The 56,797-nt window shown below is 63.8% G+C and carries 50 protein-coding genes, 2 tRNA genes and 1 pseudogene (2 of these 53 only partly in view); 33 read left to right on the top strand and 20 right to left on the bottom strand.

Annotation, left to right across the window (positions count from 1 at the left end):
* The 5 genes from rpe to STHERM_RS08285 all read right to left on the bottom strand — a co-directional run.
* Positions 1 to 164, bottom strand: the start of a protein-coding gene (gene rpe, locus STHERM_RS08305; RefSeq protein ID WP_013314443.1) for a ribulose-phosphate 3-epimerase. 484 nt of this gene lie to the left of the window's left edge; only the first 164 of its 648 coding nucleotides appear in the window; it begins with the start codon at positions 162 to 164; its stop codon lies off the left edge, out of view.
* Between the two features lie 63 nt (positions 165 to 227).
* Positions 228 to 578 carry a PilZ domain-containing protein gene (locus STHERM_RS08300; RefSeq protein ID WP_013314442.1) on the bottom strand — a complete coding sequence of 117 codons (351 nt, stop codon included), beginning with the start codon at positions 576 to 578 and terminating at the stop codon, positions 228 to 230.
* Positions 579 to 864: 286 nt separating this feature from the next.
* Complete coding sequence (locus tag STHERM_RS08295) at positions 865 to 1,383, bottom strand: flavin reductase family protein (RefSeq protein WP_013314441.1); 519 nt, start codon at positions 1,381 to 1,383, stop codon at positions 865 to 867.
* 99 nt (positions 1,384 to 1,482) lie between these two features.
* Positions 1,483 to 5,070, bottom strand: coding sequence for a pyruvate:ferredoxin (flavodoxin) oxidoreductase (gene nifJ, locus STHERM_RS08290; protein WP_013314440.1), 3,588 nt, complete (start codon positions 5,068 to 5,070; stop codon positions 1,483 to 1,485).
* Between the two features lie 172 nt (positions 5,071 to 5,242).
* Complete coding sequence (locus STHERM_RS08285) at positions 5,243 to 6,787, bottom strand: glycosyltransferase family 1 protein (protein ID WP_013314439.1); 1,545 nt, start codon at positions 6,785 to 6,787, stop codon at positions 5,243 to 5,245.
* 161 nt (positions 6,788 to 6,948) lie between these two features.
* Here STHERM_RS08285 and STHERM_RS08280 point away from each other — a divergent pair, with 161 nt between their 5' ends.
* A complete protein-coding gene (locus tag STHERM_RS08280; RefSeq protein ID WP_013314438.1) occupies positions 6,949 to 9,429 on the top strand; it encodes a gliding motility-associated C-terminal domain-containing protein in 2,481 nt (826 codons plus the stop codon).
* A 137-nt stretch (positions 9,430 to 9,566) separates the two neighbouring features.
* On the opposite strand, the gene STHERM_RS08275 is transcribed toward STHERM_RS08280, so the two are convergent.
* The 3 genes from STHERM_RS08275 to STHERM_RS08265 are packed head-to-tail and all read right to left on the bottom strand — an operon-like array spanning position 9,567 to position 10,672.
* Entirely contained in the window at positions 9,567 to 9,881 is a 315-nt protein-coding gene (locus STHERM_RS08275) for a DUF190 domain-containing protein (protein ID WP_013314437.1), read from the bottom strand.
* Positions 9,882 to 9,891: 10 nt separating this feature from the next.
* The gene (gene crcB, locus STHERM_RS08270) at positions 9,892 to 10,293 is read right to left on the bottom strand and encodes a fluoride efflux transporter CrcB (RefSeq protein ID WP_013314436.1); all 402 of its coding nucleotides are present in this window, start codon (positions 10,291 to 10,293) and stop codon (positions 9,892 to 9,894) included.
* A 1-nt stretch (position 10,294) separates the two neighbouring features.
* Positions 10,295 to 10,672 (bottom strand): carbonic anhydrase, encoded by a 378-nt coding sequence (locus tag STHERM_RS08265; RefSeq protein ID WP_013314435.1) that lies wholly within the window; start codon positions 10,670 to 10,672, stop codon positions 10,295 to 10,297.
* 85 nt (positions 10,673 to 10,757) lie between these two features.
* Here STHERM_RS08265 and purU point away from each other — a divergent pair, with 85 nt between their 5' ends.
* The 11 genes from purU (at position 10,758) to STHERM_RS08210 (ending at position 20,023) form a co-directional block, all read left to right on the top strand.
* Positions 10,758 to 11,621, top strand: coding sequence for a formyltetrahydrofolate deformylase (purU, locus tag STHERM_RS08260; RefSeq protein ID WP_041623783.1), 864 nt, complete (start codon positions 10,758 to 10,760; stop codon positions 11,619 to 11,621).
* A gap of 8 nt (positions 11,622 to 11,629) precedes the next feature.
* Positions 11,630 to 12,163: a class IV adenylate cyclase gene (gene cyaB / locus STHERM_RS08255; protein WP_013314433.1), complete on the top strand. Its 534-nt coding sequence runs from the start codon at positions 11,630 to 11,632 to the stop codon at positions 12,161 to 12,163.
* Positions 12,160 to 13,137, top strand: coding sequence for an NAD-dependent epimerase/dehydratase family protein (locus STHERM_RS08250; RefSeq protein ID WP_013314432.1), 978 nt, complete (start codon positions 12,160 to 12,162; stop codon positions 13,135 to 13,137). Before cyaB ends, STHERM_RS08250 begins: the two co-directional genes overlap by 4 nt.
* Positions 13,130 to 13,867 (top strand): 3-oxo-5-alpha-steroid 4-dehydrogenase, encoded by a 738-nt coding sequence (locus STHERM_RS08245; protein ID WP_013314431.1) that lies wholly within the window; start codon positions 13,130 to 13,132, stop codon positions 13,865 to 13,867. The genes STHERM_RS08250 and STHERM_RS08245 overlap by 8 nt, the downstream gene beginning before the upstream one ends.
* Before the next feature lie 43 nt (positions 13,868 to 13,910).
* Positions 13,911 to 13,983 (top strand) — tRNA-Thr (locus STHERM_RS08240).
* Positions 13,984 to 13,997: 14 nt separating this feature from the next.
* Positions 13,998 to 14,080 (top strand) — tRNA-Tyr (locus STHERM_RS08235).
* Positions 14,081 to 14,177: 97 nt separating this feature from the next.
* Positions 14,178 to 17,414 carry a PAS domain-containing protein gene (locus tag STHERM_RS08230; protein WP_013314430.1) on the top strand — a complete coding sequence of 1,079 codons (3,237 nt, stop codon included), beginning with the start codon at positions 14,178 to 14,180 and terminating at the stop codon, positions 17,412 to 17,414.
* The gene (locus STHERM_RS08225; RefSeq protein WP_013314429.1) at positions 17,407 to 17,958 is read left to right on the top strand and encodes a TetR/AcrR family transcriptional regulator; all 552 of its coding nucleotides are present in this window, start codon (positions 17,407 to 17,409) and stop codon (positions 17,956 to 17,958) included. Before STHERM_RS08230 ends, STHERM_RS08225 begins: the two co-directional genes overlap by 8 nt.
* Before the next feature lie 5 nt (positions 17,959 to 17,963).
* The gene (locus STHERM_RS08220; protein WP_041623472.1) at positions 17,964 to 18,671 is read left to right on the top strand and encodes an RsmE family RNA methyltransferase; all 708 of its coding nucleotides are present in this window, start codon (positions 17,964 to 17,966) and stop codon (positions 18,669 to 18,671) included.
* 54 nt (positions 18,672 to 18,725) lie between these two features.
* Entirely contained in the window at positions 18,726 to 19,580 is an 855-nt protein-coding gene (locus STHERM_RS08215; RefSeq protein WP_148223897.1) for a DUF4349 domain-containing protein, read from the top strand.
* On the top strand, positions 19,577 to 20,023 hold the full coding sequence (locus tag STHERM_RS08210; protein WP_013314426.1) for a VOC family protein: 447 nt from the start codon (positions 19,577 to 19,579) through the stop codon (positions 20,021 to 20,023). Before STHERM_RS08215 ends, STHERM_RS08210 begins: the two co-directional genes overlap by 4 nt.
* 4 nt (positions 20,024 to 20,027) lie before the next feature.
* Here STHERM_RS08210 and STHERM_RS08205 read toward each other — a convergent pair whose 3' ends face one another.
* The gene (locus STHERM_RS08205) at positions 20,028 to 20,456 is read right to left on the bottom strand and encodes a hypothetical protein (RefSeq protein WP_013314425.1); all 429 of its coding nucleotides are present in this window, start codon (positions 20,454 to 20,456) and stop codon (positions 20,028 to 20,030) included.
* Positions 20,457 to 20,564: 108 nt separating this feature from the next.
* The gene (locus tag STHERM_RS08200) at positions 20,565 to 22,037 is read right to left on the bottom strand and encodes a ketol-acid reductoisomerase (protein WP_013314424.1); all 1,473 of its coding nucleotides are present in this window, start codon (positions 22,035 to 22,037) and stop codon (positions 20,565 to 20,567) included.
* A 110-nt stretch (positions 22,038 to 22,147) separates the two neighbouring features.
* Between STHERM_RS08200 and ilvY the strand changes: the two genes are divergently transcribed.
* Complete coding sequence (gene ilvY, locus STHERM_RS08195) at positions 22,148 to 23,044, top strand: HTH-type transcriptional activator IlvY (RefSeq protein ID WP_013314423.1); 897 nt, start codon at positions 22,148 to 22,150, stop codon at positions 23,042 to 23,044.
* A 57-nt stretch (positions 23,045 to 23,101) separates the two neighbouring features.
* Here the strand turns inward: ilvY and STHERM_RS08190 are convergent, their stop codons facing one another.
* Positions 23,102 to 25,300 carry a glycoside hydrolase family 9 protein gene (locus tag STHERM_RS08190; RefSeq protein WP_013314422.1) on the bottom strand — a complete coding sequence of 733 codons (2,199 nt, stop codon included), beginning with the start codon at positions 25,298 to 25,300 and terminating at the stop codon, positions 23,102 to 23,104.
* Between the two features lie 79 nt (positions 25,301 to 25,379).
* On the opposite strand from STHERM_RS08190, the gene STHERM_RS08185 reads away from it, so the two are divergent.
* On the top strand, positions 25,380 to 27,323 hold the full coding sequence (locus STHERM_RS08185) for a sialate O-acetylesterase (protein ID WP_237223241.1): 1,944 nt from the start codon (positions 25,380 to 25,382) through the stop codon (positions 27,321 to 27,323).
* Here the strand turns inward: STHERM_RS08185 and STHERM_RS08180 are convergent.
* From STHERM_RS08180 to lon, 4 genes are read right to left on the bottom strand one after another with little or no spacing between them, the layout of a single operon-like run.
* Positions 27,272 to 28,516 carry a peptidase U32 family protein gene (locus STHERM_RS08180; RefSeq protein ID WP_013314420.1) on the bottom strand — a complete coding sequence of 415 codons (1,245 nt, stop codon included), beginning with the start codon at positions 28,514 to 28,516 and terminating at the stop codon, positions 27,272 to 27,274. The two genes, STHERM_RS08185 and STHERM_RS08180, sit on opposite strands and share 52 nt — an antisense overlap.
* 47 nt (positions 28,517 to 28,563) lie before the next feature.
* Complete coding sequence (locus STHERM_RS08175) at positions 28,564 to 29,049, bottom strand: hypothetical protein (RefSeq protein ID WP_013314419.1); 486 nt, start codon at positions 29,047 to 29,049, stop codon at positions 28,564 to 28,566.
* Positions 29,050 to 29,081: 32 nt separating this feature from the next.
* On the bottom strand, positions 29,082 to 29,930 hold the full coding sequence (locus STHERM_RS08170; protein WP_013314418.1) for a M15 family metallopeptidase: 849 nt from the start codon (positions 29,928 to 29,930) through the stop codon (positions 29,082 to 29,084).
* On the bottom strand, positions 29,927 to 32,302 hold the full coding sequence (gene lon, locus STHERM_RS08165) for an endopeptidase La (protein WP_041623470.1): 2,376 nt from the start codon (positions 32,300 to 32,302) through the stop codon (positions 29,927 to 29,929). Before lon ends, STHERM_RS08170 begins: the two co-directional genes overlap by 4 nt.
* A 68-nt stretch (positions 32,303 to 32,370) precedes the next feature.
* On the opposite strand from lon, the gene recO reads away from it, so the two are divergent.
* Together recO and STHERM_RS12340 are read left to right on the top strand one after the other, a co-directional pair.
* Entirely contained in the window at positions 32,371 to 33,141 is a 771-nt protein-coding gene (recO, locus tag STHERM_RS08160; protein ID WP_148223896.1) for a DNA repair protein RecO, read from the top strand.
* The gene (locus STHERM_RS12340) at positions 33,134 to 33,346 is read left to right on the top strand and encodes a hypothetical protein (protein WP_041623469.1); all 213 of its coding nucleotides are present in this window, start codon (positions 33,134 to 33,136) and stop codon (positions 33,344 to 33,346) included. Before recO ends, STHERM_RS12340 begins: the two co-directional genes overlap by 8 nt.
* Here STHERM_RS12340 and STHERM_RS12750 read toward each other — a convergent pair.
* Positions 33,247 to 33,756: pseudogene (locus tag STHERM_RS12750) on the bottom strand (alpha/beta hydrolase); the annotation flags it as partial. The gene STHERM_RS12340 and the pseudogene STHERM_RS12750 sit on opposite strands and share 100 nt — an antisense overlap.
* Between STHERM_RS12750 and STHERM_RS12330 the strand changes: the two are divergent.
* Positions 33,671 to 33,892 carry a hypothetical protein gene (locus tag STHERM_RS12330; protein WP_041623465.1) on the top strand — a complete coding sequence of 74 codons (222 nt, stop codon included), beginning with the start codon at positions 33,671 to 33,673 and terminating at the stop codon, positions 33,890 to 33,892. The pseudogene STHERM_RS12750 and the gene STHERM_RS12330 overlap by 86 nt on opposite strands.
* A gap of 145 nt (positions 33,893 to 34,037) precedes the next feature.
* On the opposite strand, the gene STHERM_RS08140 is transcribed toward STHERM_RS12330, so the two are convergent.
* On the bottom strand, positions 34,038 to 35,015 hold the full coding sequence (locus STHERM_RS08140) for an aldo/keto reductase (protein WP_013314415.1): 978 nt from the start codon (positions 35,013 to 35,015) through the stop codon (positions 34,038 to 34,040).
* A 127-nt stretch (positions 35,016 to 35,142) separates the two neighbouring features.
* On the opposite strand from STHERM_RS08140, the gene STHERM_RS08135 reads away from it, so the two are divergent.
* Together STHERM_RS08135 and STHERM_RS08130 are read left to right on the top strand one after the other, a co-directional pair.
* On the top strand, positions 35,143 to 37,263 hold the full coding sequence (locus tag STHERM_RS08135) for a [Fe-Fe] hydrogenase large subunit C-terminal domain-containing protein (RefSeq protein ID WP_013314414.1): 2,121 nt from the start codon (positions 35,143 to 35,145) through the stop codon (positions 37,261 to 37,263).
* A 7-nt stretch (positions 37,264 to 37,270) separates the two neighbouring features.
* Positions 37,271 to 39,172, top strand: a complete 1,902-nt coding sequence (locus STHERM_RS08130; RefSeq protein ID WP_013314413.1) for a putative bifunctional diguanylate cyclase/phosphodiesterase — start codon at positions 37,271 to 37,273, stop codon at positions 39,170 to 39,172.
* Here the strand turns inward: STHERM_RS08130 and STHERM_RS08125 are convergent.
* The 3 genes from STHERM_RS08125 to hflK form a co-directional block, all read right to left on the bottom strand.
* Positions 39,152 to 42,088 carry a hypothetical protein gene (locus tag STHERM_RS08125; RefSeq protein WP_013314412.1) on the bottom strand — a complete coding sequence of 979 codons (2,937 nt, stop codon included), beginning with the start codon at positions 42,086 to 42,088 and terminating at the stop codon, positions 39,152 to 39,154. The two genes, STHERM_RS08130 and STHERM_RS08125, sit on opposite strands and share 21 nt — an antisense overlap.
* 66 nt (positions 42,089 to 42,154) lie before the next feature.
* Complete coding sequence (gene hflC / locus STHERM_RS08120) at positions 42,155 to 43,192, bottom strand: protease modulator HflC (RefSeq protein ID WP_013314411.1); 1,038 nt, start codon at positions 43,190 to 43,192, stop codon at positions 42,155 to 42,157.
* Positions 43,189 to 44,178, bottom strand: coding sequence for an FtsH protease activity modulator HflK (gene hflK, locus STHERM_RS08115; protein WP_013314410.1), 990 nt, complete (start codon positions 44,176 to 44,178; stop codon positions 43,189 to 43,191). The genes hflC and hflK overlap by 4 nt, the downstream gene beginning before the upstream one ends.
* Positions 44,179 to 44,350: 172 nt before the next feature.
* Between hflK and fabV the strand changes: the two genes are divergently transcribed.
* The 14 genes from fabV to STHERM_RS08045 form a co-directional block, all read left to right on the top strand.
* Positions 44,351 to 45,529, top strand: coding sequence for an enoyl-ACP reductase FabV (gene fabV, locus STHERM_RS08110; protein WP_013314409.1), 1,179 nt, complete (start codon positions 44,351 to 44,353; stop codon positions 45,527 to 45,529).
* 105 nt (positions 45,530 to 45,634) lie between these two features.
* Positions 45,635 to 46,957 carry a xylose isomerase gene (xylA, locus tag STHERM_RS08105; RefSeq protein WP_013314408.1) on the top strand — a complete coding sequence of 441 codons (1,323 nt, stop codon included), beginning with the start codon at positions 45,635 to 45,637 and terminating at the stop codon, positions 46,955 to 46,957.
* A gap of 113 nt (positions 46,958 to 47,070) precedes the next feature.
* Complete coding sequence (locus tag STHERM_RS08100; protein ID WP_013314407.1) at positions 47,071 to 48,225, top strand: ROK family transcriptional regulator; 1,155 nt, start codon at positions 47,071 to 47,073, stop codon at positions 48,223 to 48,225.
* A gap of 344 nt (positions 48,226 to 48,569) precedes the next feature.
* Entirely contained in the window at positions 48,570 to 48,779 is a 210-nt protein-coding gene (thiS, locus tag STHERM_RS08095; protein ID WP_013314406.1) for a sulfur carrier protein ThiS, read from the top strand.
* Positions 48,776 to 50,023 carry an aminotransferase class V-fold PLP-dependent enzyme gene (locus STHERM_RS08090; protein ID WP_013314405.1) on the top strand — a complete coding sequence of 416 codons (1,248 nt, stop codon included), beginning with the start codon at positions 48,776 to 48,778 and terminating at the stop codon, positions 50,021 to 50,023. Before thiS ends, STHERM_RS08090 begins: the two co-directional genes overlap by 4 nt.
* A gap of 3 nt (positions 50,024 to 50,026) precedes the next feature.
* Entirely contained in the window at positions 50,027 to 50,842 is an 816-nt protein-coding gene (locus STHERM_RS08085) for a HesA/MoeB/ThiF family protein (RefSeq protein ID WP_013314404.1), read from the top strand.
* Positions 50,839 to 51,312, top strand: coding sequence for a DsrE/DsrF/DrsH-like family protein (locus STHERM_RS08080; RefSeq protein ID WP_013314403.1), 474 nt, complete (start codon positions 50,839 to 50,841; stop codon positions 51,310 to 51,312). Before STHERM_RS08085 ends, STHERM_RS08080 begins: the two co-directional genes overlap by 4 nt.
* On the top strand, positions 51,309 to 51,542 hold the full coding sequence (locus STHERM_RS08075) for a sulfurtransferase TusA family protein (RefSeq protein WP_041623463.1): 234 nt from the start codon (positions 51,309 to 51,311) through the stop codon (positions 51,540 to 51,542). The genes STHERM_RS08080 and STHERM_RS08075 overlap by 4 nt, the downstream gene beginning before the upstream one ends.
* Positions 51,539 to 51,940: a Mov34/MPN/PAD-1 family protein gene (locus STHERM_RS08070; RefSeq protein WP_013314401.1), complete on the top strand. Its 402-nt coding sequence runs from the start codon at positions 51,539 to 51,541 to the stop codon at positions 51,938 to 51,940. Before STHERM_RS08075 ends, STHERM_RS08070 begins: the two co-directional genes overlap by 4 nt.
* Positions 51,937 to 54,150: a sulfurtransferase TusA family protein gene (locus STHERM_RS08065; protein ID WP_013314400.1), complete on the top strand. Its 2,214-nt coding sequence runs from the start codon at positions 51,937 to 51,939 to the stop codon at positions 54,148 to 54,150. Before STHERM_RS08070 ends, STHERM_RS08065 begins: the two co-directional genes overlap by 4 nt.
* A complete protein-coding gene (locus STHERM_RS08060; protein ID WP_013314399.1) occupies positions 54,147 to 54,374 on the top strand; it encodes a DUF2061 domain-containing protein in 228 nt (75 codons plus the stop codon). Before STHERM_RS08065 ends, STHERM_RS08060 begins: the two co-directional genes overlap by 4 nt.
* 9 nt (positions 54,375 to 54,383) lie before the next feature.
* The gene (locus STHERM_RS08055) at positions 54,384 to 55,109 is read left to right on the top strand and encodes a phosphoadenylyl-sulfate reductase (RefSeq protein ID WP_013314398.1); all 726 of its coding nucleotides are present in this window, start codon (positions 54,384 to 54,386) and stop codon (positions 55,107 to 55,109) included.
* Positions 55,102 to 55,983: a sulfate adenylyltransferase subunit CysD gene (gene cysD / locus STHERM_RS08050; protein ID WP_013314397.1), complete on the top strand. Its 882-nt coding sequence runs from the start codon at positions 55,102 to 55,104 to the stop codon at positions 55,981 to 55,983. The genes STHERM_RS08055 and cysD overlap by 8 nt, the downstream gene beginning before the upstream one ends.
* 9 nt (positions 55,984 to 55,992) lie before the next feature.
* A protein-coding gene (locus STHERM_RS08045; RefSeq protein ID WP_013314396.1) for a GTP-binding protein crosses the window boundary here: on the top strand, positions 55,993 to 56,797 show its 5' portion. The gene runs 1,013 nt beyond the window's last position; only the first 805 of its 1,818 coding nucleotides appear in the window; it begins with the start codon at positions 55,993 to 55,995; its stop codon lies beyond the right edge, outside the window.

Raw genomic sequence — 56,797 nt, 5'->3', positions numbered from 1 at the left:
TTCCTCAGCGTCCCTATGACGGGAAGACCGAAGGAGATGTTGTCGACATAGTGTCCGTCCATCACATCGAGGTGGAGCTCGTCTATGAGGTCCTCCACCTCGCGTATCTCGTCTCCCAGTCGGGCGAAGTTGGCGTTGAGTATCGAAGCCGACAGTTTGTACACCGTGAGCACTCCTCTCGCAGGGGTCGGTCAACCTATGCCAGATTTCGCAGGATGTGTAAAGGGTTATGGGGAGGGTGCGCTGTATCGCTGGAGGAGCATGAGCTCCTGAAGCTTCTCCCTCTCCAGATCGGGCAGGTAGGAGAAGGTGAGGCCTATCTCGTATCCTCCGGCAGGGGCCGGCTTCACGTGTATGACGTTCCCTTCTCCCTGGATATCCACGATCCCGTCGTCGGTTTCCACCTCTATGGTGAAGAACAGGGTGGTTCCGACGGGGAACTCCTCCGGACTCAAGAGACGCATGCCGCCTTCACCCAGGTCGAGGGCCTTCACCTCGAGGAAGACCTCCCTCTCGAGCGGAGAGACGGTGACCTCCTTGGTGATGCGTATACGCGGGGTTTTTCTCCGTTCTCCCATCGTGACCTCCACCTCCTAGAAGTATAATCTCTCCCCGATAAAAAAACCAGGGTAAGCAGCAACATAGTGCGGGTAAAAATGACATGGTGGAGCCGCCCGAAATGTGTCATTACAACCCATATTCCCATGTCGTGAGGAGGGGATGGGATTCAAGTCATTGCAGCACAATGTGTTGTGATTTGGCACGTATATTGCTTTAGACCATGCGGAGCGTTGCTCCGCATGGCGTGTGTTCCGGGTACAGAAGGCCGCCTTCCGGAGAGGTGGCCTTCTCCTTTTGAGAGGCTCAGCCCTCCTCCTCGCGCTTCTCCCAGATCTCCAGGATCTCTCCCACGTAGATGGTATGGTAGTCCTTCTTGGGATAGAGCACCTCGATGGCCTCGGCGTCGAGGAATCCTTCGGGGAGCATGGGCCAGCGGGCGAGCTTCCTGCATTCGATGACGAGATCGGCCTGGGCGAATCCGATGCCGGCGGAGAGCTCGACCGGTACGAGACCGGTGGCCGCTGCCTTGTCCACGTCCCGTCCGGAGTGGCTCCCGCAGAACTGGAGGATGGATCTGTGCTCATCGGGGAGGAAGGAGAGGGTGAAGGTCTCGCTCTCTTCCATGAGGCGGTGCGTGTACCTCGTGGGGCGGACGAAGACCATGCAGACGGGCTTGTGCCAGAGCGTACCGAAGGTTCCCCAGCTGCAGGTCATGGTGTTCCATGTGTCCCGGCTGCCTGCGGTGAGGAGAAACCAGCGTTCGGCCGTACTGGTGAAGGGGTTGAACGAAAGGTGTTCGAGTGAGACCGGTACGAAGTCCATCGCTCGCCTCCCTTGTGTGACATGCATTTTCCACAGTGTAGCAGAAATCATGAAAAAGCCCACCCCCGGGGGGTGGGCTCATGGGTCTCCCTGGAGGTGTCAGCCTTCCACCGGCATGTCCGCCAGGTGTTTGTAGAAACGGTACTGCTGCTGCACGTTCTTCTTCGCCTCTTCGAGGAAGGCGCTCGCCTTCTCCGGGTTCATCTCCTTGAGGGCCCGGAACCGGATCTCCTTGTAGAGATACTCCTCGACAGGGAGGTTGGGTTCCCTGGAGTCGAGGACGAGCGGGTTCTTGCCCTCTTCGGAGAGGAGCGGGTTGTAGCGGTAGAGGGGCCACATGCCGCTCTGGACCGCGGCCTTCTGCTGATCCATACCCTTGGCCATGTCGATGCCGTGGGCCACACAGTGGCTGTAGGCGATGATGATGGAGGGACCGGGGTATGCCTCGGCCTCAAGGAAGGCCTTGATGGTCTGGATGCGGTTGTAGCCCATGGCGACCCGGGCCACGTAGACGTAGCCGTAGCTCATGGCCATGAGGCCGAGGTCTTTCTTGCGGATGGGCTTGCCGCCTGCGGCGAACTTGGCGATGGCGCCGAGCGGCGTGGCCTTGGACATCTGACCGCCGGTGTTGGAGTAGACTTCGGTGTCGAGCACGAGGACGTTCACGTCGCGGCCCGAGGCGAGGACGTGATCGAGCCCGCCGTAGCCGATGTCGTAGGCCCATCCGTCGCCGCCGAGGATCCAGACGGACTTCCGCACGAGGTAGTCCGCCACTGCGAGGAGATCCTTCGCCACAGGGTGGGTGCTCTTCTTGAGGGCATCCTTGAGGGCGGCCACGTCGGCACGCTGGCGCTCCACCTCTTCATACGAGCGCTGCGGGTTCTGGAGGAGGCGGTCGAGGAGTTCAGGGGAGACGTCGGCCTTGTCCGCGAGCATGCGGGCGATCAGCTCCTTGCCGTATTCCATGAGCTTCTCCGCGGTGAGGCGCATCCCGTAACCGAACTCGGCCGCATCTTCGAACAGGGAGTTCGACCATGCCGGCCCCCGCCCGTCCGCACGGGTGGTGTAGGGTGTGGTGGGGAGGTTCCCGCCGTAGATGGAGGAACACCCCGTGGCGTTCGCGATCACGGTCCTGTCCCCGAAGAGCTGGGTGAGGAGCTTCACGTAGGGGGTCTCACCACATCCGGCGCATGCGCCCGAGAACTCGAAGAGGGGCTCGAGGAGCTGGGATCCCTTGGTGGTGGCCACGTTGAGGTTAGTCCTGTCGGGATAGGGAAGGGTGAGGAAGAACTCCCAGTTCTTCATCTCCTTCTCCCGGATCTCCTCGGTGTAGTCCTCCATGTTGATGGCCTTGCGGTCGGTCTTGTTGCCCTGCTCGTCCTTCTTGTAGGCCGGGCAGATGTTCACACATGCGCCGCACCCGGTGCAGTCTTCGGGAGAGATCTGGATGGTGAACTTGAGACCGGCGAAGTCCTTGCCCTTTGCATCGGTGAACTTGAAGCCGGCCGGCGCCCCTTCGAGGTGTTTCTCCTCGTAGACCTTGAGCCGGATGACCGCATGGGGGCAGACCGCCGAACAATCACCGCACTGGATACACACGTCCGGATCCCATACGGGCACCTTCTCGGCGATGTTGCGCTTCTCGTACTTGGTGGTGCCGGTGGGATAGGTGCCATCGTCCGGGAGCTTCGACACCGGCAGGTCGTCGCCCCGCCCTGCGATGATCTCGCCGAGCACCTCTTTCACGAACGGGGGGGCATGCTCCGGCACCGGTGGCTTCATGTGGATGGTGCTCGTCACCTGCTTCGGATACTGCACCTCTTCGAGGGCCTCGAGAGCCCGATCCACGGCCTTGAGGTTCTTGTCGACAACATCTTTCCCTTTCTTGCCGTAGGTCTTGACGATGGACTCCTTGATGAGCTGGATGGCCTGCTGCTCGGGGAGGATGCCGGCGATCTTGAAGAAGGCGGTCTGCATGATCACGTTGATCCTGCCGGGCATGCCCACCTCTTCCGCGATCTTGTGGGCATTGATGACGTAGAACTTCGCTTCCTTGTCGATGATCTGCTTCTGTACCTCGGCCGGGAGGTGAGCCCACACCTCGTCCTTGCCGTAGGGGGATGCGAGGAGGAAGGTGCCGCCCTTCCTGAGCTTGCCGAGCATGTCGTACTTCTCGAGGAAGCTGAACTTGTGGCAGGCGAGGAAGTGGGCGTCGGAGATGAGGTAGGCGCCCTTGATGGGTTTCTTCCCGAACCTGAGGTGTGAGACCGTCACGGTTCCGGCCTTCTTGGAGTCGTACACGAAGTAGCCCTGGGCGTAGTTGTCGGTGCTCTCACCGATGATCTTGATGCTGTTCTTGTTGGCTCCCACGGTGCCGTCCGAGCCGAGGCCGTAGAAGATCGCCCGGAAGGTCTCGTCGTCCTCGGTGGAGAAGGAGGGGTCCCAGTCGAGGCTCGTGAAGGTGACGTCGTCCTTGATCCCCACGGTGAAGTGGTTCTTGGGCTGCTTCTCCTTGAGGTTGTCGAGGACGGCCTTGCACATGGCGGGGGTGAACTCCTTGGAGCCCAGGCCGTAGCGTCCGCCGACCACCACGGGGTAGGTGGAGAACTTGGAGTTCCCCGATCCCATCACCTCGCCGATGGCGGTGCGCACGTCCTCGTAAAGGGGTTCGCCGATGGAACCAGGCTCCTTGGTGCGATCGAGCACGGCGATGGCCTTCACCGTGGCGGGCAGGGCGTCGACGAAGGCCTGGGCGTCGAAGGGCCTGAAGAGGCGTACCTTGAGGACTCCCACCTTCTCTCCGCGTGCCACGAGGTACTCGACCGTCTCCTCCATGGTGTCGGCGCCGGAGCCCATGAGCACGACCACCCGCTCGGCGTCGGGTGCTCCCACGTAGTCGAAGAGGTGGTACTGCCTGCCGGTGAGCCGCGCGAACGTATCCATCACCTTCTGGACGACGGCGGGTGTGGCCTGGTAGTACTTGTTCACCGTCTCCCGGGCCGTGAAGAAGACGTCAGGGTTCTGACTGGTGCCCTTGAGGGTGGGATGTTCGGGGTCGAGGGCCCTCGCCCGGTGCGCGGCGATGAGCTCCTGGGGGAGCATCTCCTTCATCACATCGTAGGGGATCTCCTCGACCTTCTGGATCTCGTGGGAGACGCGGAATCCGTCGAAGAAGTGCAGGAAGGGGATGCGTGACTCGAGACTGGCGGCCTGGGCGATGAGGGCGAAGTCCATCACCTCCTGCACGTTGTTGGAGGCGAGCATGGCGAAGCCGGTGGACCTGGCCGCCATCACGTCGGAGTGGTCTCCGAAGATGGAGAGGGCCTGACAGGCGACCGACCGGGCGGCGATGTGGAAGACCGTGGGAGTGAGCTCGCCCGCGATCTTGAACATGTTGGGGATCATGAGGAGCAGGCCCTGGGAGGCGGTGAAGGTGGTGGTGAGGGCCCCGGTGGTGAGGGCGCCGTGGACCGCACCCGCGGCTCCGGCCTCGGACTGCATCTCCACCACGGTGGGGACCGTCCCCCAGATGTTCTTCTTCCCCGCGGCGGAGTAGGCGTCGGAGAGCTCGCCCATGGGGGAAGAGGGTGTGATGGGATAGATAGCGATCACCTCATTGGTGGCGTGCGCAACGTATGCCGCTGCGGTGTTCCCATCAATGGTGATCATGCGCTTCGTATCGGCCATGATTCAACCTCTTTTGTATGGGATTGGATTACCTCCACTATAGCCTTATTCAGGGGGGATTGCAAGTGCAAGGAAGGAAAAAGCGGGGAGGAGGGAGTGCCATTGAGGAAAATTTTATCTCTTTTTTGTGAGGGGAAGCCTGCGGCAGGGAGGTTCCCGGGGACGGGTGGGCTCAGAAATCGTAGAGGAGCCTGAGGTATTCCTTGCGTGCAAAGGCGTGGAGCACCTGATCGGGGATGCCCTCCGGATGGGGAGGATCGGGGGTTGCGGGGAGGGTGTAGCTCTCGAGTATTCGGGCGAGGGTCACGAGGTGGGCTTCGAGTGAAAATCGGGCGAGACGGTCCCGGGTGTCGGGGGGGAGGGGGCGGGTGAGGGTCTCGGCGGCTTGTTCGAGGAGGGTGGCGTTGGCGGTGCGGATCGATTCCAGGGTGTGGGGCGTCTCGGTGATGAGGTGGAGGAGGGCCTTCTGGGCGGGTACGGGGAGGTAGGAGAAGTCGATGGCAGAGGATTCGAACTCCTCCCTGAGCTGCGCGTCGAGGGACTCCCCCAGCGAGGGGGGGAGGAGGGGGGTGATGGTGCGGAGCTTGCGACGGTAGGCCTCGGCGAGTTCGGGGATGGGGATGAGGTGTGTGTCCACGAGGGATGCGGGGATGCGGACGTCGGAGTAAAGGAAGGCGGGGTAGTCGGTGAAGATCTCCTCGAAGCCTTCCAGGATGTCGAGTCTGCGGGCGAGGAGGGGTTTGCCCACGTCGAGGGCCTGGATGAAGAGGTATCCGAAGCCTTCCTGGACCGAGGAGCTCACGAGGAGGTCGGCGGCGTGGAGGGTGGTCGGAAAGGGGAGGCCTACCTGCTCGGCAAGGGGCCCGAGGGGGAAGAGGCCCCGTATGAGGCCTTCGCGGTAACAGGCTTCCACGAGTTCGGAGTAGGCCGTCTCCTGCTGCGAGGTGCCGGGGAGGGAGACGGCGTAGAGGGCGTCGGGCGAGAGGAGGCGGGAGAGGAGGGCCCCTTCCAGGACGTTCTTCCTGCGTATGGTGCGGATGGGGGAGAGGTGGAGGGGGGTGGCGGGGGAGAGGTGGGGGGCGAGGCGCGTGAGGAGGACCGGGCGGGGGTCGGTGAGTGTGGGCGGGGGAAGGGGGTGGTAGGGGTTCTCCAGCAGGAAGAGGCGGTCGGCCGGGATGCCGGCTTCCCTGAGGATGCGCAGGTCGCGCCGGTTGATGAGGGCGTAGCGGACGTTGGGGCCGGTGGGGTAGAGGGGGGAGCGGGTCACCAGGTGGAGGGATGCGAGGTTCTGGTAGCGACCGCTCTCCGGGAAGTCGTGGATGTGAAGGAGGAAACGACGGGAGGGGAGGTCGTCGATGGTGCGGAGGAGGGCCTCGGTGAAGGCCGGGTTCTTGCCCAGGTGGTAGTTGTGCACCCAGAGGAGGTCGCACTCGCCCGCCTCGGTGGTGAGGATACGTCGTATCTCCTCTATGCGGGTCGCGTCGGGAAGAGGGGCGTCCTGGTCGTGGTAGCCCACCTGGGGATGCACCCTCACCTCCACCCGCGAGTCGGAGGCTGCACCGATGGATCGGAGCACCCTGTCGGTGTCCTCGCGTGAGCCCGTAATGAGACGGATGGAGACGTCCTCCCAGTGGGTGAGAAGGCCCCGTACCCCGTCGGTGATGACCGAGGTGACCCCCCCGGGTCTGAGGTGGTAGTGCACGATCCCGATCCTCATGCGCCATACTCTACGGGAGGAGGGATCGGCAGGCAAGGGGGACGTGAAGCAGGAGGAGACGGATGCCGGTCGTGTATCATGGGGCAGAGGTGATCTGGAAGCGGAATATAGTTGTACAAACCCGGCATGAGGGGGTATACTGTGTCGGAAGGGGGACATAGATGAAACGATGCTGGACCGTTGTCGCAATGCTCGTCCTTCTCCCCGCACTGCTGTTCGCAGGGGGGAAGAAGGAAGAAGGACCTCCTGTCGTCTCGCTCGGAGAGGAGGATGCGGTGTATATCTCCCCCGGGGCCTCTCCCGGGGTGCAGGACTCGATCGTCATTCCCCTCTCCGTGACGGCGAATACCTCGATCCAGGATTACAGGATCGTGATCCAGGACGAGGGGGGGAAGGTGGTCTTCACCGCACAGAGCGAGCCCCTGCCGAAACCCGGTTTCTTTAGCAATCTCCTCATCTCGCTGGGGCTCAAGAAACGGCCTTCGGTGGAGATCCCCTCCTCTGTCGAGTGGAGCGGGACCGATGCCGAGGGGCGCGCCGTGCCGGAAGGCTCGTACACGTGCTCGCTGACCGTGACCGACCACCTGGGACAGACCTCCACCTCCTCCATTTCCGTCGTGGTGGACAATACCCCTCCCTCCGCACAGGTGCGGATCCCCGAACCCATCTTTTCCCCGAACGGAGACGGGAGCAAGGACACCATCGTGGTGGAGCAGTCGGGTAGCACCGAGGAGCAGTGGATCATGAGCGTCCAGAGGGAGGATGGTACCGAGGTGTTCCGCTACGTGCTCGAGAACGGTGCGCCCGCTTCCATCTTCTGGAACGGGAAGCTCTCAGACGGCACGATCATCCCCGACGGGGAGTACTACTACGTGCTCTCCTCCACCGACAGGGCGGGGAACGCTTTCTCCACGAAGGCGGGGCCTGTGGTGGTCGATGCCGCGCCCAAGCAGGTGGTGGTGAAGGCCGAGCCCGATCACATCTCTCCCAATGCGGACGATGTACAGGATTTCTGTGTGATCACCCTGGTGGACAGGTCGCCGGGTCAGATCGTGGGGGTGCGTGGCGAGGTGAGGGATGCGGATGGCAGGGTCCTCGCTTCGGTGAGTTCGTTCGAGCTTCCCACTACCTACGTGTTCAACGGCCGGTTCGACGATACCGTGCTGCCCGACGGCGAGTATACCCTGCGCCTGGAGACCGAGTATCTCTCGGGAACTGTCGCGGTGACCGAGGTGCCGGTAGTGATCGATACCCAGCCTCCGGTAGCGCTCCTCCAGTACGGGCCCAGGAAGCTCTCTCCCAACGACGACGGGTTCCAGGATGTGTTCGTCGTGGAGCAGACCTCACCCGACAAGGATGTGGTCTGGACATCGGAAGTCCGTTCACCTCAGGGGCAGCTCGTACTCACACGCACCTGGGAAGGCGGTCTGGGTGACTTCGTATGGGACGGTACGGATGAGACCGGCAAGAAGGTCCCGGAAGGTCTCTACACCTATCGCGTCTATGCCAGGGATGAGGCTGGGAACCTGGGGATGGCCGAGGTAAACGAGATCGCGGTGAGCTACGCCCTGCCTCAGATAGGGCTCGCGGTGGACCATCCCGGCTTTTCTCCCAACGGCGACGGGGTGAGGGATTCGCTCGAGATCACGGTGACCGGCGATGAAGGGCTTCCCGTGAACCGGCTGGTCATCACCATCACCACGCCTCAGGGCGAGCGCTATGTGGTCGATCAGGAGATGCTCGGAGTGGAAGGCATCGTCATTCCCTTCACCATCTCCACGGAGCGGCTCCTCACCATGGAGGTGCCCGACGGACGATATGAGATCGTGGCCTCTGTGACGTACGGCGAGAAGGGAACCGTACTCGAGAGTCCCCCCCTTTCGGTGTGGGTGGACACCGTGCCCCCTGAGGTGTCCGTGAGTGCCGAGCCCGTCCCATTCTCGCCCGACGGCGACGGAAGGGATGAGGTGGTGGCCTTCATCCCCGAGGTGAGGGACGAGGCGGGTATCGAGTCGTGGGAGCTGATGATCACCAACAAGGATCGGAGGCAAACTTTCTCGGGAGGAGGGGAGCCTCCGGCCCAGATCGTATGGGACGGCTTCTTCGAGTCGGGCGACCTGGCGGAACAGGCCCACGAGTATCCCGTGGTCTTCACAGTTACGGATCTCGGCGGCAACGTGGCGAAGGCCTCGGCCCTGGTGGTGACCGACGTGTACGTGGTGATCAAGGACGGCGGAGCCTACATCAGCGTGCCCGACATCCACTTTGCGCCCTTCACCGCTGACTACACCGACAAGGTGCCGCCTGAGATCCGTGAGGAGAATCTCCGCACCCTCGACGAGGTGGCCGCGATGCTCAAGAAGTTCCCGCAGTATACCGTGCAGCTCGAAGGCCATGCGGTATCCCTCCTCTGGTTCGATCCCGAGCGGGCGAAGATAGAGCACCAGGAGGTCCTTATCCCGCTCTCCCGTGCGAGGGCCGAGGCAGTGCGAAAGGCCCTCATCTCCAGGGGGGTGGATCCCTCGCGGCTCTCCATCGTGGGCTATGGGGGCTCTCGGCCCATCGTGCCCTTCAGCGATCTCAAGAAGCGGTGGGTGAACCGGAGGGTGGAGTTCCTCCTGAAGGAGAAGTCCGGCAACTGATCGGATGATGCGGGTGTGCGAGGGGAGGCCTCGGAGCCTCCCCTCTTTCGTGCACACCGTGTGATGGAACGGCCTTCGAGATACCGCGGTGGTGTGCCGGGGCCGCGGGGATCCGGAAGGCGCTTCAGCCCTTTCCTCTACTGCGGTATGTGGAGCTCCACCTCCTCCAGGGTGTAGATCCCGTTCCTGAGGTGTGTGTCGAGGAAGGGGAGGAGGGCCTCGATGCGTTCCCTGGTGTCGATGAGCTCGAGGACCACCGGGAGGTTCTCAGAGAGGGAGAGGACCTTCACGGTGTGGATGTGTCTGTCCCTCCCGAAGCCGAATATCCCCCTGAACACGGTGAGGCCTGCGAGCCCCAGGGTGCGCGCCTGTTCGGCCACGGCCTCGTAGAGGGGGAGGTGGCCTATCTTCTCGTCCTCTGATGTGTAGATGCGCAGGCGTACGGCCTTCATCGGTACCTCCTCATATCCGTCCGGAGAGAGCGTACCACACGATGCGGGCTGCGAGGAAGCCCGCCGCTGCGGCGATGAGGCCGCAGAGGAGCTGTCCACCGCTGTAGAGCAGGGCGGGGAGGTAGTCGCCCTCGCGTAGGAGGGTAAGGGTCTCGTAGGTGAGTGTGGAGAAGGTGGTGAAGGCGCCCAGGAATCCCACGGTGATGAACGACCTGGTCGCGGGAGAGAGGGAGAGGCGCTCCGAGAGTCCCATCACGAAGGCGAGGAGGAAGCTCCCCATGAGGTTCACCACCACGGTGCCCCAGGGGAAGGTCCCGCCGCTCTGAGTCGAGATGAGGGAGGAGAGGAGGAAGCGGGAGACCGCGCCCCCTGCCCCGCCTATTGCGACCGCGACGATGAGGGCAAGATGCATCCTATGCCTCCACGGAGGCGACCTTCCATGTAGGTCCCACCCACAGGCCGCGGACAGGGATACCGGGGAAGTGCTCCGTGAGGAGATGGATGCCCCTACGGATGTGGGCGAGGTGGACCGCATCGTCCACCGGGTTGCCGGCGCAGTCGGTGTGGCCCGCCACGTAGACGGCACGCGCGCCGTGGACCTCGAACGAGATCTCCAGCTTCCGGAGGAGGCCGGGGATCTCTTCCAGCCGATGGGTGGCGAGAAGGCCGTCCATGCCCGGCTCGGTGATGGTGTCGATGAAGGCCCCGGGGTGCCGTTCGAGGAGGAACTCCAGGACCGGTCGCTGGATCCGTCCGTCCATGCAGGTGAGCAGACATATCCACTGGCTCATGGGGCCATACTAGGGGATGGAGGGGATGGTGTCCAGAGAGAAGGTGGGGCTTGCTTCGTGCCCTTCCGCCTTCTATAATCAGGCCATGAAACAACATCCTCCGAGCGCAATACTCCTCTTTTCCTGTCCCGACACCAAGGGGATCGTCGCAGAGGTCTCACACTTCATCTTCACCTACGGGGGGAACATCCTCCAGTCCCACCAGCACAACGATCCCGAGACCAACACCTTTTTCATGAGGGTGGAGTGGGACATCTCGGACTTCGCCCTTCCACGGGAGAAGATCACCCAGGCTTTCGAGCCTATCGCCATCAAGTACCGGATGGACTGGCGGATCGAGTTCTCGGACAGGCGGACCCGGATGGCGATCTTCGTCTCGAAGCAGGATCATTGCCTCTACGACGTGCTCCTGCGGCACAAGGAGGGGGAGATCGATGCGGATATCGTGATGATCCTGAGCAACCACGAGACCACGCGGCCGATCGCCGAGTACTTCGGGGTTCCCTTCTATTATTTCCCCGTGAACAGGGAGACCAAGGAGGAGGTGGAGGAGAAGGAGATCGCCCTCCTCAAGGAGCACGGGGTGGATCTGGTGGTGCTCGCACGGTACATGCAGATCCTCTCTCCCCGGTTCGTGAACGAGTTTCGGAACCGGATCATCAACATACACCACAGCTTCCTCCCGGCCTTTGCAGGGGCCAGGCCGTACCACCAGGCGTACGAGCGGGGGGTGAAGATCATCGGGGCGACGAGCCACTACGTGACCGAGGATCTGGATGAGGGGCCGATCATCGAGCAGGACGTGGTGCGGGTGAGCCACCGGGATACCGTGAGGGATCTCATGCAGAAGGGGAAGGATGTGGAGAAGCTGGTGCTCTCGCGGGCGCTCAAGCTCCACATCGATCATCGGATCCTGGTCTTCAGGAACCGGACGGTGATCTTCGACTAGGAGGGGCCGTGGCACGGGAGATCGAGGTGAAGGCGTGGGTGGAGGATCCCGTGGCCCTGAGGGGTCGGCTGGAGGCCGCCTACGGTGGGGGCGAGGCCTTCAGAAAGGAGGACGAGTACTACACGGGTCCTCCGGTGGAGGGGGTGCGGCCTCGTCATGTACGCCTGCGGAGGGAGGGGGAGCGGTGGACGTGCGCCTTCAAGGTGAAGCGGATTGAAGCGGGGGTGGAGCGGAACGAGGAGGTGGAGTTCGGGGTGGAGGATGCGGCGGCACTGAGGGCGCTTCTCGATTACCTCGGGTGTTCGTTCCTGGTGCGGAAGGTGAAGCAGGGGTGGCGGTTCCGGGGGGAGGGGGTGGTGGTGGAGTTGTGTGAGGTGGGGGGGCTGGGGTGGTTCCTGGAGGTGGAGGCGGTGGGTGCGGTGAACGAGGAGGATGCGGTGAGGCGGGTGCAGGATGAGCTTGCGCGGTGGGGGCTTAAGGATGCGGTGGAGGCGAGGACCTACCTTCAGCTCCTCTGCGGGCGTTCGGAGGTGGAGGGGTGAGAGGGGGGCTCGTCGCGGTCACGGGGGCGGGGGGGCACCTGGGTGGGAACGTCGTGGAGGTGCTGCTGAGGAGGGGGTACCGGGTGCGGGCGGTGGTGCGGCGGGACAGGCGTGCGGTGGAGGGGTGTGGGTGTGAGGTGGTGGAGGCGGAGGTGCTCGAGAGGGGGAGCCTGGAGCGGGCCTTCGAGGGGGCGGATGCGGTCGTGCACTGCGCCGCCTATGTGTCGATATCGGGGGGGCATGGCGGTTTGGTATGGCGGGTGAACGTGGAAGGGGTGCGGAATGTGCTGAATGCGGCGGCGCGGGTGGGTGTGTGGAGGGTGGTGCACGTGAGCTCGATCCACGCCTTCAGGGAGTGCGGAGAGGTGGTGGACGAGAAGGCGCCCCTGGTCGACGGGGAGGGGTCGGTGTACGACAGGAGCAAGGCGGAGGGGCTCAGGGTGGCGGCGGAGGCGGCGGCGCGGGGGCAGGATGTGGTGGCGGTCTGCCCCACGGGGATCATAGGCCCGAAGGACTACAAGCCGTCCCGCATGGGGAGGTTCTTCATTGCGCTCACGCGGGGGAGGGTGCCGGCGCTGGTGGAGGGGGGCTTCGACTGGGTGGACGTGCGGGATGTGGCGGAGGGGGTGGTGGCGGCGTTGGAGCGGGGGCGGAGGGGGGAGCGGTACGTGCTGTCGGGCAGATATGTGAAGGTGGCGGAGCTCGCCCGTGCGTGGTGTGGAGTGGCCGGCGTGAGGGCGCCTCGGGTGGTGGTGCCGCCGGGACTTGCGCGGATCGGAGCGGGTCTCGGTGGGATCCTCCTGCCTCTCCTGCCCGGTGAGCCGCTCTTCACTGCAGAGGCGATCAGGGCTCTCTCCTGGCGGACTCCGGTCTCGTCCGAGAGGGCGCATCGACGATTGGGCTACGTGGCCCGTCCGCTCGAGGAGACTCTCGAGGATACCTATCGATGGTTCAAGGAGTACGGCTATGTATGAGCGTCTCGTCCTTGTCTGGATGGCCCTCGCCGTGGCGGTGTGGATTCTGCTCTCAAGGGTGACAGCTCCCTACGGCAGATACGTGCGGCAGGGGTGGGGAACACCGCTCAATGCCCGGATGGCGTGGATGGTGATGGAACTCCCTTCCCTCATCATCCCGCTCTCCGGGCTTCTGTGGAGAAGGGCGGAAGGGGTGGCCGCCTTTTTCCTGGGGCTCTGGATCTTTCACTATGCCTATCGGAGCCTCCTCTTCCCCCTCCTCATCAGGGCACGCAAGGACGTGCCTTTCTCCGTGGTGGGGATGGCCCTCGCCTTCAACCTCGCCAACAGTGGGTTCAACACCTACTCGCTTCTCTTCGTGAAGGACTATGCCTCCTCGTGGGTCTCGGATCCCCGTTTTCTCCTGGGAGTGTGCCTCTTCCTCTCGGGGTTTGTGATGCACGTGGTCTCCGATGCACGGCTCAGGGCCCTCAGAAGCGAAGGGGAGGGGAGCTACCGTATCCCCCAGGGGTGGCTCTTCCGGTGGGTCTCGTGTCCCAACTACTTCGGCGAGATCCTCGAGTGGACGGGGTGGGCCCTCGCCACCTGGTCGCTCGCAGGGGTCTCCTTCGCACTCTGGACGTGTGCCAACCTCGTCCCCCGGGCCCTCTCACACCACAGGTGGTACCGAGAGCACTTCCCGGACTATCCTGCGGATCGGAAGGCCCTCATCCCCGTGATAGGGCCTTGACAGGGGGATGATTTTCGAGTATATACATGGACGCGTAAAGCGAGCCAACTTAGCTCAGCTGGTAGAGCACGTGACTTGTAATCTCGGGGTCGTCGGTTCGAATCCGACAGTTGGCTCCTGAAAAGTATGTGGGGAGATTCCCGAGCGGTCAAAGGGGGCAGACTGTAAATCTGCTGGCGTTTGCCTTCGAAGGTTCGAATCCTTCTCTCCCCACCGAGAGAGGCCCGTCCGGGCCTCTCTTTTTGTGTCTTCCACCGGGGGGCGCGGCTTTCTTGTTGAGAAAACCGGTGTTGTCGTATATCCTTAGTCTATGGCGTTGGAGTGGGTCCTCCTCTTCTTCAGTTTCTTCCTCTTCCTCTTCTCCCTCTTCCTCGAGGTTCCCCTGAGGAGGTGGATCCTGCTCTACACCTTCACCTTGTTCTTCACCGCCCTTCTCTATGTGATGGGGCATACGGTCTTCGTGGACGATCCCAATGTCCGGCTCATCTGGTACCATCCCCTCTTCCTCCTCCCCTTCTCCTGGTTCCTGGTGGCCACGGGGGCGGCGGGGTTCAGGGGGCGTATCCTCTTCTGGGTGAGGATCTTCCCCGTGGGGGTCTTCCTCCTCGGCGGGGTGCTCATGGGGGTGGCCCCCCTGTGGGTGTGGGATCCCGAGAGCTTCTCCCCCCGGTGGTTCTCCTATGTCTCGGGGGGGATCATGATCCTCTACTCTCTCGCCGTGGTCTTCTTTCGTTACGAGCGGTACGGGTGGTTCTTCCGTGCCTACAGCCCCCTCCTCGCCGCAGCCCCCCTGGGCTTCCCCTTCATCATGCTCCCTGAGGTCTTCATCCTCTGGTACCTCTTGGGGCTCTCCTTCGGGTGCATGGTGTTCCTCTCTGCCCTCGCCCACGATGCGCGGGTGGACGTCCTTCCCGCGGCGCGGGAGCTCATCTTCGACGCCATGCCGGATCCGGTGATCGTCCTCGATGCCACGGACAGGATCCGCTTCATCAACAAGGCGTGCGAACGCCTGGTGGGGCACGCCTCGCAGGAGGTGAGAGGGAAGGAGATCGATGTGCTCTTTCCCGGAGGCCTCTTCCCCCTCTCCCTCAGGGCGCACATGGAGCGGTTCGAGATACAGGTGGGTTCCACGCTCTTCGAGGTGCATGCCACCTGGATCACCGATGCCCTCGGCCGGCGGAAGGGCACCCTCTTCCACCTCTCGGATATCACGGCGGAGCGGGAGGCGGTGAACACCCTCGCCCTTCGTGAACGCCAGTACCGCAATGTGCTCGAGAACATCACGGTGGGGGTGATGCTCATCAACCGGGAGTACGTGGTACGTGCCTGGAACCGCAGGATGGAAGAGTGGTTCCCCGGGATCCCCTGGGGAAAGGAGGGGGTGCGGTGTGTGGAGATCTGCAAGGGGCCCGTGCTCCCCTGTGAGGAGTGCCCCCTTCCCCCGGTCTTTGCGTCGGGGAAGACGCAGCGAAGGGAGGTGCGGAGGCACACGGAGGAGGGGGAACGGATCTTCTCGATGGTCGCTACCCCTCATCTCGACGACGAGGGAGTGATCAGGGGGGTGGTGGTGCTCCTTGAGGATGTGACGGCGGAGCGGAGGGCGACTGAAGGGCTCGAGCGCTACAAGTTCATGGTGAACGCCTCTGCAGACTTCATGTCCCTCATAAGCAGCGACTTTCGTTACGAGGCGGTCAATGACGCCTTCTGCAAGGCGCACGGCAGGGGACGGGAGGACTTCGTGGGACGCCGGGTGGCGGACCTGTGGGGCGAAGAGACCTTCAGGGGAAAGATCCTGCCCTATATCCGGCGGGCCTTCGAGGGAGAGCGGGTGGTGGTGGAGGACCGGTTCGTCTTCGGGCTCCTCGGGGAGCGCGACCTCGAGGTGTCCTACAATCCCTACAGGGAAGGGGACAGGATCACCCACGTGGCGGTGGTCACGAGGGACATCACCTCCTACAAGGATGCGTTGCGCCGCCTGGAGGATGCGCGTCGCCAGGCCGAGGAGGCGAGCCGCGCGAAGAGCGCCTTCCTCGCGAGCATGAGCCACGAGATACGGACTCCTCTCAATGCGATCACAGGGATGAGCGATCTCCTGCTCCTCTCCCGCGTGTCCCCCGAGGTGGAGGAGGGGCTCGCCATCATCAAGGATTCTGCGGGCACCTTGCTCGCCCTCATCAACGACATACTGGATCTCTCGAGGATCGAGGCCGGAAGGATCGAACTGGAGCGCATCCCCTTGCGGTTCCCGGATCTGGTGAGACACACCTGGGAGATGTTCAGGCCTCAGGCCGAGACCAAGGGGCTTTCCTTCGAACTCCGCCTCTCGGAGGGCCTTCCCCCCGTGGTGAACGGTGACCCGGTGAGGATACGTCAGATCCTCATCAATCTCCTGAGCAATGCCCTCAAGTTCACCGAGGAGGGGGGGGTGACCCTCTCGGTGACGGGGCACCGCATGTACGATCGCGACTGGGAGGTGGAGCTGGTGGTGGAGGACACCGGCATCGGGATCCCGCCGGAGAAACTCGAGAGGATCTTCGAGCCCTTCACCCAGGCCGACTCTTCGATCACGCGCAGGTACGGCGGCACGGGCCTGGGTCTGAGCATCTCGCGCCAGCTCGCCGAGATGATGGGCGGGACCATCGTGGTCTCGAGCGAGGTGGGCCGGGGCAGCACTTTCGTGTGCAGGATCGTCCTGGAGGAGGCGGAGGGGGAAGCCGCTCCGCCGGCAAAGGGGCAGGTGTCGCGCGCCTCCCGCGCGATGAGGGTGCTCGTGGTGGAAGACAATCGGGTGAACGCCCTGGTGGCGAGGCGGCTCCTGGAGCATCTGGGGCATCGCGTGCTCGTGGCCGGGAGCGGAAGGGAGGCGCTCGACTTGCTCGGACGGGAGGAGGTGGATGCGGTGTTCATGGATGTGGAGATGCCGGGTATGGACGGGTTCGAGTGTGCGAGGAGGATCCGGGCCGGGGAGGCGGGTGAGCGTGCGAGGGTGGTGCCCGTGTTCGCCCTCACGGCGCACGCGGTGGGAGAGATCCGGGATCGGGTGGATGAGGTGGGTATGAACGGGGTGGTCCTCAAGCCGGTGGGGATAGAAGATCTCGATCGGGCCCTCGGCCGGGTCGCCGGAAGGGGGGAGGAGGTCTTCCCTCCGGTGCAGGATCTTTCCGAGGAGGATCTCCCCCACCTCGACGTGGAGGGTTCGCTCCTCAGGATGGGGGGAAGCAGGGAACTGCTTCGCGAGTTCTGGGAGGTATTCCTCAGGGACCTCGCGGAGAAGCGGTCTTCCCTTTCGGCTGCACTGGAGGGGGAGGAGTGGGTTGCGCTTTCGAGACTCGCCCACAGCCTGAAGGGGGTGTGCGGGAACGTGGGCGGGGTGAGGGCCGCTTCGCTCGCGAGACGGCTCGAAGGGGCGGCGAGCAGGGGTGCCGTGGAGGAGGCGAGGCGCCTCGCGCGTGAGCTGGACGAGGAGCTCGGGATCCTGGGTGAGCTTCTCGGGAGAGGCCCTGACATGATTCTTTCAGAGCAGGAGGACGGAAGATCCCATGGGTAAGAGCGCAAAGTACAGCAAGGACAGGATCCTCAACGCAGCGGTACGGGTCATCCGCAGGAAGGGTGTGGCGAACACGAGTCTGGCGGATATCGCGAAGGAGCTGGGGATGAGCAAGGGGACGCTCTACTACTACTATGCCTCGAAGAGCGATCTCATCTTCGATCTCACCGAGCGGCACATACGCTACATCACCGAGGAGATCCTCGACTGGGTGGCGAAGGCGAAGGACGAGTCCTCGCCGCAGGAGATCCTCCACGTGGTGCTCAACCTCCTGCTCAGGGGGAATACGAGGGGTCCGGTGCACCTCTACCTGCTCCAGGATGCGATCGGGGGAAACGAGATCCTGCGTCGCAGGTTCCTCCAGGAGTACGGGAGGTGGCGCCAGATCCTCCGGGCGGGGCTCGAGCAGCTTCTGGGCGAGCGGGAGGATGTGGAGGTGAGGGCTGCGGTGCTCATGGCGGTGATCGACGGGCTCCTGCTCGAGAAGCTGGTGGGGGTGCGACCTCTCTTTTTGCGGGAGATCTCGGAGTTTCTCACGAGGTAGGTGGCGTGAACCTGGTGGTGTTCCTTCCGGGTGAGGACTGCACGAGGCTCGTGCGGGGCGATAGGAGGTATGCGCACCTCGTCTCGGTGTTGCGGGTGCGGAGGGGGGATGTGGTGCGGGTGGGGGTGCTCGGCGGGAGGATGGGGGAGGGTCGTGTGGAGGAGGTGGGGCGGGATGAGGTGCGGCTCTCGTGCAGGTTCGATCGGGATCCTCCTCCGCCGTTGCCGCTTGTGCTCCTGGTGGCGGCGGTGCGGCCGATCGTGGGGAGGAGGCTCCTGCGGGATCTTGCCGCGCTTGGGGTGGAGCGGGTGGTGGTCTTTCCTGCCCGGCTCTCGGAGCGGTCGTACCTGGAGAGCACGCTGTGGAAGGGGGGGGAGTGGGAGCGGTGTCTCGTCGAGGGTGCAGAGCAGGGGGTGACGACGCGGGTGCCGGAGGTGGTCCGGGTGCGGTCGTTGGAGGAGGGGGTGGGGGTGTGCGGGGAGGGGGTGCGCTATGTGTGCGATGAGGCGGTGGGTGAGGGGGGGCGGGTGGCGAGGGCCGGGCGGTATGTGGTGGCGGTGGGGCCAGAACGGGGGTGGACCGAGGAGGAGCGGCGGGTGCTGGCGGAGGAGGGGTTCGTGCGGTTGTCGCTGGGGCCGCGGATGCTGCGGGCCGAGGTGGCGTGTCACGTGGCGGTGGGGAGGGTGGCGGAGGGTGCGGGGTGGTGGGGGTAGGGGGCGGGGTGGGCGGGCTTGTGTTCCGGGTGGGGGTGTAGTAGGATGAAGGGTATGAAGAGGATGGTGGTTCTGGTCGTGATGGTGGGGGTGCTGGCGGGGTGCGGGGGGCGGGGGAAGGAGGAGGTGCGGGCGCTGGGGTTTGCGGAGGCGGCGCCGGCGAAGATGGCGGCGTCGGGGGTGGAGGGAGCGGGGGATGTGGTGGGGGTGGAGCGGAAGCTGGTGCGGGAAGGGGAGGTGGAGCTGGAGGTGGGGGATGTGGGTGCGGCGGTGGGGGTGGTGAGGGAGATGGTGGAGGGTTGGGGCGGGTACGTGGCGAGGGTGGAGCGGTGGGAGAGTGGAGCGCAGGTGGAGGCGAGGGTCCCGGAGGGGCGGTTCGGGGAGGCGATGGAGCGGGCGGGGGAGTGGGGACGGGTGCTGAGCTCGAGCCAGCGGGTGATCGACGTGACCGAACGCTACTACGACCTGGAGACCCGACTCAAGAACGCGTATCTCCTCGAGGAACGCTACAGAGGGTACCTCGGTGAGGCGAGGACCCTGGAGGATATCCTCAAGGTGGAGGAGGCGATCTCACGGGTACGAACCGAGATCGAACAGATGGAGGGACAGAAACGGAGGCTGGAACAGGACATCTCGTTCTCACGTATCCTCTTCACCTTCACCCTTCCTCCGGAAAAGGCGCCTCCTTCGTATCCTTCGCTTAAGGAGGGCTTGGGGAGCCTGTGGGTGGGATTCGTTCGTTTCCTCTACGGTCTTCTCCTCGTGCTCATAGGACTGGTGGTCTTCGGCATCCCCGGGATCGGCGTCCTCGCCTTTCTCTACTGGCTCCTCCTCGGGAAGGTGGGGGTGCTTCGGAGGGTGTTCGGCGCGCTGTCCCCCGAGGGGAAACGAGGAAGGAGGGATGCATGAGCATATTCGATACGTTCGAGATCGCCCAGGTGGCGTTCATCGTGCGCGACATCGAGAAGAGCGCACGTGCGTGGGCCGCGCTCCTGGGAGCGGACCCTCCCGAGCCCGTGATCACCGGGCCGCAGGAAGAGGCCCACACGCTCTACCGGGGAAGGCCCACGCCCGCGAGGGCGCGCCTCGCCTTCATTCCGGCAGGTCAGGTCACTGTCGAGCTCATAGAACCCGACGAACACCCGAGTATCTGGCGCGAGTTCCTCGACGAGGAAGGGGAGGGGCTTCACCACCTTGGGGTGTACGTGAAAGACCTTCCGGAGAGGGCCCGACGGATCGAGGCGCTCGGCTTTCCCCTCGTGCAACAGGGGGACTACCCGGGAGGGCGCTATGCCTACATGGACACCCGCTCCCTCCTCGGGGTGATGCTGGAGCTTCTGGAAAACTTCTAGTCTCTCAGGAGCCTTCTTCCACCATGTTCCCTATGAAGTTGATGAGGGTGGAGCTCCCTGCGCCCGAGACGGGAGTGCCCTCCCTCGGAGGGGCGAGGCAGTAGCTGAACTTGTAGCCCCCGCTCCTCAAGGGGATGACGGTGATGACGATGTTGGCCTCCTGTCCGGGGAGCCGGAAGAGGAGGTACCGCCCCTCCTGCCTGAAGGCGCAGGAGAAGGATGTCTCCCCGAAGACGATGATCGCGCTGTCTCCCGAGATCTGTATACGCGAGATCGACCGCTCCTGCTCGGGGTCGGCGAAGCCGAGTACCTGGCCATTGCGGATGACCTGGATGACCTGGGTCTGCAATCTCCAAGTGCCGGTGAGGTCTTCAGCCGGGAGTGCCACCGAGAGGGCGAAGAGGAGGGCAGGGAGCAGTATCGTTCGTTTCACGACGCCTCCTTATGGGGGGAATCCCCTCCATGGTACTCCTCTTGGAGCAAAAAGACAAGAAAAAGGGAGCACTCCGCGTGCTCCCTTCCGCGTGGTTCGCTGCTCACCTCACTGTTCGAGCACCACGATGTCCACGGGAGGCCTGTACCGGCTCAAGACCGCGAGGGCCTCGTGCACGGGATGGGTCTTGAACTTCTCCACGAGATCGGGATCGACCGTACCCTTCTCGGCCTCGGGGTAGGCGTTCTGCCAGAGGATGTAATCGAACCTGGGCGCCCACTTCCTGGCCCCGAGGCGCGCGGTGGTGGAGCAGTTGTCCACCATGTAGGCGACGCCCTTGAAGTGCATGTAGGGATTGAGGGAGTCGACGGCCTCGATGATCGACTCGTTGACGATCTCGGAGTAGGCGTGTCCCTTCTCTCTCAGGATGTCCACCTGGGCCACGATGCCGGCCGCATAGATCCCTGCGGTGAAGGGATCGAGGGGGATCTTGTCTTCCACCCGCTCGGCGCGGACCTCTTCCCCCACCTTCCACATCCTGGTGTTGTCGATGGTCCTGAACGGGAACCGCTTGAGCCTCTTGCCTGCCATGATGACCGATCGTATCTCGTTCCCGCTCTCGACCTCTTCGTAGCATTCGAGCATCACCTCGAAGAGCGGCCAGTAGGCCGTGCTGTAGGCGGACTCGAAGATCTTCTTCTCCTCGGGCGAGAAGGCCTCGTACATGGCCTTGATGCCTTTCTTGGAGATGGTCTTGGAGATGGGGCCGGTGATGGACTCCACGGCGTGCTGGAAGGCGGTCTTCTCGTCCATGCCGTGGTCGGTGTACCAGCGGTAGAGGCTCTCCACCATGCCGTGGACCGCACCCAGGAGGATGCCCCGTTCACCGAAGATGTCCGACTTGTATTCCATCTCCAGGGTGGTGGCGAAGACATAGGGCGCGCCGATACCGACGGCCCACCCGAGGGCCTGATCCGTGGCCTTTCCGTTGATGTCCTGGACCACGGCGAAGCTGCAGTTGATGCCCGCGCCGTTGACCTCTTTCCCTTGCTCGTAGAGCCTTCGTACCGAGGGGCCCATGCCCTTGGGACAGACGCCGATGATGTTGATGTGATCGGGGAGCTTCTCGCCTATGGCATTGAGGTAGCCGATGAGGAAACCGTGGGAGAGTCCCAGGGTGGTGCCGGGCCGCATGGCGGCGAAGATCTCCTTGTAGAGCTCGACCTGGGCGGCGTCCGCGATGAGGAGGATGACGAGGTCGGACTCCCGTATGACCTCCATCATCTCGCCGAGGGTGCCGTTTTCCTCGGTGAACCCGGCGGCGCGGGCCTTCTCCATGGAGGAGGAGCCGGCCCTGAGTCCCACCTTCACCTTGATGCCGGTGCCCTCGAGGGAGTCGCGCAGGTTCATGGCCTGGGCAGGTCCCTGCGACTTCCACCCGATGACGCCGATCTGTCGGATCCCATCGAAGGCCTTCGGAAGGAGGGAGAACTTGTCCTTCCCGCCCTGTACCACGTATTCCTCGGTGCCTGCGAGCGTGATCTTCTCTTTTGCGAACACCTTGGTTTCGAAATCGATCATATCTGACTCCTTGGAGCTGGTGTGTGGTGAGTATACCACGTCAACGGTATTGCGTAAAGTGGTTTTTTTGCTATAATAGTTGCTGTTAGTGCAATTTTCTGGGGGACGTTGTGGACTTCCATGGCCTCACATGTTTCGTGGTGCTCGCCGAGACCCTCCACTTCAAGCGCGCGAGCGAGCGGTGTCACATGAGTCCCTCCGCCTTTTCGAGAACCATCAAGCGGCTCGAGGAGGAGCTCGGTATGCCCCTCCTCATCAGGGATACTCGGGAGGTGAAGCTCACGGCGGAGGGACGTTCCTTCCTGGCCAGGGCCCGCCAGATCCTCTCGGTATGGGAGGAGGCCCGTTCGGAACTCGGGCTCGCGGCGAGCGGTGTGGTGGGGACGGTGAGGATCTTCGCCTCGGTGACGGCCTGCTACAGTATTCTCGCGAAGATCCTTCCGCTGTTCCGAGGGCGCTATCCGAGCGTGCACATCCATGTGGAGACCGGCGGGCCGTCGGAATCGCTCCCTGCGGTCCTCGAGGAACGCGTGGACGTGGGGGTCATCGCCCGGCCGGATGTACTCCCTGATGTGGTGACCTTCTATCCGGTCACGACCACGCCGCTGGTCTTCATCAGGCCGGAGATGGACTGTGCGGTCTCCCGGCTCCTCGAGGGGGGGGAGATAGACTGGGGGCGGGTGCCCCTCATCTTGCCGGAGGGCGAACCGGCCCGTGAGAGGATCGAGGCGTGGTTCAGAAAGGAGGGGATACGCCCCACCGTCTACGGTGAGGCCTCGGGGAACGAGGCGATCCTCGCGATGGTGAGCCTGGGGTGCGGGGTGGGGCTGGTGCCCGCCCTCGTGCTCGAGAAGAGCCCGCTCAAGCACGGGGTGAGGGTGGTGGAGACGGCACCGCACCTCCCTCCCTACGAGGTCGGGTTCGCTGTTCGGAAGCGGAGGGCCCATCTCCCCGTCGTTCGCGCCTTTCTCGAGTGCGTGGAGGAGGCGAGGGGGGAGACGGGATAGGGAACGAGGGGCCGGTTCCGACCCCTCGCGTGTCTTCGTCATGGAGCAGGTGGTGCGTCACTCGACGAGGCCGCTCACCAGGAAGTACACGGGGGAGTTCCAGTAGATGGTGACCTCGTTGGTGGAGTAGCTCCCCACGTCGTCGATGTAGCACTTGGCGGGCGGCTCGCCTCGAAGGGCCCCCTGTGCCACCGGATCCTGGAGTCCGCTGTTGGGGCCTCCCACCACCATGCCCGGTATGGTCGTGCCTGCTGCCGAGGAGACCCTGTGGTGGGGATGCTCCGCTGCCTTCTCCCCGAATCCGGTGATGTAGGACCGGGAGAGGGGGTTCCTCCCCAGGAGGTAGTCGAGGTGTTCGGCCGCCGCGCGCTCGTACCGGGGATCTCCGGTGAGTCGGGATGCGATGAGGAGGTACATCCCGTTGTTCGCCACCGTCATGTTGCTTCCCCACGGGTACTCGGTGAGTGAGATGCGGTAACCGGAGGTCTCCATGGTAGCGAGGATGGCCTCTGCCTTGGCGGTGAGGTGGGCGGCGAGCTCAGCGGCGAGGGCCTCGTCCTTGTGAGGGGTGAAGAAGAGGTAGGTGATGGTGCCGTAGTCGGCCACGTCGGCCCAGCCGAGTCCGGCCCGGATGTCGCCGCGAGAGAGCGCTTTGAGGGCCGTGTGGAAGTCTTCCTCGCCGGTGGCGGCGTAGAGCTCGCAGGCCGCCCAGTAGCGCTCGTCGGCATCGTGGTCATCGCCGTACTCGCCTGTCTGGATGCCGGGCGGGTTGCGGAACCCGGGCGCCGAGGGGTGGGCTTCCAGCCAGGACCAGGCCCTACGGGCCGCCTCGAGGGCGCGCCGTGCGAGTCGGGGTTCGACGATGGCGTAGACCCGAGAGGCCATGGCCATGACTGCGGCGAAATCGGCGGTGGCCGCGGAGGAGATGGGGGAGAGGACCAGTTCTCCACCGGTGATGTGGGGCCAGTCGAATCCCGCGAAGTTCCGGGTGGTGACCTTGTGGTAGACCCCACCGCTCTCCGGATCCTGCATCGAGAGGAGCCAGAGGAGCTCGTCTTTCACCTCGTCCAGCACGTCGGGGACCCCGTTGCCGCTCTCAGGGATCTCGAGGGCGTCGGAGGAGGTGGCATTGGGGTAGAAGAGGTGGGCGAGGAGGAGGTCGGCCACTGCCTTGGCGGCGGGGACCACGTAGCGGCCGTAGTCACCTGCGTCGTGCCAGCCTCCTCGGACCTCTTTCGTGATGGTGGTGCCGTAGACGAGGGCGGGGGTGGTGTGGCAGGCGGGGTGGGCCCAGGCCCCTGCGAGCGAGGGCGCAAGCTCGGTCCCGCACCGCTGGAGGTAGAAGAATCTGAAGAGTGCGGTGTGCAGCTCCTCGTAGATATCCTCACGTATCTCGAACGGCACGGAGCGCGTCTCGCCTACCTCCACCACGTAGGTGCCGGGGGTGGTGAGGGCGGTGAAATCCCCGAGTCGTACGGTATCTCCCGAGTCCCTGTCGGGGATGGGGGAGGAGAGTGTGCCCGAGAAGACCTCTTTCCCTGAGTCGGCCTCGAGCACCTTGAAAGAGGAGGAGTCCACCATGGTGACGAAGACCTTGGGGGCGGTGGGGAGGTAGCCGACCTGGTTGAGATGGACCGCCGGCCGGAGGCCGCCGGTCTTTTCCTCAGGGGGGCCGCCTGTGAGGTCCTTGAGCGAGATGTTGTCGAGGTAGATCCGGTGGGCACCTGCGGGGGCTGTTCCCTCCGCGGCGGTGCCGAGGTTGAAGACGAGCCTCGCCGCCTTGTCGGTCTCCTGCATGCTGAACTCGAAGGTGTAGTGCTGGAGCGCGGTTCCCACCTGGAAGTTCTCCTCCAGATAGCCTGTCCAGGGTGGGCCGTCTTTCTGGATCCGGACCTGCACGGTCCTCGGCTCACTGGCGCGCATGTCGAACTCGAGGCGGTAGGTGTGTCCTTCTTCGAGGTGGAGTCCGGGATATCCGGGCTGCACGTGCCAGGTGTCTTCCCCGATGGAGGAGATCTCAAAGACGAGCATCCCGTCTTCTGTGGTCATGACCGCCTTTCCCGGATCCTGGGTGAAGAGGGTCCAAGGGGTGGTACCTGCCGAGAAGTCGCCGTTCTCCAGGAGCTCCTCGGCGGCCGTCTCTCCGGCTTCCTCGGGAGGCGCCTTTCCACCTCCCTCCGGTTGAGGGGTGGCACATCCGAGGACCAGGCCCAGAAGCACGAGCGAGAGGGTCCTGAGTGTACCGGTGAGTCGCATGCTGATCCCTCCTGTAAATGTTATAACATTGCGGAGTATACCACGGTGTTGGTTGGTTGTCAAACATTACCTTCTTTTCGTGTGCGAGGAATTGTCGGGATGGGCCTACATGCGGTATGGTAAGAGGGCACATCGAAGGCGCATGGAGGATGTGGTGGCCGAGTGCGTGTGTTCGCCGCTCATGAGTGACGGGGTGGTCTTTCAGCGGGGAGTGCCCCTCAGGGTATGGGGGAGGGCCCGGCCCGGGGAGAGGGTGGAGGTGCGGTTCAGGGGCCACGTGGCGGAGGGGTGGGCCTCACCCACCGGGGAGTGGGAGGTGGAGCTTCCCCCCCAGGATGCGGGAGGGCCCTTCTCCCTGGAGGTGCGGTGTGGCGGGGTGCGGCAGGTGGTGCGCGATGTCCTGGTGGGGGACGTGTGGCTCCTCGGCGGCCAGTCGAACATGGAGCTGCCGGTGCGGCGTACCCTTGATCTCTTCGGCGAGGAGGTACGCGATGCACGGTGTCCCTTCATCCGCGAGTTCGTGGTGCCCCTGCGCTACCACTTCCACGGTCCTCTCTGCGATCTCGAGGGCGGTTCCTGGAAGGAGGTGACCCCCGAGACGGTGCTCGAGTTCGGCGCGCTGGGCTACTTCTTCGCCCGTCATCTCTACGAGCGGTACGGGGTGCCCATCGGCCTGGTGCGTGCTGCGGCAGGCGGCACGCCCATAGAGGCCTGGCTGGCTGAGGAGGTCCTGGAGGCCTACGGGGTGTACCGTGAGGAGCTCGCCAGGTGCAAGGACGATGCCTCGCTCCGGGCACTGCTCGCGGAGAATGCCCGGAGGATCGAACAGTGGCATGCCGAGCTCTCCCGCGCGGATGAGGGGCTTCGCTCCCGGCCGCCCTGGTGGAGTGAGGAGTACGATGACCGGGAATGGGAGGAACACCTCATCCCCGGGGTCTGGGACGGACCTCCCCTCGGTGGGTTCTGCGGGTCCATCTGGTTCAGGAGGGAGATGCTGCTCCCCGTTTCGCCTGAGGGAGGGGCCCTTCTCAGGCTCGGGGCGATCATCGATGCGGACGAGGTGTATGTGAACGGTGTGGCCGTAGGGAGGACTGGCTATCGCTACCCCCCGCGCACCTATCCCATACCCGAGGGGGTGCTCAGGAAGGGGAGGAATCTGATCGCGGTGCGGGTGGTGGTTCACCGGGGGCACGGTGGGTGGGTGCCCGGGAAGCCGTACCGCCTCGAGTACGAGGGGGGCAGGCTCGAGCTCTCGGGTGTCTGGAAGAGGCGGATCGGGGTGGAGATGCCCCCCTGCGAAGAGCAGATCTTCCCCCAGTACAAACCCGCAGGCCTCTACAACGGGATGATCGCCCCGCTCCGGAGGTTTCCCATCCGGGGGGTGCTCTGGTACCAGGGAGAGTCGAACACGGCCCGTCCCCATGGGTATGCCGCGCTCCTTGCGGACCTCATCTCCCTCTGGCGGCGCACCTGGGGGAGGGACGACCTCCCCTTCCTCTACGTCCAGCTCGCGAACTTCGAGCCCTTCCCCTGGGAGCAGGGGAGGGGGCTCTGGCCCGTGCTCAGGGAGGAGCAGCGGAAGGCCCTCCGCGTCCCGGGCACTGCCATGGTGGTGACCATCGACGTAGGGGAGTCCAACGACCTCCACCCTCAGGACAAGAAGACCGTGGGGGAGCGGCTCGCCCTCTGTGCGAGGGCCCTCTCGTACGGCGAGGAGATCACCTATCAGGGGCCCCTCGCCAGGGAGGTGGTGAAGGAGGGGGATGCCCTCATCGTGGTCTTCGACCATGTGGACGGCGGTCTCCTCTCGAAGGGAGACGTGCTGGAAGGGTTCGAGCTCCGCACCCCCGACGGGCGGTGGGTTCACGCGCAGGCTACGATCGTGGACGGAAGGGTGAATGTCCGGCACCCCGAGGTGCCCGCTCCCACCGCGGTGCGCTACGCCTGGGCCGACGACCCCGTCGCCTCGCTCTACAACCGGGCGGGCTTGCCCGCCTCGCCGTTCGTGCTGGAGCTCGGGTGAGCGGCCCTGATGAGGAACCCCTCTTCCACGGGGAGGTCGGTCTTGAGAAAGCCCCTCTGGTTGTGGGAGAGGGAGTCCACCTCCCTCCCTTCCTCGTCGAGCAACCTGAAGCTCGTGTCCTTGAGGGCGTGGATGTGGGGGCCTACGTACTCGAGGCACATCCCCCTCCTGATGCGGTTGCGCACGTCGAGGGAGAACAACCCCTCTCCCGCCTTGTGCCCCACGATGCCGAGGAAGACGTGCCGGGGGCGCACCTCCTCGCTCGCGGGGTGCGCGATGCCCTCCTTCTCGAAGTAGAACCCCGTGGAGTACTCCCTGTGGCTCACGTGGAAGAGGTCCTCCCGGTAGCGGTGGAGGTCTGGTACCGGGATGCCGCTGAGGGCATCGAGGGCCTTCCGGTAGGCTCGGGTGACCACCGCGGTGTAGTACACTGATTTCATGCGCCCTTCTATCTTGAGGGCATCAACCCCTGCCTCTTTCATCTTGTCGAGGTGGTCGAACATGCATAGATCTTTCGAGGAGAGGATCATGGAGAACCCCTCCCCCTCGAACACTGGGTAGTACTCGCCGGGTCTCAGGCGTTCCTCGAGCACCCGGTACTCCCACCTGCAGGAGTGGGCGCAGTCGCCCCGGTTGCCCGATCTGCGGTCCGCCATCCAGGCGCTCAGGAAGCATCGTCCCGAGTAGGCGAGGCACATGGCGCCGTGGACAAAGGCCTCGATCTCCAGTTCCGGGACAGCGTCCTTGATGCGGCGGATCTCGTCGAGCGAGAGCTCGCGGGCCACCACGATCCGGGAGATGCCGAGGCTGTGGTAGAGGCGGGCCGCCTCCTCGTTGGTGCAGTTGGCCTGGGTGGAGAGATGGATGTGGGCCTCTGGAAACCGCTCCTTGAGGATGGGGAGCACCCCGAGGTCGCTTATGATGAAGGCATCGAAGGGGTAGAGGGCGATGTAGTCGAGGCTCGCCTTGAGTCGGTCGAGGTCGGGGGGGTGGAAGTACACGTTGAGGGCGCAGTAGAGCCGCCTGCCGGTCTCGTGTTTTATGGGCACCACCTCCCGGTAGTCCTCACCCGAGAAGTTGTCAGCGCGGGCCCGGAGGGAAAAGCCCGCCAGACCGAGGTAGGCCGCATCCGCCCCATACCGGTAGGCATAGATGAGTTTTTCAACGTTCCCTGCAGGAGAGACGAGTTCCATCGTGAGGGTGAGGGTACGACGAATGCGTGAGTCTGTAAACCCGTTCTCTACTGTGCGAGTTCCTTCATCTTGAGGACGAAGTTGTAGACACCGTTCTGGAGGAGTCCCATGGCCCGGTCGAAGACCTGGGCGAAGTCTTCCGGTGAGGGGAGGATCATCTCCACCGTGGCCCACACGTTGTCATCCACAATGTAGACCTTGGCTACCTTGGAGAGAGCTGTGACGTAGTCTGCGGCCACGAGGACCTGCTGGTATTCATCTTCGCTCTCTATTTCCCAGAAGTTGGGGTAGATGATGCTGAAGTACTCAGGATCCTCTTCATCCACGATGATGTAGTAGATCCCGCCGTCGTAGTGGAATTCCACGTCTCCATCCTCGTCGATACGAGGTCTGGTGCCGAGGTCGTCCAGAAACTCGAGGTACAAGGTCTGGAGTTTCGCCTCCATTGAGGAGAGATTGCCTTCCTGGGACTCCTGGGCTGGGAGAGGAAGAAGGCTCAGCAAGAGCAGGGGGAGGATAGCGGAATACCGCATAGCCATCTCCTTACAAGTGATAGAAGAGTGTACTACAGTTCGCCGGTCTGCGCCAGAGGTTTTCTCGAGGCATAGAGTTCCTCACGATGAGTGTTGAGAAACTCGAGCATGTACTGCTGGATGCCGCCGAAGAACTCCTTTTCGAGGGCCGTCCCCTGGGGGGTGAGGTACCTAAAGTGCCACGGTTCGTACCGATACCCGGTGAGGTGTTCGTAGCCTTCGGGGTACGAGAGTGAGAAGCCGTACTCCCAGGCGTGCACCGCGAGCCACCTTCCGGCCGGAAGATCGGCAAACCGGTCCTCGATGGGGGAGAAATCCACCGCGAGGCCGAGTTGGTGCTGGGAGTGACCGGGCCGGGCGGATTCCCTGTCGGCCGCCTCCTTCCCGTAGGTCTCGACCTCCCACCGGTAGATGGCCGCCTGGCGCTCGTACGACCGGTAGCACGAGCCCACCACGAGCTCCACTCCCTCCTCGCGCGCCGCCTCTGCCATGCGGATGAGGTCGGGGACGACCTTCTCCCTGAGCATGAGGCCGGGCCTGGCGAGGGCGAGGCCCCGTCCCTCGAGCGGGACGAGGTCCTCCGGCTCGTAGTCGGGAGGAAGCCCGTGCGATTTGTCCACCAGAAGGAAGAGGGCAGGGTCTTTTTCCCATAGGGTGAGCACCTCGTCGAGCTTGGAGAGAAAGGTGACAGGATCAGCCTGAATCCCCTCACGGATTCCTGGAGGAAGGTCGGCTGTCATCCTCATAAGGTCGTCCATGGTGAGGGTGTAGCGGGGGTGTAGCAGGCCAGGCTCCTCAGGATGCGGTGTCGCGTGCTCCTCTCTCCCAGTACAGCCTCCTGCGAGCACTGCCACCAGGGTGAGCGTGGCGAGGGGCCTCACCTGTTCCTCCGCTTGAGCTTCTCCTCGAAGAGGAGGTCGATCACCTCTTCCATGGATTCGACCATGTGGAAGGTGATCCCTTTGCGGACGTACTCGGGGATTTCCTCCAGGTCCTTCTCGTTGCTCTTGGGTATGATGATCTCCTTCACCCGTGCTCGTTTGGCAGCGATGACCTTCTCTTTAAGCCCTCCTATGGGGAGCACGCTTCCTGTGAGGGAGAGCTCGCCGGTCATGGCGAGCTGGGGTCGTACCTTCCTTTCGGCCACCAGGGAAAGGAGGGCGGAAGCCATGGTGATGCCCGCCGACGGGCCGTCCTTGGGTGTGGCACCGGCCGGCACGTGGAGGTGGATGTGGTGTCGCTCGAAGAACTCGAGCGGCAGGCCGTAGCGGGGGGCGATCGAGCGCACGTAGGTATAGGCGATGGTGGCCGACTCCTTCATCACGTCGCCGAGCTGACCGGTGAGTGAGAGGCCTTCCCTCCCAGGGGTGGCCACCGCCTCTATGATGAGCACCTCGCCGCCGAATGGGGTCCACGCAAGGCCGAGGGCCATGCCTGGCTTCTTGATGCGCTTGGTCTCCTCCTCGGGATAGAGGGGCTTGTCGAGGTATGTCTCCACGTTCTCCGGGGTGATGGTGACGGGCAGCTCTTCCTGCGAGAGTTCTTCCATGACGAGCTTCTTTGCCACCCTCCGGTGGATCTTGTCGATGGCCTTCTCAAGGTTGCGCACCCCTGCCTCGCGAGCATACCCGCGGATGATGGCGCGCAGACCCGGGGTGGTGTACTTCACGGCGTCCTTGGCGAGGCCGTGCTCTTCGAGGGAGCGGGGGATGAGGTAGCGCCGTGCGATGGCGATCTTCTCCTCCTCTATGTAGCCCGAGAGCCTGATCACCTCCATGCGGTCGAGGAGAGGCCGCGGAATGGTGTCGAGGGTGTTGGCCGTGGCGATGAAGAGGACCTTTGAGATGTCGAAGGGCACATCGAGGTAGTGGTCCCTGAAGGCGACGTTCTGTTCAGGGTCGAGCACCTCGAGCAGGGCTGAGGCAGGGTCCCCCTGGAACGAGACTCCCAGCTTGTCGATCTCGTCGATCATGAAGACCGGGTTCTTGGTCTTCACTATCTTGAGGCCCTGGATGATCTTCCCGGGCATGGCGCCGATGTAGGTACGACGGTGTCCTTTGATCTCCGCTTCGTCTCGCATGCCGCCCACCGAGAACCGGAAGAACTTCCGTCCGAGGGCCCGGGCGATGGACTTGCCGATGGAGGTCTTCCCCACCCCGGGGGGGCCCACGAGACAGATGATGGAGCCCTTGGTCTCTTGTTTGAGCTTGCGGACTGCGAGGAACTCGAGGATGCGTTCCTTCACGTCCTCAAGTCCGTAGTGATCCTGGTCGAGGATGCGTTTGGCTTTCTTGATGTCGACTACTTCGGGGGGTGGATCCTCCCAGGGGAGGGAGAGAATGGTCTCGAGGTAGTTTCTGCTGACTGTAAACTCGGGCGATTGGGGTTCCATGAGTGAGAACTTCTCGAGCTCCTGTTCCACCACTTCTCTCACCTCATCGGGGAGAGGGAGCTTTTCCATCTTTTCCTTGAACTTCTGGTACTCGGCACTCTTGGCGTCGACGGGCATGCCGAGTTCCTTCTTGATGGCCTTGAGCTGTTCCCTCAGGAAGAACTCCCGCTGGCTCTTCTCGATCTTCTCGTTGATCTGTTTCTGGATCTTCTGCTGTATCTTGAGGAGCTCTTGTTCGCGCTTCACGTAGATGAGGACTTTTTCCATTCGGGCGCGGATGTCGAAGATCTCGAGGATCTCCTGTTGTTCCTCGCGTTTTATGTTGAGGACCGCGGTGATGAAGTCGGCGATGCGGCCGGGCTGGTCGATGTTGACCATGTTGAGTCGTATCTCCTCGGAGATGAGGGGGTTGTTCTCGAGGACTTGTTTCATCTCTCCGAGGAGGGCCCTCGTGAGGGCCTTTACTTCGTCGGTCTGTTCTCCTGTTTCCTCAGGGTATTCCACGGCTGCGATGATGGGGGGGGCTTCCTGGAGGAACTTGCGTACGACGAAGCGCTTGAGGGTGGAGACGAATATGTTGAGTCCGCCGTCGGGGAGGTTGATCTTCCGCAGGATGCGGGCCACGGTCCCCACGGTGTAGAGGCCGTCCGGCGAGATGGATGTCCGCTCTTCGGTCCTGGTGAGCACGAGGCCGATGAAGTTCCCGCCTTCGAGGGCTTCGTGCACCGTGCGGACGTCGGCCTCGCCGGTGACGATGAGGGGGGTGACCATGCCGGGGAAGAGGGGGCGGTCGACGAGGGGGAGGAGGTGGAGTTTCTGGGGGAGTATCTGGTCGGCAGGGATGATGTGCTGTTCCATCATGCCTCCTTGTCATGGGTTTCCGTGGGGGTTTACCAGGGTGCGATACCCCTATTAAAGTAAACAAAATCATGCGCAGGAACAAGCGAACAGAGGGGGTGGTGGTCCGCTCCCGGCCGGTGGGGGATCAGGACAGACAGGTGGTGATCCTCTCTCGCGAGGGGCTCCTCGAGGCGACGGCCTACGGCGCCCAGCGGCCTTCTTCCAGGTTGGGGGCGGCTGCGCAGGTGGGCTCCCGGGCGGTCTTCTACCTCTACGTCAATCCGGTGAAGGGGCATGTGAAGGTGTCGGATGTGGATCGGGTGGAGGTGCTGGGCGCAGGCAGGCTCGAGGGGCTCGCGGTGTTCCAGTTGTGGGCCGACCTGGTGGTGGCGACGCATGGGGCGGGGCACGAGGCCGAGGTGTATCGGCTGCTCCTGGAGGGGAGGGATGCGCTCAGGCGGGCGGGTGGGGTGGAGGAGGTGGAGCGGGTGCTGGTGGGGTGGCTTCTGCGGTTCCTGGGGCTCCTCGGGGTGGCGCCGGAGTGGGATCGGTGCGCACGGTGCGGGAGGGGGTTGGGCGAGGAGGGGGCGTGGTGGGGGAGTGTGGAGGAGGGACTCCTGTGCAGGGGGTGTGCGGTGGGGCGGGAGGGGGCGTGGTGGTTGAGTGGGGCGATGCGGGGGGTGTGTGCGGGGTTCGCGGAGGGGAGAGTGGGGTTGGGGGTGCGGGTGCGGATGGAGGAGGGGGTGAGGAGGGGTCTGGTGAGGGTGGTGCTGGAGCGGGGGGAGGAGGCGGTGGGGAGGAGGTTGGCGAGTGCGGGTCTGGTGCGGGAGGTGCTGGGGGTCAGCGGGGGAGGTGGCTGAGGAGGAAGCCGAGGGCTTCGAGGGTGGGCTGCCGGTGGCGGGGGAGGAGGGGGTGGCGTGGTCGGCGTCGGGTATGGTGCGGAGCAGGGTGTGGGGGGAGGGGCAGGTGGTGTGGAGGCGGGCGGACATCCAGGAGGGGATCACCGTGTCCGCGGTGCCGTGGACAAAGGCGATGGGCACGTGGACCCGCGCCACGGCCTCGTAGTTGTCCAGGGTGAGGACCTTCTCGTCCACGTCGATCTTCACGAAGGGTGCGGCGTACCAGGGGACGCGGTCGGTGCGCCACACCTCGGCGAGCTCGGCCGAGGTGGTGAAGGTGGCGATGATGAGGAAGGCGTCGGCCTCGGGCATGCCGGCGCACCTGAGGGCGGCATACCCGCCGAGGGAGTGGCCTGCGACGATGAGGGGGAGGTCCGGTGCGTAGCGGGCCTTTACCAGGCGGAGGATCTCCGGTGGGTCGGAGGCGAGGGTCTCTGTGGTGGGGCTTCCCCCGCTTCGTCCGTACCCCCTGTAGTGCACCGCCACCACGGTGAGGTCCCACCGGGTCACCGCCTCCCGGAAGAAGGGGAGGTGGGCCTTCGAGAGGCCTCCGTTCCCGCTGAAGAAGAGGAGCACGGCCCGGGGGGTCGGGGCAGGGACGACCCATGTCTCGAGCCCGGTGCCGTCCGAGAGGGTGATGAAGGTGCGCTCCACGCCCGGGAGGGGATTCTCTTCCCCCCTCCCTGCACCTTCGAAGAGCTCCTTTTCGTGAAAAGAGACGGTGGCGCATCCTCCGAGGAGGAGCACCACCGCGAGCAAGGAGGCCAGTACCACGTTTTGTGATCGAGCGACACTTCGTGATATCATGAGGGATCTCGCCCTCATACCTCTAGAACAGGGTATCTTGGGCACGTGCTTCAGGCCTGTCCCAGAAGTCCCTCTATCTCGGCCATGTCTTCGGGCCGGAGCGGGCCTTTCTCCATGGCCCCGGCGAGTTCGAGGGCCTGGGCGGTGTTCTTGAATCCCGGGATGGGGATGTTGACCGGGCTCTTGGCCCACAACCACGCGATGGCCCCCTGGACGAGGCTCCGGCCGTCCCGGGTGAGGATCTCCCGCACGGCCTCGAGTTTCTCAAGGAGGGTTTCGTTGGGTCTTCCGTCGCGGTAGTACTGCATCCACTCGATCCTCTGTCCCCTGATGTCGCCTTCGGGCATGCGGTCGCCCGGCCGGTACTTCCCTGAGAGGAGCCCCATGCCGAGGGGGCTGCGGTTGAGGCCTGCGAGCCGGTGTTCTTCGCAGTACCTGATGAGCCGATCGTCGTGGAAGAGGATGTTGCACTGGTACTGCATGACGCTCGCCTTCGGACGGGCGGCGATGAGCATGGCCCCCTCGAGGAGGTCGGTGCTCCAGCCGTAGGTGCGGATCTTGCCCTCATCCACCAGGGCGTCGAGGGTATCGAGGCACGGGCCTACGTCGGCGAGGTTCATGCTCCAGGTGTGTATCTGGTAGACGTCGATGTAGTCGGTCTTGAGTCGGCGGAGGGATGCCTCGAGGGCCCGCCGAATGTAGCCGGGTGAGACGTTCTCGCCCTGGAGGGTGCGGGTGCTCTCGTTGAAGAGGTTGCCGAATTTGGTGCCGATCACCACCCGGTCGCGTCTTCCCTTGAGGGCCTTGCCGAGCACTTCCTCGCCGTGGCCCGCGCCGTAGCAGTCTGCCACGTCGAAGAAGGTGATGCCGGCGTCGATGGCCGCGTGGATCGCGCGGATCGATTCCCTGTCGTCCGCACCGGCGTAGCCGTCGGGCTTCTCGTCCCGGTAGGCCACGCCTCCCATGGGCCAGCACCCGAGGCCGAGGGCGCTCACCGTGATGCCCGATCGTCCGAGTGTTCGTTGCATGGGGTTCCTCCTCGTATGGATGTAGTTCCAGTGTAGTGAGATCAGGAGGCCTGTGCAAGGAAAGGGTGAATCGGGAGGCGTGGATTCCCTGTCATGATGGGTGAAGAGATCTTCGAAGGAGGGGGGAATGGTCTACAGTCAGCCGCTCATCGACGTGGATCCCGCGCGTTGTGTGAGCTGTCACCGGTGCATCGCGGTCTGTCCGGTGAAGTATGCGAACGACGGCTCCGGAGAGGTGGTGGAGGTGCGGCCCGAGCTGTGCATCGGGTGCGGCGAGTGCCTCAAGGCCTGCACGCACGGTGCGCGCAGGGTGGTGGACGACCTGGAGGAGGCCCTGGATGCCCTGAGGTCGGGGAAAAAGGTGGTGGCCTTCGTGGCGCCTGCTGCGGCGGCTCACTTCGGGGAGCAGCACCTCAGGCTCAACGGGTGGCTCAAGGCCATGGGGGCCAGGGCGGTCTTCGATGTGAGTTTTGGGGCGGAGCTCACCATCGCCTCGTATGTCCACTACCTCAAGACAGAACGTCCCGGGTTCCTCATCGCACAGCCCTGTCCTGCGGTGGTGAGCTACCTCGAGCTCTACCAGCCCGAGCTGCTTCCCCACCTCGCACCGGTGGACAGTCCCATGGTGCACGTGATGAAGATGGTGAAGGCCTTCTATCCGGAGTATAGGGATCACGAGTTCCTCGTGGTCTCCCCGTGCGTGGCGAAGAAGCGGGAGTTCCTCACCGTGGGGGTGGGGACCTACAACGTGACCATGCGGAGACTGGTGGACTACTTCGAGCAGGAAGGGGTCGATCTCTCGACCTGTCCCGAGGAGGAGTTCGACAACGATCCGGCTGAGCGGGCCGTCTGGTTCTCGAATCCGGGAGGACTCCTCGCCACCCTCGCCCGGGAGATGCCCGAGGTGGTCTCCCGTACGCGAAAGATCGAGGGTCCTCAGGTCCTCTACCCCTACTTCAAGGAGATCCCGCAGGCTCTCGAGCGGGGGAGCGCCCCGCTCCTTCTCGACTGTCTCAACTGCGAGCTCGGCTGCAACGGGGGGCCGGGCACGCGCTTCCAGACCGGGCCGCGGGACGTGCTGGAGGAGGCGGTGCGCCGCAGGGCCGATCGCATGATGGCCTCCTACAGGAAGCGTGGACTCCTGCCGGGAGGCGGAAAGCGGGCTCTCTCCAGGCTCCTCTCCCGGTACTGGAGGCCCCACCTCTACAGGCGTTCCTATGAGGACAGGTCGCAGATGGTTGACCTGCCTGTGCTCACCGATGAGGTGAAGGCGCGCATCTTCCGGGAGCTCGGGAAGACCTCTCCTGTCGACGAGCGGAACTGCGGGGCGTGTGGGTATCTCTCCTGCGAGGGGATGGCCCGCGCCCTCGCCGCCGGGCTCACCAGGAAGGAGCACTGCGTGCTCTACCTCCTCAAGGAGGAGGAGGCCCAGCGTCAGAGGGTGTCGGAACAACGGCTGGTCCAGCAGGAGCTCATCCTCGCCCTCTACTCGGTGATCGACGGGTTCAGGAAGGCCCTCGGGTGTGTGAACGCCGATGTCCTGCTCGCCACGGCCCGGGAACTCCAGCAGGTGCACGAGGAGCTCCTCTCCGGGGTGAGGAAGATGGAGGAGACACTCAGGGAGAACTACAACACCATGGAGGAGTCGTCCACGCACGTGTTCTCGGCCCAGGAGGACGTGGAGGAGGTGGGCAGGCGGGCGAGGCTCCTCAGGGAACGGTCGGCGACCATCCCCGAGATGGTGTCGCTCATCGCAGAGGTGGCCGACAGGACGCGCCTGCTCGCCCTCAACGCCTCCATAGAGGCGGCCCACGTGGGGGCGGCGGGCAAGGGGTTCGGGGTGATCGCCCACGAGATCAGGAAGCTCGCCGACGAGACCATGGCCTCGGCCGAGGGGATCGGCCGGAAGGCCCGGGAACTGGTGGGGGACATCGCCTTACTCGAGGAGGCATCGAACCGCGAGGCCTCTCGGCTCGGAGAGGTCGTCCCCGCGTTGGAACGTCTTCTCTTCTCCTTGAGCGATCTCATACAGACCGTGCAGCAGAGCATGGGCCTGCTCTCTCAGGTGGGGTTCTCCACGAAGCAGCAGGAGGAGCTCTTCCAGACCATCGCGGCCACGGTGGAGCAGATGACCCAGACGGCGGAGGAGTCGCTCTCTCTCAAGGACCGGAGGGTCGAGGTGTCGAACATCCTCCGGCTCGCCGAGCGGTTGGGCAACGTGGGGCTTTCGACCGCACGCACGGACTGAGTGTCGTATGTCTCCTCGTCTTCGTGGGCTGTTCGCGGTGGTGGGGCTCGTCCTCGTGGGGGTGACGGCCCGGTATGCCCTCCCCTTCCTGGGGGTGTGGGTCTTCCCTCTCATGTTCCTCCCGCTCGGGGGGGTGCTCGCGGCCGGGGTGCGCGGCGCGGGGATGGTGTGGGGGGTGGTGTGGGTCGGGTTCTTCCTCTGGGCCGATTGGAGGGGGTACGGGGGGTATCTCCCGAGCGGGTGGGTGTGGCTCATCTGGGGTGTGGGGGGATCGGCGCTCGTGGAGTACGCCATCCGCCTGAGAAGGGATCGGGATTTCCTCCTGCGGGTGGTGGAGGGACTCATGGAGGGGGCGGCGCACCCGGTCATGGTGTCGGTGGGGGGAAGGGTGTGGGTGAACGCGCGTCTGTGTGAGGAGTGGATGCTCCGGATCGAGCCGGGGAAGGGGTATCCGATCGAGAGCGTATCCATGCTCCTCGGGGGAGGTTCCGTGGAGGAGGAGTTGAAGGGAATCCTGGAGGGAGGGGAGGAGGAGACCGAGCTGGAGGTGGGGGGGAGGAGGCGTCGGGTGTGGTGCACGCGGCGCTGTGTGGCCGGGGGGTGTGTGGTGGTCGTGGTGGAGAGGGAGGAGAGGAGGGAGGAGGAAGAGAGGGTCCTTCCTCCCGTGGTGCGGTTCCAGGAATACCTTGCCTCACGCGGGGAAGGGGCCGTCTGTGCGGTGATCCACCTTGCTGCTCCCTCGCTCTGGGAGGTGGGGCAGGTCTATGGGAGGGGGGTGCAGCGGCAGGTCATCGCCCGCGCGATGGAGCGGATCCGTAGCCTCATGCGGCCTTCGGACGAGGTGTGGACGGCGGGTGAGGATCGCTTCTTCCTCGTGGCAGGGGGGATGGGGGAGCGTGGCAAGGTGGTGGGACTCCTCAGGCGTGTCCTCTCCGCGTGCAACAGGCCCTACGTGGTGGAGGGGCGGAGGTTCGATGTCGTATGGGTGGCGGGTGCCGCGGTCTATCCGTCGGACTCCCGACATCCGGCGCGGGTGGTGGAGGTGGCTGAGTTGGCTCTCGAGCACGCGCTCAAGGAGGGGCGGTCGTATTCCCTCCACGAGGAGGGATGGGAGCAACGCTTCCGGTCGCTCGTGGTACGTCGCCATGAGCTGCACAGGGCCCTCGAGCGGAACGAGCTCGTCTTGTTCTACCAGCCGTTCGTGGACAAGGAAGGGACGGTGGTGGGGGCGGAGGCCCTCCTGCGCTGGAATCATCCGGACGAGGGGATCCTCTCCCCGGGGGAGTTCGTCTCCCTCCTGGAGGAGAAGAGCCTCATCCTTCCCCTGGGGAAGTGGGTGGTGGCCGAGGTGTGCGGCCTGTGGGCCAGGATGAGGGAGCAGGGGATCGTCCTCCCCTTCCTCTCGTTGAACGTGGCCCCGCCTCTGCTCAGGGAGGGTGAGTTCGTCTCGTTTTGTGCGGACAAGATGGCTGTGTATGATATTCCCCGTGATGTGCTCATGTTCGAGCTCACCGAGCGGAGTTTCCTCTCTCTCGCCGAGGAGGAGGGGGTCTTCGCATCCCTCCGTGGTATGGGGATCAGCCTCTGTGTGGACGATTTCGGCACCGGGTACTCGAGCTTCAACTACCTCAAGCGCTGCTGGGTGAGGGCCATCAAGCTGGACCATTCGTTCGTGGCGGGGGTACCCGAGCGGCGTGAGGATGTGGCCATCGTGCAGTCGGTGGTGCGTCTCGCCGGAGATCTGGGGATCGTGGTGATCGCGGAGGGGGTGGAGCGGCGGGAGCAGGTGGCGTTCCTCTCCGCACAGGGGTGTGCGGTGTTCCAGGGGTTCTACTACGCGAGGCCCATGCCCGAGGAGCAGTTCCTCCTCGTGGTACAGGAGCGGGGCTCAGGCCGAGACGGGATCTGATGGTGCGGGCGCCGTGGCGTTGCCGGGCGCGAGGTGGGCGGAGAGGGCTTCGAGGTCCCGCCGGGCGGTGAAGGAGTCGGGTCGGGCGGGGTCGATGATGCATGCGGCGTGGGCGTACTGGTACTCGTGGTAGTAGAAGGAGAAGCCTGCGGCGTCTTTGAGCACGGGAGGTTTCCTCATGAGCTCGTACCGCAGGATGATGCGGCGCAGGTGGTCGTTGTTGGAGATGATGCCCCAGCTCGAGATGCCGGGGAGGAGTACGGGCATGCCCGTGCGGCGCGAGAGCTCCTCGAAGAGGATGCGGTAGTTGAGGTACATCTGGAGGAGCTGGGCGTTGGAGAGCTTGCGGCAGAGGGAGGGGAGGGGGTTGATGGCGAAGGCGAACCAGTAGGGCCTGCCGCCCATGCTCTGAGAGGGGACGGTGTTGCGGTAGAGCACGGCCACCCCTTGGATGGTGCCCGAGGTGAGGTCGGCGAGTCTCGCCACGTAGAGGTCGGGGTTCGTGATGGCTTCGGGGTGTTCGGAGAGACAGATCCCGCCCATGTCGCCATAGTAGGCGTCGAGCGGGGTCTTCGAGAGGTAGAGCTTGAAGGTGTGGGGAGGCTCCTCCTGGCGGTAGGTGCGGGAGAGGAGTTCCTGCCACTTGGCCTGTTCGGCGAGCATCTGGTGGTAGCGGCAGAGTCGTTTGAGGGCGGCGTCCACGGCGTCGAGGGTGAGGGTCTTTCGTCGGGTGAGGAGGAACGGGGCGAGGGCCTCCTGGTGTTCGGCCGCGGTGTGGTCGAGGACGTCACGGATGTGCGGGTCGTCCGCCACGAGCCTGAAGAGGTGTTCGAGACTCAGGGTGATCTGGGAGAGCTGCGCGAGGGAGAGGTCGTCCTCGGCGAGGTCCTCGGAGAGATAGGCGATCTGTTTGGCGAGGAGGGGGTCGTGCCGGTAGCGGGCGAGGGCCCACGAGAGGGCGAGTCCGGAGAGGTGGGGGTCGGATTTGCCGAAGTGTGCCCCTACCACGAGGGCGATGAGGAATCGCAGGTGGCCGGATGCCTCCTGATAGAGACCGAGCGCGGTGCGGAGGGCGCGCTGGCGGGCGAGGAGGTGGTCGTAGCGTCGGCGGAGGCGCTCGGCCTCGGGGCCCTGGGCGGGGGCGGCGGCGAGTTCCTGATAGGCCTCCTGGAGTGGTTCCCGCAGGGAGAGGAGTTTCCTGCTTATGGCCCGGAAGACTTCCTGTTCAGGAGGGGAGGAGAGGGGGGCTCGAAAGACGGCACTCACCGCGAGGAGCGGCTGGAGGGCGATGCGTTCCTTCACGGACGCCTCCTCCCAGAGCTGGGGGGTGGAGGCGGTGAGGGCGAGCGGGAAGGTGTGGGCGAGCGGGGGGAGGGTGGGGGAGACCGGATAGCGGGAGGCGAGCTCCTGGAAGGAGGGGGACTTGGGGGCGGTGTAGAAGAGGGAGCCCATGCCGGGGATGAGGGTGCGGAGGAAGGGGGCGTGGATGGGACCGGTGGCCCTGTCGTAGAGGGAGATGCGCTCAGGGTCCCACCTGCGGTCGCGGCCCTCGAGGATGTCCTCCCGGATGAGCGAGAAGACCGGTTCGAGCTCCGGGTGCCGTCGGAGATAGAGGTCCACGATGTCGGCCGCCCCCTTGATGCGGTCGGGCTCCACGGAGAGGAGCTTCGCGTACTCCGCAAAGGCGTGACGCTGGTGTGTCTCTTCCGGATCGGGGAAGAGTTCCTCGGTGAAGGGATAGGCCGGGTGTACCCCCTGGTGGCCGGCCGTTTCGGTGATGAAGGCTTCCCTCTGTGTACGGGGGGTCGAGAGAAGCCTCCTCAGGTGCCACTTGTAGAGCACGAGCCCGCCCTTGGGCGGCAGGGATTCCGCGAGCGAGAGGATGGCCCGGCCGAGGTCGGGTTCCATCCGCATGCGGAGGAGATAGGCTATGAGCCTGAGCACGGGGATCCCCAGAGGCCGGGGAAGGAGGCGCACGACGAGTCTGGTGTAGGCGGCGAGCTCCTTGATCACATGAGAGGGGAGATAGCCCTTGGTCGTCCGTTTGAGGATCTCCCTCTCGGGGAGGGCGTGGTAGAGGTGCACGCTCAGGCCTTTTTCCGGCGGGAGCGAGGCGAGGAGCGGTTCGAGCTCGGGGAGGGGGGCGAGGAGCTCAATGATCTGATCCAGCGAGAGCTTCCCCGAGAGGGTGTAGAGGGGGCCGAGGACGTGGGTCCTGAGGAAGTGGATGAAGGTGGTGCTTGCCAGGTGGAGCGATCGCCACACGCTCTGGTACTCCAGGATGAGATCGCCTCTCTGCAGTTCCGTCCCCGGGAGGCGGGCGAGGGGCCGGGCGAGGTATTTGATGAGTACCACGTCGCGGGCCAGGTGGAGGTGTTCGTCGCCCAGTACCGGCTTGTCGAAGGGAGGCTCCTGTTTGAGCGAGACGAGGAGTTCCCCGATGATGCGGAAGGCGGGGAAGTGATGGTCTTCCCACTCCCGCCAGTTGAAGTCGCCTTCCATCCTGGGGAGCACCACGTAGAGGAGGAATCCGTGGGGAGAGATCCCCCTCTCTGCGAGGCGTGTGAGGAGATCCACGAGGGGGGCGAGGGCCTTCTGTGGTCCGAGGTACTTCTCGAGGGAACGCTCGAGACGCTGGAGGAGGGGATACGGATTGAGCCAGGTGGGCCCGCCGTGGGTGAGATAGGCGAGGAACAACCGCTCGAGCCCCATCCGGTCGGCAGGGCTGCGAAGCTGGTCGAGCTGTACGGCCGAAAGGAAGGGGATGCTCTGGGACGGGGAGGTGGCAGCCTCCCTTATGAGACGCCAGTACTTTCTCTCCCCTTCTGGAGGGGAGGGAAAGACCTCCTCCCTTCGGTACGAATCCAGCTCTTCAGCTTCGAGATCGTAGATTGAAGGATCGAGGTGTTCGGACATCCCGGCGTCTCTCTTCAAAGAAAATATACCACATAGGGGGAGTGCCTGTCACGATTTCCCGCCCTTTTACGGAGAAAAGAAGGGCGCCCAGTACGATCGGGCGTCCGTGGAACCTCGTCTCGCGTTGGGGTCGTAGAGGAAGTCGAAGTAGTCCATATCGGTGGAAAGGATCTTCTTGAGTTCCGGCAGCGTGAGCTCATAGGACTGGACCGCGCGCCAGAACCTGAAGAAGTCCGGATCCCTGGTGAAGGCCTCGGCGTATATCCTGGTGGCCTCTGCGTCGGCCTGTCCCTTCACCTCGTTCGCCTTCTTCTCGGCCTCCGAGAGGATTGTCTTCTTGTCCCGTTCGAGCTTTCCCAACCACTCCTGCTTCTTCCCTTCTCCGAAGGACCGGTACGCCTGGGCGATCTGGTTCCTCTCCTTGATCATGCGCTGGTAGACGCTCTCAGTGAGGTCGTCTGAGTACCGGATCTGCCGGATGATGACGTCAATGACCTCGATACCGAAGTTCGGGACCACGTGTTTCACCAGCGAGAGCATCTCGTCCGAGAGGACTTTCCGCCCCTTCTTTATCTGTTCCTGCTGGGAGGACACCTGGGTGTACTCCTTGAGCTCCTCGGTGAGTGCGGGTTCCTCACCCACTTCGGCCGGGATCACCTCCTCCGCAGGTATCTCGTTGATGATGTTGGAGTTGCGCACTGCTTCACGCAGCGGGTTGGCGGAGATAACGGTCCTCACCGCACTGTCGATGATGTCGTCGAGGCGGGAGTAGGCGCGCTCCATGGTGGTGAGGGTGGAGTAGAACTTCGCCGGGTCGCTGATACGCCACCGGGCGGTGGTGTCGACCCAGATGAACTGCTGTTCGAGGGTGGGGATGCGCTGAGGCTCTCCATCCCACGAGAGGATCTTCTTCGAGAACTTCACCACATTGTCCACCATCGGGACCTTGGTCTTGAGGCCCGCCTCCTGGTCGACTCTCACGATCTTTCCGAAGCGGATCACCACGGCCTGTTCCCCCTCGGAGAGCACGTACAACGGCCCGAAGAGGAGGAAGATGAAGAGGACCACTGCGATGACGATCAGGGTATTTACGAGCTTTTTCATCGTGCGCCTCCTGTGGTACCGGTGCCACCCAGTTCTTTGAGTGGGAGGAAGTTCTCCAGGGTCTTGTCCACCAGGTCGAGGCTCTCGGCGTTCTGAAGCACCTTCTCGAGCATCTCGTAGTAGAGCCTGGTGCGCGTGATCTCAGGGGCCTTGCGGTACTCCTCGAGGACCGCGAGGAATCGCTTCGCCTCACCTTCCGCCCGGTTGATTCGTTCGGCCCTGTACCCCTCCGCCTCCTGGATGATCCGCTGCGCCTCGCCCTTCACCCTTGGGATCTCCTTGTTGTAGGCTTCCTTACCTTCATTGATGAGTCGGTTCATGTCCTGGATGGCCTTGTTCACGTCCTCGAAGGCGTCCTGCACTTCGCCCTTGGGCGGCACCACGTTCTGCAGCTTCACCGCCGTCACGGTGATCCCGAGGCCGTATTGCTTGAAGAGCTGGTTCATGAGCTCCTGTCCCTCGCTCTCGATCATGGTCCGGTCCACGCTGATAACATTGAGGATGGCCCTGTCTCCCACGAGCATATTGATGACCGACTGTGATATGTCACGGATGGTCTTGATTCTGTCCTCCACGTTGAAGAGCCAGGCCTTCGGATCGACGATTCGGTACTGGATGATCCACTCCACGTCCACTATGTTGAGGTCGCCGGTGAGCATGATGGACTCTTCTGGATAGTCACGACTCGAGTACACCGTGACCACGCCGGGCCGTTCGGTCCTGAAGCCGAAACTCATGTTCTGGATGACCTGGGTGGGGACGTTGTAGTTGCGGTCTATGCCGAGCGGTAGTTTCCAGTGCAGACCCGGCCCCACTGTGCGGTGGTACCTCCCGAATCGGAGTACCACGGCCTCCTCGGTCTGATCGACCACGAAGAAGCTCGTGAAGAAAAGGATGAGTCCCACTACCACCAGTACCACCAGGAGCAGTATCCTGGGTTTCAGATAGAACGGTATCGGTTTGGGAGTGACGTCTCGTTCATACATGGTGTTCCTCCCCTTGCGTTCAGGTGCTGACAGTAAAGCGTACTACCAATACCCCCTGCCGTCAACAACGGGGGAAATATTCGGCCGGCGGCCGAATAAATGCTTGACCTCCTCTCCTTTTCGACATAGTATGAGACCCGTCCGTCGATTACGCACGAAAGGAGTGAGAGGTATGGTGATAAAGCCCATGATCCGGAACAACATCTGCATGAACGCCCATCCGGAAGGGTGCAGGCTGTTCGTCGACAGGCAGATAGACTACGTGAGGCAGCGAGGTCCGCTCTCCTCGGGGCCGAAGAACGTCCTGGTGGTGGGATCCTCGGGAGGATACGGCCTGGCCACCCGCATCGCCGCGGGGTTCGGGGCAGGAGCCGCCACCATAGGGGTGTACTTCGAGAAGGAGCCGTCCGAGAAACGCACCGGCACGCCGGGGTGGTACGCAGCCCGGCACTTCCTCAAGAGGGCCGAAGCGGCCGGTCTCAAGGTCCACGACATCAACGGCGACGCCTTTTCCTTCGAGGTGAAAGAGCAGGTGGTCGACCTCATAAAGAAGGAGTACGGCACGATCGACCTTTTTGTGTACAGCCTTGCCTCAGGGGTGAGGACGGACCCGGTCTCCGGGGTGACCTACCGGTCGGCCCTCAAGCCCATCGGTCGGACCTACACCTCTAAGGCCCTCGATCCCCTCAAGCGCGAGGTCATCCAGGCCACCATTGAGCCGGCCTCCGAGGAAGAGATCGAGGCTACGGTGAAGGTGATGGGAGGCGAGGACTGGCAGCTCTGGGTGGAGGCCTTGAAGGAGGGCGGTGTGCTCGCGGAGGGAGCGGTGACGGTGGCCTACTCCTACATCGGCCCCGAGCTCACCCGACCCATCTACAGGGAGGGGACCATAGGGAAGGCCAAGGAGCACCTCGAGGCCACGGCCAAGACCCTCGACGAGGCGCTCGCCTCTGTGGGCGGGAAGGCCTACGTCTCGGTGAACAAGGCGGTGGTCACCCGTGCGAGCGCGGTGATTCCTGCGGTGCCCCTCTACCTCTCGATCCTCTTCACGGTGATGAAGGCCAAAGGCATCCACGAGGGCTGCATCGAACAGATGTACCGCATGCTCGCGGAGCGGCTCTACGCGGGAGGACCGGTGCCCGTGGACGATGAGGGCCGGATCCGCATGGACGACTGGGAGATGCGGGAGGATGTGCAGAGGGAGGTGGCCGAGGTGTGGGAGCGGATCACCACCGAGACGCTCGACCGCGAGGCCGATGTGGACGGCTACCTCACGGACTTCCTCAACCTCCACGGGTTCGGATTCAAAGAGATCGACTACGAGAAAGAGGTGGACCCTCGAGAAGGGTAGGGAAGAGGGCCATTTATTAATTTTCTTTATAAAAGTTCTTGTCTTTTAGGCCCTCTCCTGCTATACTGATTGGGTAAGAAGATCTCATAAACCAAGGAGAGGGCCATGATCAATGAATTTTTCAAGAACATCTCAAAGATCCCCTACGAGGGACCGGGATCCGATAATCCCCTCGCGTTCAAGTACTACAACCCCGACGAGGTGATCGGTGGCAAGCCGCTCAAGGAGCACCTCCGTTTCGCCCTAGCCTACTGGCACACCCTCAACGGGAGCGGGCAGGACCCCTTCGGGGTGGGAACCATGATCCGTCCGTGGCTCTCGATCTCCGATCCCATGGAGCAGGCCAAGGCCAGGATGCGGGCCTGTTTCGAGATCGCGGAGAAGCTGGAAATCCCCTTCTTCTGCTTCCACGACAGGGACATCGCACCCGAGGGGACCACGCTCAGGGAGACCAATAAGCTCCTGGACGAGGTGGTCGAATACACCAAGGACCTCATGAAGGACAGCCCTGTGAAGCTCCTGTGGGGAACCGCGAACCTCTTCAGCCATCCGCGCTACGTACATGGGGCATCCACCTCGCCCAACGCCGAGGTCTTCGCCTATGCGGCGGCCCAGGTCAAGAAGGCGCTCGAGGTGACCCTGTACCTGGGCGGCCAGAACTACGTGTTCTGGGGCGGTCGTGAAGGGTACGAGACCCTGCTCAACACGAACATGCAGCTCGAGCTCGACAACCTCGCCCGCTTCCTCCACATGGCGGTGGACTACGCCAAGAAGATAGGGTTCAAGGGGCAGTTCCTCATCGAGCCGAAGCCCAAGGAGCCCACCAAGCACCAGTACGATTTCGACGTGGCTGCGGTGTACGGATTCCTCAAGAAGTACGACCTCCTGCCCTACTTCAAGGTGAACATCGAGATGAATCATGCGACCCTGGCCTATCACACCTTCCAGCACGAACTCCACTTCGCCCGGATCAACGGGATCCTGGGGAGCATGGACGTCAACCAGGGGGACTACCTCCTCGGATGGGACACCGATCAGTTCCCCACGAACCTCTATGAGACCACCCTGGCGATGTACGAGGTGATCAAGAACGGCGGGATCGCTCCGGGCGGGCTCAACTTCGACGCCAAGGTGCGGCGGGGATCCTTCGAGCCCGAGGATATCTTCATCGCCCACATCGCCGGCATGGATGCCTTTGCACGGGGGTTCAAGGTGGCCTGGAAGCTCCTCGAGGACAAGGCCATAGAGAAGCACGTGGAGGAGCGGTACGCGAGCTATCGTGAGGGCATCGGCAAGAAGATCGTCGAGGGCAAGGTGGGATTCGAAGATCTCGAAGCCTATATCATCGACAAAGCAGAGATAAAGAACGCCTCCGGCAGGCAGGAGCTCCTGGAGGCCGTCCTCAACCGGTACCTGCTCGAGGCCTGAGGGCACGGGGGGAGGGGGCGACCCTCCCCCCTTCTGCTTTGGATGGCCGGGGGTGGCGTTTTTAAATGAACTTTCGCAGATGCTTGTATCTTGAGTGAAGGTGTGGTATACCTATGTCTGTGAAGAATATAAGGATTCAGAACCGGAACAAGATCCTTAAGGTTCTCGCTCAGAGGCGGCTCCTCACCCGGCAGGAGATCGCCCTCGAGACCGGCATGAGCCTGCCCACGGTGGCGAGCAACCTGGAGGACCTCATCCGCGACGGATTCGTGCGGGAGGCCGGGATGGCGGAATCCCGGGGCGGGAGGCGTCCCCTCCAGGTGGAGTTCGTACCCGATGCGCGGTACAGCATAGGGATAGAGGTGCGGCCCGGAAAGATCAAGGCCGCGCTCACGAACCTCTACGCCGAACCGGTTCTGAAGCGGGAGGAGCGCCTTCCCGAGCGGCTCTCCCCTGCAGGGCTCTCTGCCCTCATCGAGAGGATGATTCGCGAGCTCCTCAGGGGGGAGGACCTGCTTCCGGAGGTGATCCTCGGGGTGGGGATCGCCCTTCCGGGGGTGACCGATCCGGAGCGGAAGGTGCTCGAGGTGGCGCCGAACCTCCACCTGCAGAACGTCTCGTTCGAGGAGTTCGGGAAACTCTTTCCCTTTCCCGTGATGGTGGAGAACGAAGCGAACGCCTCTGCCCTGGGCGAGCACATGCTCAACGGACACTGTAACGGCGAAGACCCCGTGGTGTACATCTCCATCACCGAGGGGATCGGTGCGGGGATCATCATAGGGGGAGACATCTATCGAGGAGCGAATGCCCGGGCGGGTGAGGTCGGACACGTGACCATCTTCCCGCAGGGGAGGCTCTGCAACTGCGGGAAGAAGGGGTGCTGGGAACGGTACGGATCCATCTCAGCCTTGCTCGAAGACTACTCGTTCGAGAAGAAGAAAGAGGAAGTGACGCTCGAGGAGCTCCTCGAGGGCGTGGAGGGTGGTGAGCCTGAGGCGATGACGGTGTGGGACAGGTATGTGGAGTACCTCTCGTACGGTATCCACAACGTCATCCTCTCGTTCGATCCTCGTTTCGTCTACATAGGAGGGGAGATCGCGATCTTCGGTTCCCGGCTCATGGATCCCCTCAACCGAATCCTCCTCGAGGAGTCCTCGCTCTGTGAAGACCACGACGTGAGCATCCTCCTCTCACCCTTGGGGGGGGATTCGGCCCTCCTCGGGGCGGCCCTCCTGCCCCTCAAAAGTTTCCCCCTGTATGCGGGGTGAGACGCCGCACCACGCCCGGTTCTCCTGAGTACGGAAGGGGGACACGGGGTGCCTCCTCGTTCCCTGTTCCGCGGTGATCCATGCGCCTGCCAGGATGCCTCATCCCTCTCAGCCTTTCGGAAAGACGGCCGGCACACACGTGGTGGGCCTTCCTTCTCCATACTTCCGGTGAAGGGAGCGTCAACCCCGCGAACAGGCCTCCAATAATTAGAATATTACATTAGTTCTATTTTCTCTTTTTTTCCAAATAGTTGATAAAAAAGCTTGACAAAATGATGATGGTGGCGTATATTTTATGATATGAAATAATATCCTATATGTATAGTAGGATTTAGGAGGCGGAGATGCGACTCACCATCAATGGGACCCCGGAAGAGCTCCCCTACGATGAGCTCACAGTTGAGGAGCTCCTCAAGGTGAAGAAGGTGAAGATGCCGGAGACGGTCACCGTGGAGCTCAACGGCACGGTCATACGGCGTCACCTCTACGCATCCACAAAGGTGAAGGACGGGGATGCGGTGGAATTCCTCTACTTCATGGGAGGTGGCCGGTGAGGCTTCAGACCCGTGCCGTACACGCACTCCCCCAGGCTGATCCTGCCTGGGGGGGCACCATCCCCCCGGTGTACCTCTCTGCCTCCTTTGCGTACGAGGACCCAGAGACGCTCGCCAGGGTCTTCCAGGGAAGGGAACCTGGCTTCATCTACTCCCGCATCGGCAACCCCACGGTGGCCCTCTTCGAACAGGCCTTCACCCGCATCGTGGAGGCGCGGGGAGCGGTCGCCACCTCCTCGGGTATGGCGGCCATCACCGCGGTGACCTTCGCCCTTGCCCGGGCCGGGGATGCGGTGGCGGTCTCCTCGAGCCTCTTCGGCGGTACCCTCTCGCTCTTCGCACGCCTCGTAGCGCGATGTGGGATCGAGGTCCGCCTCTTCGATCCCCTCCTTCCCGACCAGCTCGAGTCGGTTCTGGATGACGCGGTGCGGTTCGTCTTCCTTGAGGTGATAGGGAATCCGAGGCTCGACGTCCCCGACATCCCTCTGCTCGCCAACCTGGCGCACGCCAAGGGGATTCCCCTTGTGGCCGACTGCACGCTCGCTCCCCCGGGGATGTTCGATCCACGGAGGTGGGGCGTGGATGTGGCGGTGCACTCCCTCACCAAGTACATCACGGGGAACGGCACGGTGGTGGGGGGATTGGTCGTGGATACGGGTGTGTTCGATTGGGTGGCGTTTCCAGGATCGGCGGTGCAGGAGGCGGTGGGGAAGGCGGGAGAGGCGGCCTTCCTTTACGTGCTCAGACGGGAGATCGTCCAGGATATGGGGATGAGCCCTTCCCCGATCCATGCCCTCTTCCACTACCTCGGGCTCGAGACCCTGGGGCTCCGTGTGCGCCAGCACTGCGAGAACGCGCAGGCCCTCGCCTCCTTCCTCGCCAGGCATCCCAGGGTCAGGGCGGTACGGTACCCAGGGCTCGAGGACGATCCCTCCTATCCTGTGGCCTCCCGGCTCTTCGAGGGAGGGCGCTACGGAGGCCTCCTCACCTTCAGCCTGTCCGACAGGGAGGAGTGCTTCAGGCTCATCCGGGCCCTCAGGCTCCCCCGAACCCTCGCCAATCTCGGGGATGCCGCCACGCTCATCATCCATCCTGCTTCCACGATCTATCACGATCGTACCGAGGAAGAGCGGGCGGGTGCCGGGGTCCACGAGGGCCTTCTCAGGGTCTCGGTGGGGATAGAAGAGAGCGTGGACCTCATGGAAGACTTTTCGAGGGCACTCGAGGTGCTCTCAAAGGAGTAGGCGATGAACCTCAGGGAAGATCAGATCTACAGGTACAGCAGACACATACTCCTCCCCCAGGTGGGAGGGGAGGGACAGGAGCGGCTGCTCTCGGGCAGGGTGCTCGTGATAGGCGCCGGAGGGCTGGGCTCTCCGGTGGCCTACTACCTCGCCGCAGCAGGGGTGGGGACCGTAGGCCTGGTCGACGGGGATGCGGTGGATCTCTCCAACCTTCAGCGCCAGATCCTCCACTTCACCCCTGACGTGGGGCGGCCGAAGGTGGAGTCGGCGGCCGAGAAACTTGCTGCGCTCAACCCGGATGTGAGGGTGGAGACCTATCCCTACAGGGTGACGGCGGAGAACATCCGCTCCCTCATACGGGAGTACGACTTCATCATCGACGGCACGGACAACTTCCCCGCCAAGTTCCTCATAAACGATGCCTGTGTCATGGAGGGCAAGCCCTACTCGCACGCCGGGGTGCTCAGGTTTCAGGGCCAGACCTTCACCTATGTGCCTGGTCACATGTGTTACCGGTGTGTGTTCCGGGATATGCCCCCCAAGGGGGCCGTGCCCACCTGCGCCGAGGCGGGGGTCCTGGGCGCTGTGGTGGGGGTGCTTGGGACCATCCAGGCCACGGAGGCGGTGAAGTATCTGCTCGGGGTGGGAGAGCTGCTCACGGACAGGCTTCTCGTCTTCGATGCCCTCACCTCCAGGTTCAGGGAGGTGCGGGTCGGGCGTCAGGAGGAGTGCCCCCTGTGCGGCACCTCCCCTGAGATCACCGAGCTGCGGGAGTACGAGCAGCCCGCATGCGACCTTAGAGAGAGGAGTTCTGTATGAGCAAGAAGCTTTCACTCGTGGTGTTCCACGGGAACTTCGATACCGCGGTGGCGGCATTCACCCTTGCCTCCGGTGCCGCAGCGGTGGGATACGAGGTGAACCTCTTCTTCACCTTCTGGGGGCTCAACATCATTAAGAAGAAGCAGGGGAGGGCCTTCGTGGGGAAGGGGTTCCTCGCGAAGGTCTTCAACTTCCTCATGGGGGGAAGGAAGAACCTCCCCTTGAGCAGGCTCAACTTCCTCGGGGTGAGTCCCAAGCTCATGACGCATCTCATGAAGAAGCGGCACGTGGCCACCCTGGAGGAGCTCATCCAGGCGAGTATCGACCTTGGGGTGAACTTCTACGCCTGTGAGATGTCGATGCACATCCTTGGGATGGACAAGGATGTGTTCATCGCCCCGGTGAAGGAGGTCCTCGGGGTGGCGAAGTTCCTCGAATACTCTGAGGGAGGGGAGGTCCTGTTCATATGAGACGGCTCGATATCACACGTGATACCTGCCCCATGACCTTCGTGAAGACCAAGCTCGAGCTGGAGAAGCTTAAGCCCGGTGAGGTGCTCGAGGTGTACCTCTCGGAGGGTGAGCCCCTCGACAATGTGCCCAAGACCGCGCGTGCGCAGGGTTATGAGGTGCTCGACATCTCCCACGTGGAGGGCGGCACCTACCTCGTGCGCATCAGGAAGCGGGGAGGTGGTGGATGAAGATGCCTGCCTCGCTCATCGAGGAGATCGCCCGCCACGCGCGAGAGGAGGCGCCGATCGAGGCGTGCGGGTATGTGGCCGGGGTGGGGGACGAGGCGCGAAAGATCTTTCGGCTCACCAATGCGGATGCCTCGCCGGAGCACTTCTCCTTCATCCCCGAGGAACAGTTCGCAACCCTCAAGGCTGCCCGGAAGGAGGGGCTCTCGCTCATAGGGGTGTATCACTCCCATCCGGCCACGCCTGCGCGGATGTCGGAGGAGGACATCCGCCTCGCCAACGATACCGAGATGCGCTACCTCATCTACTCAGTCGCAGAGGGAGTCCTGCGGTGCTTTCGGGTGGACGAGGAGAAGCGCGTCACCGAGGAGCCCATCGAGGTGACAGGAGGGGGACCATGAGTACGGTGCGCATCTCCTTGCCCGAGCGACTCCGTGAGGAGATCGCCTCTTACCGGGAGGCGGCCTCCCGATTCCTCCGAGGCGAGCTCGACCCGCGTGAGTTCAGGAGCGTCAGGGTGCCCATGGGGATCTATGAGCAGCGGAGAGATGGGTCCTACATGATGCGGCTCCGTATCCCTGCCGGGGACATCACCCCCCAGCAGCTCGCCGCTGTGGCCCGTGAGGCCGCGCGGTACACCCTGGGTCCTCTCCACGTGACCACGCGACAGGACCTCCAGATACACAACCTCTCCCTGGATGCCACGGTGGCCCTTTCCGAGGCCTTCTATCCCCTCGGACTCACCTCCCGAGGAGGAGGGGGCAACACGGTGCGGAACATCATCGCCGATCCCTTGAGCGGCTATCATGGTCTCTTTGATGTGGTGCCCCACGCAAAGGCGCTCACCGAACGCCTCATCGCAGAGTCCGACTCGTGGACCCTTCCTCGCAAGTTCAAGGTCTGCTTTGCCCCTGGAGTGGAGACCCCCTTCCTCGCGCTCGTGGCCGATGTGGGCCTCATCGCCACCGAGCGGGAGGGGAGGCGGGGCTTCATGGTCTATGTGGGGGGAGGTATGGGCGCTCACTCGAAGACAGGCATCCTCTGGAAGGAGTGGGTCCCGGAAGGAGAGGTATATGCGGTCGTGCGGGCGGTGAAGGAGCTCTTCGATGCGCACGGTAATCGGAGGAACCGGCACAGGGCACGGCTGAGGTTTCTGAGGGATGCCTGGGGTGATGAGGTCTTCCTCGCGAGGCTTGAGGAGTACCTCGAGTCGGTGAGGTCCCGATCCCTTCCTCCCCTGGAGGTTCCCCCCGCACCTCCGGTGAGGGGGGTGTGGCGGGAGGTCGTCCTGCCCCTGGGTGATCTTACTCCTGAGCAGGCACAGGCCCTCGCTGAGCTTGTGGCCCCGTTTGGGGAGGACACCATTCGCCTCACGCACAGGCAGAACATCCTGCTCCGGCAGATCCCGGAGGAAGAGGTGGCCCGGGTGGAGCAGCGGGTGAGGGAACTGGGGCTGAAGGTGGGGCCTGAGTCCGTGTGGGAGAGGGCGGTCGCCTGTGCAGGGGCACACACCTGCCGCCTGGGGATCTGCCTCTCGCGCAACCTTCTGGTGGCGTTGCAGCGCCACGTGGGAGCCCTGGGCGCCCACCCCCAGGTGCGGGACATCACCCTCAACATCTCGGGATGTCCGAACGCCTGCGGCCAGACCCCGGTGGCCGATCTTGGTTTTGCGGGAGCCGCCCGCCGCATCCACGGGAGGAGCATCCCTGCGTACGTGGTGTACGCAGGTGCCTCGCTCCGGCCTGGAAGGGCGCGCCTCGCAGAGCGCCTCGGGGTGGTCCCTGCAGCCCGCGTCCCGGATCTGGTGGCTGCCTTCTTCCGGGAGGTGAGCGCACGGCGACGACCTGGCGAGTCCTGGTTCGAGTTCTATGAGCGGGAGGGGAGAGCCCTCCTTACCGCCCTCATACCCTCCTATGGGGAGGTGCCGACGCCGGAGGAGGACCTGCGGCCGTATCACGACTGGTACGATCCTCTCCCCTTCTCACTTCTCGGCAAGGTGGAGGGGGAGTGTTCCGCCGGGCTCTTCGATCTCATCGAGTACGACCTCTCCCAGGCCGAAGAGGCCCTCAAGGAGGGGAGGCTCGCCCAGGCGGTGACTGCCGCGAGCAGGGCCCTCCTCATCACCAAGGGGATCGAGACCAGGGAGGATGCCGCGGTCCTCGATGCATTCCTCCGTGAGTTCGTGGGGGTGCACCTCGATCCCGGGTTCGGCCGTGTGCTCGAGGTGGTCCGCGAGGGGGGGGAGCCAGACCCCCGGGAGGTGGCCGCCCTCGTTCAGGCGGTGAAGGAGCTCTACCGCGCGATGGACGACTCGCTCCGGCTTCCCCGTCTCGAAGCGGCCCCCAAGGCCTCCTCTGCGTCCACGCGCCCCTCACCTGCCGGGGAGGCCCCCCTCCACGATTTCCGGGGGGTGCCGTGTCCGATCAACTTCGTGAAGGCCAAGCTGGTCCTCGAACCCCTCCCCCCGGGGACCGAGGTGGAGTTCCTCCTCGACGATGGACAGCCCATAGAGAACGTCCCCGCCTCGCTCGAGGGCGAGGGTCATGAGGTGGTGTGGAAGAGGAAGGAGGGTGCTGCGTGGAGGATCCACGTGCGAAAGGCAGGCTTATGAACGCGCGAGACACGCATCTCAGATCGGTCTGTAAGGCCATCTCGTGGAGGGTGATCGCCACCCTCACCACCACCCTCATCGCCTACCTCGTGACCGGGAAGTGGGAGACCGCCCTCTTCATAGGGGGGTGGGAGGCCCTCGTGAAGATAGTGGTGTACACCCTCCACGAGCGGGTGTGGGAGCACATCCCCTTTGGCCGGCGTGAGCCCGAGTACTACATCTAGGAGGCAGCTGTGGACCCGAAGGAGAGGGTGAAGACCTATAGAGAGACACTCAGAGGGAAGAGCCCACAGGAGGTACTCGCGTACTTCCTCGATGAGTGGGGAGAGGGAGTGGTGCAGGCCTCGAGCCTTGGGGCCGAGGACCAGGTGATCACCCATATGCTCCTCTCCCTCACCCCCCGACCTCGGGTCTTCGTGATCGACACCGGCCGGCTCCCCGAGGAGACCTACGCCCTCCTCGATCTCATCCACACCCGGTGGGAGTTGGATCTCAGGGTCTACGCCCCTGAGGCAGAGGACGTGGAGGACTTCGTACGCACCTATGGTCCCAATGCCTTCTTCCGGAGTGTGGAGTTGAGAAAGCGATGCTGCTACATCCGTAAGGTGAAACCCCTCATGAGAGCGCTCGAGGGTGCGAAGGTGTGGATCACCGGGCTCAGGAAGGCCCAGAGCCCTGAGAGGGAGGGGGTGGAGGTGGTGGAGTGGGATGAGCTTCACGGGCTCATCAAGGTGAACCCCCTCGCGGACTGGAGTGACGAGGAGGTCTGGTCGTACCTCAAGGGCCATGGGGTGCCCTACAACGTCCTCCACGACAGGGGCTATCCCAGCATCGGGTGTGAGCCCTGCACGCGTGCAGTCCTCCCGGGCGAACACCCCAGGGCCGGCCGCTGGTGGTGGGAGCAGGGGAAGAAGGAGTGCGGACTCCACACCGAACGAACGAGGAGGGACCATGGATAGGCTCCAGCGTCTCGAATCACAGGCCATCTACGTCCTCAGGGAGGCCTACCGGAGCTTCCCCTCGCTCTGCATGCTGTGGTCCATAGGGAAGGACAGCACCGTCCTCCTCCACCTCGCCCGGAAGGCCTTCTTCGGCCACGTGCCGTTCCCCCTCGTGCACATCGACACCGGGTTCAAGATCCCCGAGATGATCGCCTACCGCGATAGGCTGGTGAGGGAGTGGCACCTCGACATGATCGTGGGTCAGAACAGGGAGGCCCTCAGGGAGCGTCGCACCTATCCTGATGGTGCGTGCTCGCGCATAGAGTGCTGTCGGCTCCTCAAGAGCGAGGCCCTCAAGCACACCATCGCGGGGGACTGGCCCCGGTGGCGCTTCGATCACGAGAAGGGACGGTACGAAGAGGAGGCGAATCCCACGCCGTTTACCGGCGTGATCGTGGGGGTGCGCGCCGACGAGGAGGGGACCCGGTCCAAGGAGCGGGTCTTCTCGCCCCGCTCTGCAGAGGGGAGCTGGAACATCGGCGACCAGCCTCCTGAGCTCTGGAACTACTACAATACCGACTTCGCACCCGGTACCCACGTGCGGATCCACCCCATCCTCGAGTGGACCGAGCTCGACATATGGGAGTACATCCGGAGGGAGCGGATCCCTGTGGTCTCCCTCTACTTCGACCGGGGAGAGGGACGCCGCTACCGCTCGCTCGGATGCGCGCCGTGCACCTCGCCCATCCCTTCGCGGGCCAGGACCGTGGATGAGATTGTCGAAGAGCTCTCCTCGGGTGCCCTCAAGGGAGTGGCGGAGCGCTCAGGAAGGGAGCAGGACAAGGAGGATGGGGGGACGCTCGAGACCCTGCGGCGTGAAGGCTACATGTAGGGAGGAGAGATGAGAGATCGACACGGAGAGAGGAAGGATCCGACCGCCCACCGGGAGAGGGTGGCGGTGGCCATGGTGGGCCACGTGGACCACGGGAAGAGTACCATCCTGGGAAGGCTCCTCGCCGAGGCAGGGGCTCTGCCCAGGGGCAAGCTCGAGCAGGTACAGGAGTACTGCCGCAGACACGCCCGGGTCTTCGAGTACGCGTACCTCCTCGATGCCCTCAAGGACGAGCAGGCCCAGGGGATCACCATAGACAGCGCCCGGGTCTTCTTCTCCCTCGAGGGGAGGGACTTCGTGTGTATCGATGCACCAGGCCACGTGGAGTTCATCAAGAACATGGTCACTGGGGCCTCGCGCGCCGATGCCGCCTTTCTGGTGATCGATGTGCGCGAGGGCGTGCAGGAGAACTCAAGACGCCACGGCTACCTCCTCTCGTTCCTCGGGGTGGATCAGGTGGTGGTGCTGGTGAACAAGATGGACCTCGTAGGCTGGGAGGAGGAGGCTTTCTCCACGGTGCGGGAGCGCTTCGGCGAGTTCCTCGAGGGGCTCGGGATGCGAGCTGCGGCCTACATCCCCGTCTCCGGGAGAGAGGGGGATAACCTGGTGGCACCCTCTCCCCGGATGCCGTGGTACGACGGGCCCACGGTGAAGGAGGCCCTCCTGCGGTTCGCTCCCCGGGCAGGGCGGGAGGATGGGCCGTTCCGCATGCCGGTGCAGGGGGTCTACAAGTTCACCAGGCTCGGAGACGACAGGAGGATCATCGCCGGCACGGTGGAGACAGGGAGACTCGCGGTGGGCGATGAGGTGGTCT

This window comes from Spirochaeta thermophila DSM 6192 (assembly GCF_000147075.1).
GTDB lineage: Bacteria > Spirochaetota > Spirochaetia > Winmispirales > Winmispiraceae > Winmispira > Winmispira thermophila_A.
Note: the sequence above shows the minus strand (reverse complement) of the source record. Positions and strands in the feature narration are given on the sequence as shown.

Coding starts and splice junctions, on each gene's coding strand:
- STHERM_RS08300 (WP_013314442.1), bottom strand. CDS start 578: ATGGGAGAACGGAGAAAAACCCCGCGTATACGCATCACCAAGGAGGTC.
- STHERM_RS08295 (WP_013314441.1), bottom strand. CDS start 1,383: ATGGACTTCGTACCGGTCTCACTCGAACACCTTTCGTTCAACCCCTTC.
- nifJ (WP_013314440.1), bottom strand. CDS start 5,070: ATGGCCGATACGAAGCGCATGATCACCATTGATGGGAACACCGCAGCG.
- STHERM_RS08285 (WP_013314439.1), bottom strand. CDS start 6,787: ATGAGGATCGGGATCGTGCACTACCACCTCAGACCCGGGGGGGTCACC.
- STHERM_RS08280 (WP_013314438.1), top strand. CDS start 6,949: ATGAAACGATGCTGGACCGTTGTCGCAATGCTCGTCCTTCTCCCCGCA.
- STHERM_RS08275 (WP_013314437.1), bottom strand. CDS start 9,881: ATGAAGGCCGTACGCCTGCGCATCTACACATCAGAGGACGAGAAGATA.
- crcB (WP_013314436.1), bottom strand. CDS start 10,293: ATGCATCTTGCCCTCATCGTCGCGGTCGCAATAGGCGGGGCAGGGGGC.
- STHERM_RS08265 (WP_013314435.1), bottom strand. CDS start 10,672: ATGAGCCAGTGGATATGTCTGCTCACCTGCATGGACGGACGGATCCAG.
- purU (WP_041623783.1), top strand. CDS start 10,758: ATGAAACAACATCCTCCGAGCGCAATACTCCTCTTTTCCTGTCCCGAC.
- STHERM_RS08245 (WP_013314431.1), top strand. CDS start 13,130: ATGTATGAGCGTCTCGTCCTTGTCTGGATGGCCCTCGCCGTGGCGGTG.
- STHERM_RS08230 (WP_013314430.1), top strand. CDS start 14,178: ATGGCGTTGGAGTGGGTCCTCCTCTTCTTCAGTTTCTTCCTCTTCCTC.
- STHERM_RS08225 (WP_013314429.1), top strand. CDS start 17,407: ATGGGTAAGAGCGCAAAGTACAGCAAGGACAGGATCCTCAACGCAGCG.
- STHERM_RS08215 (WP_148223897.1), top strand. CDS start 18,726: ATGAAGAGGATGGTGGTTCTGGTCGTGATGGTGGGGGTGCTGGCGGGG.
- STHERM_RS08210 (WP_013314426.1), top strand. CDS start 19,577: ATGAGCATATTCGATACGTTCGAGATCGCCCAGGTGGCGTTCATCGTG.
- STHERM_RS08200 (WP_013314424.1), bottom strand. CDS start 22,037: ATGATCGATTTCGAAACCAAGGTGTTCGCAAAAGAGAAGATCACGCTC.
- STHERM_RS08190 (WP_013314422.1), bottom strand. CDS start 25,300: ATGCGACTCACCGGTACACTCAGGACCCTCTCGCTCGTGCTTCTGGGC.
- STHERM_RS08180 (WP_013314420.1), bottom strand. CDS start 28,516: ATGGAACTCGTCTCTCCTGCAGGGAACGTTGAAAAACTCATCTATGCC.
- STHERM_RS08175 (WP_013314419.1), bottom strand. CDS start 29,049: ATGCGGTATTCCGCTATCCTCCCCCTGCTCTTGCTGAGCCTTCTTCCT.
- lon (WP_041623470.1), bottom strand. CDS start 32,302: ATGATGGAACAGCACATCATCCCTGCCGACCAGATACTCCCCCAGAAA.
- recO (WP_148223896.1), top strand. CDS start 32,371: ATGCGCAGGAACAAGCGAACAGAGGGGGTGGTGGTCCGCTCCCGGCCG.
- STHERM_RS08140 (WP_013314415.1), bottom strand. CDS start 35,015: ATGCAACGAACACTCGGACGATCGGGCATCACGGTGAGCGCCCTCGGC.
- STHERM_RS08135 (WP_013314414.1), top strand. CDS start 35,143: ATGGTCTACAGTCAGCCGCTCATCGACGTGGATCCCGCGCGTTGTGTG.
- STHERM_RS08130 (WP_013314413.1), top strand. CDS start 37,271: ATGTCTCCTCGTCTTCGTGGGCTGTTCGCGGTGGTGGGGCTCGTCCTC.
- STHERM_RS08125 (WP_013314412.1), bottom strand. CDS start 42,088: ATGTCCGAACACCTCGATCCTTCAATCTACGATCTCGAAGCTGAAGAG.
- hflC (WP_013314411.1), bottom strand. CDS start 43,192: ATGAAAAAGCTCGTAAATACCCTGATCGTCATCGCAGTGGTCCTCTTC.
- hflK (WP_013314410.1), bottom strand. CDS start 44,178: ATGTATGAACGAGACGTCACTCCCAAACCGATACCGTTCTATCTGAAA.
- fabV (WP_013314409.1), top strand. CDS start 44,351: ATGGTGATAAAGCCCATGATCCGGAACAACATCTGCATGAACGCCCAT.
- xylA (WP_013314408.1), top strand. CDS start 45,635: ATGATCAATGAATTTTTCAAGAACATCTCAAAGATCCCCTACGAGGGA.
- STHERM_RS08100 (WP_013314407.1), top strand. CDS start 47,071: ATGTCTGTGAAGAATATAAGGATTCAGAACCGGAACAAGATCCTTAAG.
- thiS (WP_013314406.1), top strand. CDS start 48,570: ATGCGACTCACCATCAATGGGACCCCGGAAGAGCTCCCCTACGATGAG.
- STHERM_RS08085 (WP_013314404.1), top strand. CDS start 50,027: ATGAACCTCAGGGAAGATCAGATCTACAGGTACAGCAGACACATACTC.
- STHERM_RS08080 (WP_013314403.1), top strand. CDS start 50,839: ATGAGCAAGAAGCTTTCACTCGTGGTGTTCCACGGGAACTTCGATACC.
- STHERM_RS08075 (WP_041623463.1), top strand. CDS start 51,309: ATGAGACGGCTCGATATCACACGTGATACCTGCCCCATGACCTTCGTG.
- STHERM_RS08070 (WP_013314401.1), top strand. CDS start 51,539: ATGAAGATGCCTGCCTCGCTCATCGAGGAGATCGCCCGCCACGCGCGA.
- STHERM_RS08065 (WP_013314400.1), top strand. CDS start 51,937: ATGAGTACGGTGCGCATCTCCTTGCCCGAGCGACTCCGTGAGGAGATC.
- STHERM_RS08060 (WP_013314399.1), top strand. CDS start 54,147: ATGAACGCGCGAGACACGCATCTCAGATCGGTCTGTAAGGCCATCTCG.
- cysD (WP_013314397.1), top strand. CDS start 55,102: ATGGATAGGCTCCAGCGTCTCGAATCACAGGCCATCTACGTCCTCAGG.